Source organism: Turicibacter faecis, from assembly GCF_037076425.1.
GTDB lineage: Bacteria > Bacillota_I > Bacilli_A > MOL361 > Turicibacteraceae > Turicibacter > Turicibacter faecis.
The window spans coordinates 1,973,186-2,030,856 of the sequence record NZ_AP028127.1 but is presented as its reverse complement, the minus strand read 5'-3'; the positions used below and the strand labels follow the sequence as shown (position 1 = coordinate 2,030,856).

The window sequence follows — 57,671 nt, the reverse complement described above, 5'->3', positions numbered from 1 at the left end:
AAGACAAAATTAAAGTGATTGATACAAATACGGCATCAATTGGAGTAGAAAATATCGTTTTACGTGTATGCCAACTTTTAGAGTCTGGGAGCAATCTTTCAGAAATTATTAATGTTGTTGAATTTTATAAAACTCATGGTCCAATGTATTTGTATGTAGATGATTTAAATACTCTGGTTCGTACTGGACGCCTCTCAAAAACGGCCGCAAGTATAGGAAACCTATTAAATATAAAACCGATTATTGGCCTATCGAATGGAAAATTAGATGTTTTTGATAAGGTACGAACAAAGAAGCGTGTTTTTAAATGGATTGTGGAGAAGTTACGCGAAGATGTTAAAAGTTCAGGTAAACAAATTGTAAGAATTACGCATGTAAATGCATTAGAGGGCGCAAATGAGTTAAAGCAATTAATGCAAGAGGCATGTGGAGATCAAGTGGAAGTTCACGTTGGAAATGAAATTGGTCCTGTAATGGCCATCCATTTTGGAAGAGGCGGAGTAGGAGCTTGCTGGATGCCTGATCATTACGAAATTTAATGGTAATTATTTGGGAGGTAAAAAGATATGACTAAAATAGCAATCGTTTCAGATAGTACGGGATGTATTCCTGTAGAAGAGTTAAAAGAATTTGATATACATGTAAATTATATTTCAATCGTTTTTGGCACAGAATCATATCGAGAGTTTAAAGATATGTCGGTAGAACAGTTTATGGAGCGTTGTGAAAACTATGATGGTTTACCTACGACTTCACAACCATCACCAGGAGCAACAATAGAATTATATGAATCATTATTTGCACAAGGTTATGAGGATATCATCCACATTAATATTTCAAGTCAATTAAGCGGAAGTCATCAAACTGCTAAGACATGTGCTGAAATGGTAAATCCGGAGCATATTCATGTTTTTGATTCACGTACCGTGACATATACCCAAGGAATGCTTGCAGTAAATGCCGCTAAAAAGGCAAAAGAAGGGGCAAGTGTCTCTGAAATTCTTAGTTATCTAGAAATGATGCGTGAAAATAGTGAATTTTATGCATCAATTTATGATTTAACTAACCTACGTAAGGGAGGGCGTCTGTCTAACGTTGAGGCGGCTCTTGGAAGTCTTTTACAGATTAAACCGATCTGTCAAATGAAGCCGGATGGAACGTTACAGGCGATTGAGAAGATTCGTACTTTTAAAAAGTCGCTTAAACGATTAGTTGAAATTGGAAAGGAAGCACAATTAACCGAAGATTATCAACTAGTTGTCATGCATATCGGTAATGAGGAAGGGGCTAAACTTGTTCAAACAGAGTTACAAGCAGTCTATCCAAATCATACAATTAAAATTTACCCAATTTCTTTAGTTGTAGCTGTCCATGGAGGACCAGGTGCAGTGGCAATCGGTTGGGTAAAACATGATTAATCATAACGAATAAGAGGTGCCCTACGGTTAGGTTTCTTGTCTAGTCCGTAGGGCATTTTGTTAATCATAAGATGAAGAATCCATTTAACAAAAGAAAGGTCTTTAGAAAAAATACTAGTATAATATTTATGTTTTTTATAAAAACTGATTGACAATAAAGTTCTAGAATGCTATTATAGACGAGTCGCCAAAAGGGCGATGAAAAAGAAAATAAAAAAAGTTAAAAAGTGTTTGACAGAAACGGTTGAACATGATAAACTAGAAAAGTCGCCGAGAGAGGCAGACAAGAAATCTTACAAAAAAAGATAAAAAACATTTGACAGAAAAAGTCGAATATGGTAAGATAAATGAGTCGCCAAAAGGCGAGAGAAGTTCTTTGAAAACTAAACAGAACGTCGAGAATCATTAGCGAAAGAAATTTCGCAAGCTAAGGAAACAAACAATTATGGAGAGTTTGATCCTGGCTCAGGATGAACGCTGGCGGCGTGCCTAATACATGCAAGTCGAGCGAACCACTTCGGTGGGAAGCGGCGAACGGGTGAGTAACACGTAGGTGATCTGCCCATCAGACGGGGACAACGATTGGAAACGATCGCTAATACCGGATAGGACGAAAGTTTAAAGATGCTCCTGGCATCACTGATGGATGAGCCTGCGGCGCATTAGCTAGTTGGTGGGGTAAAGGCCTACCAAGGCGACGATGCGTAGCCGACCTGAGAGGGTGAACGGCCACACTGGGACTGAGACACGGCCCAGACTCCTACGGGAGGCAGCAGTAGGGAATCTTCGGCAATGGGCGAAAGCCTGACCGAGCAACGCCGCGTGAATGAAGAAGGCCTTCGGGTTGTAAAATTCTGTTATAAGGGAAGAAAGGTGATAGGAGGAAATGACTATCAATTGACGGTACCTTATGAGAAAGCCACGGCTAACTACGTGCCAGCAGCCGCGGTAATACGTAGGTGGCAAGCGTTATCCGGAATTATTGGGCGTAAAGAGCGCGCAGGTGGTTAATTAAGTCTGATGTGAAAGCCCACGGCTTAACCGTGGAGGGTCATTGGAAACTGGTTGACTTGAGTGCAGAAGAGGGAAGTGGAATTCCATGTGTAGCGGTGAAATGCGTAGAGATATGGAGGAACACCAGTGGCGAAGGCGGCTTCCTGGTCTGTAACTGACACTGAGGCGCGAAAGCGTGGGGAGCAAACAGGATTAGATACCCTGGTAGTCCACGCCGTAAACGATGAGTGCTAAGTGTTGGGGGTCGAACCTCAGTGCTGAAGTTAACGCATTAAGCACTCCGCCTGGGGAGTACGGTCGCAAGACTGAAACTCAAAGGAATTGACGGGGACCCGCACAAGCGGTGGAGCATGTGGTTTAATTCGAAGCAACGCGAAGAACCTTACCAGGTCTTGACATACCATTGACGCCTCTAGAGATAGAGGGTTTCCTTCGGGGACAATGGATACAGGTGGTGCATGGTTGTCGTCAGCTCGTGTCGTGAGATGTTGGGTTAAGTCCCGCAACGAGCGCAACCCCTGTCGTTAGTTGCCAGCAGTGAGATGGGGACTCTAACGAGACTGCCAGTGACAAACTGGAGGAAGGTGGGGATGACGTCAAATCATCATGCCCCTTATGACCTGGGCTACACACGTGCTACAATGGTTGGTACAAAGAGAAGCGAAGCGGTGACGTGGAGCAAACCTCATAAAGCCAATCTCAGTTCGGATTGTAGGCTGCAACTCGCCTACATGAAGTTGGAATCGCTAGTAATCGCGAATCAGAATGTCGCGGTGAATACGTTCCCGGGTCTTGTACACACCGCCCGTCACACCACGAGAGTTTACAACACCCGAAGTCAGTGGCCTAACCGCAAGGAGGGAGCTGCCTAAGGTGGGGTAGATGATTGGGGTGAAGTCGTAACAAGGTATCCCTACCGGAAGGTGGGGATGGATCACCTCCTTTCTATGGAGAAAGAGACGTTCTGTTTAGTTTTGGGAGAATTTCGATTTTCCTAGAATTGATCTTTGAAAACTAGATATCTTCTGAAGAAGAAAAGTTAAGTAATAAAGGGCGCACGGAGGATGCCTAGGCACTAGGAGTCGAAGAAGGACGCGACAAACGGCGAAACGCCTCGGGGAGCTGTAAGTAAGCAAAGAGCCGGGGATATCCGAATGGGGAAACCCGCTAGTGGTCATACGCTAGCACCGTATGGTGAATCAATAGCCATAGAGGAGACAGACCCAGGGAACTGAAACATCTAAGTACCTGGAGGAAAAGAAAGAAACATCGATTCCCCAAGTAGCGGCGAGCGAACAGGGAGGAGCCCAAACCGGAGTAATCCGGGGTAGAAGGACCTTCAGAAATGACTGAACATGATAGCCGAATGGTCTGGGAAGGCCAACCGGAGGGGGTGAGAGTCCCGTAGGTGAAATTGTGTGAAGCAGGGAAGGGATCCTGAGTACGGCGGGACACGAGAAATCCCGTCGGAAGCAACGAGGACCATCTCGTAAGGCTAAATACTACCTAGTGACCGATAGTGAACCAGTACCGTGAGGGAAAGGTGAAAAGAACCCCGGAAGGGGAGTGAAAGAGAACCTGAAACCGTGTGCCTACAACTAGTCAGAGCCCGTTAAAGGGTGATGGCGTGCCTTTTGTAGAATGAACCGGCGAGTTACGATATCGTGCAAGGTTAAGTTGAAGAGACGGAGCCGAAGCGAAAGCGAGTCTGAATAGGGCGAGGAGTACGATGTTGTAGACCCGAAACCGTGTGAGCTAGCCATGAGCAGGCTGAAGGTCAGGTAACACTGACTGGAGGGCCGAACCAGAGCACGTTGAAAAGTGCTTGGATGACTTGTGGCTAGGGGTGAAATTCCAATCGAACACGGATATAGCCTGGTTCTCTCCGAAATAGCTTTAGGGCTAGCCTCGATAAGAGTCTACTGGAGGTAGAGCACTGAATGGGTGACTGCCCCCACCTCGGGGTACTGATCTCAATCAAACTCCGAATGCCAGATAGATATGATCGGGAGTCAGACTGTGGGTGATAAGGTCCATGGTCAAAAGGGAAAGAGCCCAGACCGCCAGCTAAGGCCCCCAAGTGTCCGTTAAGTGGAAAAGGATGTGGAGATGCACAGACAACTAGGAGGTTGGCTTAGAAGCAGCCATCCTTTAAAGAGTGCGTAATAGCTCACTAGTCGAGTGACTCTGCGCCGAAAATGTACCGGGGCTAAACGGACCGCCGAAGCTGCGGATTGACACGAAGTGTCAGTGGTAGGAGAGCGTTCTAACAGCGGAGAAGCAGTACCGGAAGGAGCTGTGGAGCGGTTAGAAGTGAGAATGCCGGTGTGAGTAGCGAAAGATAGGTGAGAATCCTATCCATCGAAAGCCTAAGGTTTCCAGGGGAAGGCTCGTCCGCCCTGGGTAAGTCGGGACCTAAGGTGAGGCCGAAAGGCGTAGCCGATGGACAACAGGTAGAGATTCCTGTACCACTTAATAAACTGAAGGAGTGACGGAGAAGGCTAAGTTGAGCGTGTGAATGGATTCACGTGTAAGCAGTGAGGTGGTCATGTAGGCAAATCCGCATGGCGAAACATTGAGCTGTGATGCCGAAAGCCCGAAAGGGTGAAGTCAGCTGATGTCACGCTTCCAAGAAAAGCTTCTAGGGATAATTTATTAGGTGCCCGTACCGATAACCGACACAGGTAGGCGAGGAGAGAATCCTAAGATGAGCGAGAGAACTCTTGTTAAGGAACTCGGCAAAATGACCCCGTAACTTCGGGAGAAGGGGTGCTTGTGAAAGCAAGCCGCAGTGAAAAGGCCCAGGCGACTGTTTATCAAAAACACAGGTCTCTGCTAAACCGCAAGGTGATGTATAGGGGCTGACGCCTGCCCGGTGCTGGAAGGTTAAGAGGAGAGGTTAGCGCAAGCGAAGCTTTGAATTGAAGCCCCAGTAAACGGTGGCCGTAACTATAACGGTCCTAAGGTAGCGAAATTCCTTGTCGGGTAAGTTCCGACCCGCACGAAAGGCGTAACGATCTGGGCGCTGTCTCAACAAGAGACTCGGTGAAATCATAGTACCTGTGAAGATGCAGGTTACCCGCGACAGGACGGAAAGACCCCGTGGAGCTTTACTGTAGCTTGATATTGAGCACTGGTGACACATGTACAGGATAGGTAGGAGACGAAGAGACCAGGACGCCAGTCTTGGAGGAGTCGCTGTTGGGATACTACCCTTGTGTTACTGGGGTTCTAACCCGTGGCCATGAGCTGGTCAGGGGACAGTGTCAGGTGGGCAGTTTGACTGGGGCGGTCGCCTCCCAAAGAGTAACGGAGGCGCCCAAAGGTTCCCTCAGAATGGTTGGAAATCATTCGAAGAGTGTAAAGGCAGAAGGGAGCTTGACTGCGAGACCTACAAGTCGAGCAGGGACGAAAGTCGGGCTTAGTGATCCGGCGGTACCGAATGGAAGGGCCGTCGCTCAACGGATAAAAGCTACCCCGGGGATAACAGGCTGATCTCCCCCAAGAGTTCACATCGACGGGGAGGTTTGGCACCTCGATGTCGGCTCATCGCATCCTGGGGCTGTAGTCGGTCCCAAGGGTTGGGCTGTTCGCCCATTAAAGCGGTACGCGAGCTGGGTTCAGAACGTCGTGAGACAGTTCGGTCCCTATCCGTCGTGGGCGTAGGAAATTTGAGAGGAGCTGTCCTTAGTACGAGAGGACCGGGATGGACACACCGCTGGTGTACCAGTTGTTCTGCCAGGAGCATAGCTGGGTAGCTACGTGTGGAAGGGATAAACGCTGAAAGCATCTAAGCGTGAAGCCCCCCTCAAGATGAGATTTCCCATTCGAAAGAAGTAAGATCCCTTGAAGACGACGAGGTAGATAGGTCAGGAGTGGAAGTTTGGTGACAGATGAAGCGGACTGATACTAATCGATCGAGGACTTAACTAAATAGGAAAGGCAAAAACGAGCGGTTATCACAGGCAGAAAGTGAAAAGAACTGAGGAATCACGAAGGTGATGAACAGTTATTGAACTTTACCACTGTGATGCGAGAGTTGCCGGACAAGAGGAAGTAAGCAGAAGATATCTAGTTTTGTGAGATTGATAAGATCTGACAGAAGGTCTAGTGATAAGGGCAAGGAGGGCACACCTGTTCCCATACCGAACACAGAAGTTAAGCTCCTTAGCGCCGAGGGTAGTACGCAAGTGCGAGAGTAGGACGTCGCTAGGCCATAAATAAATGCGGGTGTAGTTTAATGGTAGAACTTCAGCCTTCCAAGCTGACTGTGAGAGTTCGATTCTCTTCACCCGCTCCAAATAGCCAATTAACATCCTTCGGGGTGTTTTTTTATTTATCGAGAATTAAAGGAAAGGCAACAACGAGCGGTTATCATAGGCGGAAAATGAAAAGAACTGAGGAATCACAAGGGTAATGAACGGTTATTGAACTTTACCACTGTGATGAGAGAGTTGCCAGACAAGAAAATGGATGCGAACTCCTAATTCATAAGTGAATGGGAGTTTTTTTTATTATTATAAATTTTAAAAAAGGATTTTGTCTCTACTCATCGTATTGTATGATGGAGGTGTTTTCATGATAGATGTCAGTGGTCGGGAATGGTTAGAGGATGAATATTTAGAATTATTTAAACAGGGGATTATTAAAGAAAGTGAAGTTGTCAGAGTCAAAGGGATTCAGGGAAAACGTTGTGAACGTTGTTTAAATCAATCAGAGGATTGGTTTGCGACCTTTATCTATAAAGAGAAGCCGGTTAAATACTGTAGACAGTGTTTGGATTTTAAAATGATCGATGATGCACAATATCTATATCGTTCAATCATACCTGCTCCAATTACAGAAAAATCGGAGATATTAAATCAAGATTTCCAGTTATCCTTTTTACAACAACGAGCATCTGATTTTGCAAAAGGAATATTGAACTCTTCAGGAATTGGAATGATTTGGGCGGTTTGTATCGCCAGTCAACGAAAACCGAAATGATTCGACAGCTTAAAAACGTTGATATTATTGGTTCCAGATGATTTTTAAACCGTCTGGCATGACAATGATTTTATTAACAAATATGTCAACAATAGCGGTTTGTGTATCTAAGTCACATTGATGTAAATCAGGAATCCCATTTTTGATGTATTCCTCCATCGTAGTAATTTCATAATCGGATTCTTTTGTCTGAGCGTTTGTTAGTTTTTCTTTCTCAACATTTAATTTTTCTAATCTTGCATCTAATGTTTGTTTTGGGATAGCACATTCAAGATACATATCTAATAGTTTTGCGATTTTATCGTCAATCTCTTTTATTTTTTTGGTGTTATCAGGAGGGCTATTTCTCTTTTTATTAAAGTCAATTTCGTTACTTGTTTCTAGACCTTTAATTCGTCTGAATACCTCATTTTCTAAATCCGCTCTTTTTAAATTACGATTCATACATTTACTATCATAATAGCGAGGCATCTTACGTCTACGGCAGACCATATAGTAGTAGGTTGATTTAGAGCCATCGGCTAGTTTCTCAGTTTTTGAATACGAGAGATAAGGTTCACCACAACATCCACAAAAAACCTTTTGTCTGAATACATTATTTTTTATTTTTCCAAAGTTATAGCCTTTGAAATGCTCATTAACCCGTTGTGCTTCATTAAATAGCTCAACTGATATAATCGGCTCATGGGCCCCTTTATACCACTCGCCAGCAAAGGATACCTCGCCGATATAGAGTCTGTTTTTAAGAAGGGCAGTAATTCGTTGAGGGCGGAGTTCAGGGAATCCTTCTTTTTGTAATTTTCGTTGAACTTTGATGTAGGATTTTAGAACCGCGTATTCTTCAAATATTCGAATAATATGTTTTTTCTCAAATTCATTTACAACAAGTTCACCACGTTCAAGACGTGTATAGCCGTACGGACTCGCATCAGCACCTCCCGCCCATAGACCTTTATCTTTTACCATCTTTAATCGCCCGCCTCGAAGTCGTTCGGTGATTGTCTCACGCTCTAACTGAGCAAATACCGACATAACTCCGATCATGGCTCTTCCAAATGGAGAGGAGGTGTCTATCGTTTCCGATATAGAAATGAATTCAACGTTATTGGGAAGAAACATTTCTTCTATTAAGTAGAGCGTATCTCGTTGGCTACGGCTTAATCGGTCTAGTTTATAAACAATAACTACATTAACTTTTTTTGACTTAATATCTTTTTCTAACTGTTGAAGAGCAGGGCGGTTAAGATTAGAACCACTATACCCACCGTCTACATACTCCTGAATATCATCCCATCCCTTAGATAAACAAAACGCTTTCATTCTTTCCTTTTGTAAAGGAATACTAAAATTGTCAACTTGCTGTTCCGTTGATACCCTAGCGTACAATGCTACCTTCATCATAATTCCTCCTTAATATTAAGGGAGGGTCCAAAAGACCCCGAATCCTCTAACCATTAATTAATCCATAAAAGGACTAATAACCCCCACAAATTTTCCTAAGATACAAATTCCTTTCACTTGGTCACCTACTAATGTTATAGGCTCACATTCTTCATTTGTCGTATCTCTTAATACGATAACATCATCAAACTTATAATATCTTTTAATAACTGCTTTTTCTGAATTGACGGTGACGGCTACGACCTCACCGTTTTTTGCTGTGTTCTGCTTTTTAAATAATGCGTATACCTTTAGATTTTTAAGAAAATTTAACTGTTCATCTTGTACTTCTAATCCAAAGAATTGACCGTTTTTATTGGGGTAAGGATTATCTATTTCAGTGAGTTCATTTTCAAATTTATTTGCATATAACTCCTGATAGATTTTTACTTTTCCATTAGACGGCATTTGTTCATCATCGGGAACATACTCCTCAACACCGAGGAGAACCAGTGGGGAAACTTCAATCGCATTTGCAAGGAGAACCATTTTGTCACGTCTCATATTTTCAATAAGACCGAGTTCCCACTTTCTTACTGTTGTTTTATCAACATCACAAATCTTTCCGAGTTCGGCATAGGATAGTCCTAAGTCAAGTCTTCGCTTTCTAATGATGTCTTTGACTTCCATACTGCTCATAAGCTACTAGATCACTCCTTTTTTGTATTAAATACCTTTCATAAGAAGCATCCCCTTTCTAATCATACTATGTGTGTTGTGTTAAATCAACAGATTATGTTGATTTAAAGTTATTTTTTCCAAAAATGAGCGATATTATACAATAATAGATACATATTGTTGACTTTAATACACAATAAAGGGAAGACAAAATTTTTAAAAATAATTTATTATATTACTTAATTTAACAAAAATATTATTATTTATGAAAAAATAAGCGTTTTCCTATTGATTAAAGTAAAAGTTTGGTATATGATTGAGTTGTTTAAAAGCAACGAACAAAATAGGGGGAAAAGATATGAATGTAGCTTTACTGAAGTATTATATCGGTTTAAGAGGGATGAATTTAACGCAATTTGCAACATTATTAGGGGTTAATCGTAGTTTTATTTACGCAAAAATGCGAAAACCCGACAGTTTTTCAAGGAAAGAAATTAAATTAATCATGGATAAATTGGACCTAACGAAAGACGAGATGTTCGATATTTTTTTCTCTGATTCGTTGATTAAAAGCAACGATAACAAATAAGGGGACAAAGTGAGGGGAATACGATGAAGGTAAATACACCGTTAGGGGTTTTAGAGTTCTCTGATTCATTAACGAATTATGGGTACCGATCTCTTGATACGAGCAAGGCTTTAAAAAAGTTAGGAATTCAAACATACGATGGGGGAAGAGAAATCTTGTGGTATCGAAACCGTGAGTATCAAGTGGTAACGGAAATTAGTTGTATCAAAGATAAGCCACACGATTTTTTATACAGATGTAACTGTGGTTATGAATTGAGGTCAGGATTTGATTTAGAAAGTATTCGATGCCATTGTTGTGAATCATTAATGGAAAAAACATTTGTCGGGGAAAAATTAAAAATCGTTTAATAGGGGGAGTCATAATGATAGCGGGATTTTTATTTAAGGAATATGAGGTTAATGAGCGAGGAGTCGTTACAGGATACAAGATTATTTTTAATGGGGAACAAATTGCTACAATGGAATATCGAAACGACTGTTGGATTGGGGCGGTTACTAAAGATATTAAAATTATGACTAAACTGGATTCTTCCGTTATGAGGGTAGCGGATTGGATAATTAATGAATCTGTTTAGTTTGACATAGAAAAATGAAGTGGTGAGATGCTTCATTTTTCTTTTACCAACTTTCATCATGAGTAAAGCATAAGAGATTTATAATTCGACAAAATGGGGGGTTCATCCCTTTAGCGGGCTTGTATAAGGTATTAACAAGTCGTACACACAGTTTATTTGTCGAATGTATGTGGATAAGTGGGGGAATGTGATGAAAGGGAAAGTATTCGATGATTACGATTATGAAAATTTTTATGATAAATCATTTAATGAATTAACGGGGGAATTATTAGGTGAGATTGTTAAGCCTCAAAGGGGTGTAGCATATACAACTGCTACGATTAAATCAGGGAATCAATTTGAAGTAGAGATTTATCCGTCATTTAGAAAGCAGATTCCAGATATGATTATGAGGTTTAAAACTAAGAAGCGGGAGAGCCGTGAATGTCAGAAGAATTTGAATGATCGTCATGCAAAGAAAAAGTTGTTTCGATTAATTCATGAAAATTTTCATACGGGGGATTATTGGTGTACCTTCACGTTTAAAGATGAACCCGAAAGTTTAGAAGTAGCTGAAAAGTTATGTAAGAATTTTTTTAGACGGATTAACCGAGCAAGAAAGAAAAAGGGATTAGAGAATGCGAAGTATATTTATATCATCGAAGAGTCGGAAAGGTTGCATCTTCATTTAGTGATGGATAACGAACTCGGTAAACAAGAAGTGGAGTCAAAATGGGGACTCGGATTTTCTCATATCCAAACACTCAATTATTACAAAGATGAAAACTTTATCGGAATTTGTGAGTATATGGTTAAAGAGAGAAAGAGCATTCGGTTGAAAGGAAAGAAACGGTGGGGTTCCAGTAAAGGGAATCTGGTCTTACCTAAACCAAGAAAAAATAGAACAAAGTTAAGCAGGAAAAAAGTCATGGACATGATCTTAAATCAGGATAGTATTGGTGAGCGGTTAGAGCGTGAATACCCGAACTACAACTTTAAAGAAGTGGAGATAAGGTACAACGACTGGAATGGATTATTTTATATCTATGCAAGAATGCAGAGTAAAAAACAAAGGATAAGGAGATAGGAGTATGACATATTTAGAATTATTAACATCGTTTGATTTAGAAATTTTAGCCGAGACGTCACGCATATTAAAGCTGTTGAAGGATAATGAATTAGTGGCAATGGAGCAACGAAACCGTGCCGATTTCTGTGCACGATATTGCGATAGGTTGCAGGAACGTGTGAATGTAAGTAAACAATATTAATCATATCCGAAATAAGAAGGGGGGAACTTTTTATATGGATTTTGAACAGTATTTGAAAAAAAATCAATTGACGGTGAAGGAGTTTTCACAAAGGTATAATCTTGATTATTATGGTCTGAACCGTGTGAGGAATGGGGCTATAACTCGTGATCGCTCTATTAGAAAAGTTTTTGATGAATTAGAAATTGAAAATGAACGTCCGAAGCGGGTAGACACGGAGATGTCTTTCTTTACTCAGGAGTCAATTTGTATTCAACACGAGAGGAAAGGCGATATTTATTGTTACACGGAGTGCCAGTTGAATGAGATTGAGGAGTATCTGAATAGGCATCAGATTGCGTATTATGTGAGGAAATTGGATGAGTGTTGGGGTGTAAAGTACGATTGGAGGGCGTAAAGATGATAAATAATATTGTGTTAGTTGGACGGACGACTAAGGATATGGAATTGAAACAAAGTAGTGGGGGTTCGGCGTATGTTCAGTTTATCCTAGCGGTGAATCGTACCTTTAAGGATGGGAATGGAGAGCAACAAGCCGATTTTATTACGTGTGTAGCATGGAATAAGACGGCGGAGACGTTATCAAAGTATGTCCAAAAAGGGGCATTGATAGGTGTTGAAGGAAGGTTACAAGTTAGAAGTTACGAGAAGGATGGGAGTCGTCAATGGGTATCTGAGGTTGTTATCAATCGCTTCACATTCTTAGAATCGAAAAGAAGTACTACTCCTGAATCAGGAACAATGGGGAATTACCAACAGAATATAAGTAGCGGGAATCCGTCTAACTCTTTTCACACGGCTAATTATCAAAGTCCTTTTCAAACAGCAACGGTGATGGCAGGAAGAACAACAGTTAATGTTAGCGATGACGATTTTCCTTTTTAGGGTATCGGTAAATGGTTGGTTATCTAACATCGTTTTTTGGTCCGTACGGAATTTGTTTTTGTCTGCTGTGAAAACTCCCCGAGTTTTCAAGTTTATTTAACCGTTTAGCCATATGTCGTACACATACAATCGGACTTAGGGGTGAGGTTTGTTGAGGGCGTAAATGGCTTTATAATTAAATTAAGATAGGAGGTGAGGGAAGTGGTTATGACGAAAGTAGTAGAGGTCTTTTCGCATGAAATTATGATACCAGTAGGAGGGATGACGCTTATTGTGTTTCTGATGATTTGTGATATTTTAGGTGGAGTTTTTAAAGCGATCGCTATGGGTCGGGGGATTAATTCTACTATTGGAACAAATGGTCTGATTCGGAAGGCGGGTGTCTTGTTGGCGCTATTAGTTTTCATTGTGGTGGATTCTCTTGTAGAGGTTGATTTTGTCTCGCTCATTCCGGATGAACTATTAGCTGTATTTAAATTAGAAGAAGCACATATTCGTTTAAGTCATGTCATGTTGTGTTTCTTTGGATTGTTTGAGTTGGTCAGTTTATTTGAAAATTTAGGTGAGGTCGGCGTACCTTTACCACGTTTTATTACACGTTTTATTGAACGATTACGAAACACATTGGAGGGGGAAGAGTAATGGCATATATCGTAAAAAGGAATTTAGTCGCAAAAGATAAATACAGTATCAAATGTCCGTATCAGATGGATCCACAGTTCGTGGTTGTTCATAATACATCTAATGATGCATCAGCAGAGAATGAAGTAGCCTATATGATACGAAATAATAATCAAGTATCATTTCATTATGCGGTAGACGATAAAGAAGTGGTGCAGGGGTTACCAGTAACTCGTAACGCTTGGGCGTGTGGTGATGGCTCTATTGGAAATGGAAATCGGAAAGGGATTCAGGTGGAAATCTGTTATTCGAAGTCAGGTGGAGCAAGATTTGAAAATGCAGAAAAGAATGCAGCCCAGTTTATCGCATTCTTATTAAAAGAACGTGGTTGGTCTGTTGATAAAGTAAAAAAACATCAGGATTTTAGTAAGAAATATTGTCCACATCGTACTCTTGATAAGGGATGGGCCTCCTTTGTTAATATGGTAAAGGATTTTATGAACGGAAGTAGTGGTGGGGAAACGAAGATTAAGGTGGGCGATAAGGTTCGGGTAAAGGAATCGGCAAAACAGTACGCAACAGGTGAGGAAATGGCGTGGTTTGTAAAGGGTTCGATCTATGAGGTGAATCAGGTAGCGGGAAATAAAATTCTATTGTCGGATATCATGTCGTGGGTGTATACAGATGATGTGGAGAAAGTTGAAGGAGAGGCTACTGCGAATACCCAGGTACCATTCCTAGTGGAAATCATCTGTGACTCATTGAACATCAGGCAACACCCCGATTTTAATTCTAAAATAGTTGGAACTGTTACACGTGGGGAAGTCTTTACAATCGTTGAAGAGGAAAACGGACTTGGAAAATTAAAGTCAGGTGCGGGTTACATCAGCATGAACACCAAATACGTCAAAAAGAGAGCCTAACGGCTCTTTTTATGTTGAAAAAATTAGATAAATCTTTAAATAATTACTGATTAAGAAAACTCTTTTATTTTTAGTCACATGTATCGGCACAGAGCATAAGATAAAGTATCTTTGGTTGAAAGGGTGTGTTTTTATGAAAAAAGTAAAAAAACCTTTTTACAAAAAATGGTGGTTTTGGGTAGCTGCACTTATTGTTTGTATTAGCGTGTTAGCTTCTGGAGATACGGAGGACAATAATCAAAATGACAGTTACGATAACACGACCGTTCAAACACAGGAGAGTGTTGGAACTGAACAAGTAAGAGAAGGAGATAAGCAAGATGATTCCCAAGGGATAGAGGCAACAATTGATGAAAATAAGGTGGAACAGGACGTCCCAACTGAGTATAAATCGGCATTAAAAAGAGCGGAGGTTTATAGTGACTATATGGATATGTCTAAAGCAGGTATTTTCAAACAGTTAACATCAGAGTATGGAGATAAATTTTCAGAGGAAGCAGCTCAGTATGCGGTAGATAATTTAGAAGCAGATTATAAAGAAAATGCCTTAAACAAGGCTAAAATCTATCAATCAGAGATGGCGATGTCTCCGAATGCAATTTATGATCAGTTAACGTCTCAATATGGGGAACAATTTACTGAAGAAGAGGCGCAGTACGCCATTGATAATTTAGAGTAAAGTTAACCATCTTTATACAAATTCCCCCCTCAATCGTTGATTTCAACAGTTGAGGGGGGGATTTGTAATAGGGGATGAATAGAATGTTTAGCAATCTATTCATTTTATGTTATAGAATGATGGCTTTTTTGGTGATAGGGGTTTAAAAAGAACGTTAAATCCTTTATTTTTATCCCGCTACCGAGTAATAACTTAAAATCTCTTTTTCCAAAGAGAGTAAAAAAATATGGATAGGCTAATCATGTTTACACATCATTAGCCTTTTCTTATCCCGCTTTATATAACAACAGAGCTCCCTAAATATTCAAGTCACTTATGGCCACCTACTCACGTACGGTGTGTGCCAGTGCCTTTATAGTGGGTAGATAAGGATTGATGTGAGTAGCGGGATAAATCAGTAATGTAAAGCAAATTGTTCGGCGTGCCGATCTATTTGCTTTTTTTCATACCGAATTAAAAACAACTGGTTCCGTGTACTGGAAGCAGTTGTTTAATGAAAGATATTATTTTTTAGAGTAGCCTTTGGTGGAAAGTTCTCAAACTCATATTCCAGTATGGATATATCCCGCTACATTTATTCATTAGGGGCATATCTACATAATAAAAGACGTTTATGGGGGAATAAACGTCTTTCGTGATATGAGAAATTTAGGAAGAGTTTTGTAATTAAAAAATTTTAGGGGGTGTAAGCAAATTACTTACAACATCGTTATTGGTAAAAAGAGTGAATTTTATTCATAGAAATGAGATAAAAATATTTAAACAATGTCCCGCTTCAATAATTGCTACACGGTCTATCAGATATAATGGTGCCATTCCTTAGGGGGATGGGATTTGTTAAACAAGAAAACCTTCATCTATAAGCCACATTCATTTCTCCTAACCCCAACAACGCGATTCCTAACCATTCCACCAACTCGCCAGTCGGCTCCTGGGGGTGTCGTGGTTAGATCGCTAGGCTGGAATAGCAATATAATTATGGATAGGCTAATCATGCAAGTGCATCATTAGCCTTTTCTTATTGTATTTTTCATCTGAAATATATCAGTCACTAAACATTCAATCTTGCCAGTTTGCCTAATATCGTTTCGATATTCGGGCGCAGGCGATGGATGTTTAGTTGTTTTTGTTTAATAAAGAGGGCACATCGTAGCGGGATTTTAAGGTGCTACTAGCTAAATCGGTCATCTTATTAACTAAAAGAATCTTGCTACAAATAGTACTCTAATTCTATCTCTTATTTTTCATTTTCTAGCAAAGTAGTAAAATATAATAGAAATAATTTACGATTTATTAACTTACTTCACATTAGTTAAAGGGAAATTTTGTTATAATTTATTTATGAGCAATATTTTTATATTTAGAGGAAGTGGTAAAAAGTGAAAAAAATCTATCTTAATGACTTACTTCATTTTAGTAAAGAGGAATATAGAAATGTTAAAATAAGATTTAATCAATCCAATGGTTATCAAGATCCTATGCACTTATATCAACAAAATCCAGATATCGTTAATAATCAATGGCTATTTTGGAGAAGTAAAACCCGTTATTTTCAGGTAGGTCAGATTGCTGTATGTTTATTAAAGCTATCATATGACACTTGGTTACTTACCACCATTAAAAGGGTTACAAAAGATTTAGATGTCTATGACGCGATTAACTATGAAGGTGAAGAGTTAGAGCAATATAAATCTTATTTTGGACGAGTAGTTATTAAATATCGCAAGACTTCCCAACAACAAGGACGCTATTACGGGGAAATATGTGATGATTTAGAAGTTCAACAAATATTACCGACTGTTTTTGAGGGTAATGATTTTCCAGGATATGATAAAGTAAGACTATCCTATCCACAATTGGAGGCAGTTTTAAATCATGGTAAGAGAGATTGGATTGCAGCATTAGAAAATCAAAAGGCAGTGTATTTAATTACTGATAAAGAAAATGGGAAAATGTATGTAGGTTCTGCTACTAGTGATTATGGAATGCTATTACAACGATGGAGAAGTTATATATCAAATGGTCATGGTGGAAATAAAGAATTGATAGAATTAGTCGAGAAGAAAGGTATTAATTACATCAAAAACAACTTTTACTATTCTATTCTTGAAAATTATAATGCTAAGGTAGATGACCATATCATCTTAGAAAGGGAATCATGGTGGAAAGAAACATTGCAAACTAGGATTTTTGGTTATAACAGTAATTAAGAAAAATGTGGGATTAAATTACATTGATAATCTTCTGATTAAACAAATAAGAAAACCAACACGACATGAATGAGGTGGTGGTATCCATGATCATTGTGAGAAAGATATAAAAGGGGATTGAAATAACCATAGGTATCCCGCTACAAAGGAAGATAAAATCTTATCCCCAAAAGAAAGAGTCACTAAATTATCAATCCCACCGAGTAACCCGCATATTGCATATGGCGGGTGGGGTGGGGCCCGATATTTAGTTGGTGTGTTTAACAAAGGTAATTCATAGTAGCGGGAAATGACCTGACATTTTCATCATTAAAAAATATGTATAAGTATGAAAAAAGCCCTAATGATTGCAGGGGGGAGCAACGATTAGGGTTTAAATGAATCTAAATATCTAATTATAAGGAAGAGTAGAAAGTAAGTTTTCTATACATGCTAAGGGAAGTAGCACTCTAATGTTATTGGCATGAATTTCTAAGATTATTCAATTTATTTAAAATAAGTGATAATCAGCTCTCATTAACAGGAGAATATTTGACTAACCATAAGCATCCCGCTACAAGAACTAATCAAACTTCAATGCCGATAGAAAAACATAACAATTCATGGATAGGCTAATCATGTCAACACATCATTAGCCTTTTCTTATCGTATTTTTCATTCTAAAACAAAGTAATCACTAAATATTCAATCCTCCCACTCACATACGAGCCGTATGGTGAGGTTAGGGGGCTTGACTATTTAGTTGCTGTATTTAATAAAGGTAATTCATAGTAGCGGGATATTATTCTCTCAAATCAAAGACTAAATCTTAGTACCTAGAAATTGATCAAAGCCTCAACGGTTGCAAGGCAACTATTGGGGCTTTTATTATCATCAATAGAAATCTAAACACAAGTCCGTAAATAACGGTTCAGTCTTAATCCGTAAACGGTAGATCCTGAACCATTATTTACTCGAACTACTAAACAGTATCTTCTGATTAAGAAAGAAATCAATGTAGCAAGAACAATAAGAAAACCAAAACGACATGAACTTATGTGGTTTTGGTATCTTTGCCTTTATATCATAACGATATAAAATATGAATTTATATAATCACCATCATCCCGCTACAAAGAAAAATATTTCTTCAACTTCCTCCTAAAACTAATGGTCTTGTTACTTGCCTGGCTACTGGCGTAGTGGGGCAGTACCAATCCCATGTTTTAGGCGTGCATATGTAAGGAGGTCCCTTCCATGTAGCGGGATACTATTTTAAAGATAATGATTGAAATAAATATAACGCTCATTATCTCGACTTCATTTGTGTTAAATATTTAAGGACAGATTTAGATGAACAGAATCATCCCGCTTCTAAGTAATAAACTAGATTTTCCCAACAGAGAGTAAAAGAGGATGGATAGGCTAATCATGTTGATGCATCATTAGCCTTTTCTTATTTGATTTATCCCGCTACAATTAAGACATGAACTAACCATCAATCCATAGACGCCCTAAAGTAGGGCGTGTGGGCTTGTTGGTTAGTTTATTTGTTGAAGGGAGGTGTTTACTAGAAGCGGGAAAAGAAAAATCCCCTCAATAGTTGCTGGTGACCCACCAACAGTTGAGGGGATTAATTGTTAATCAAGGGATGAATAGAACGCACGGCGATCTGTTTATTTTTCAACTTTTATCAATAAAAAACCAGACATCTAATTTGGGAGAGGATGTCTGGTATTGGGAGTTATATATATTAAATTTGGGATGGTTAAATTATAACATGAAATTGTTTACAATGGAAGAAGCATTTTGTCAGAATGTGCCCTTTGTTGAAAGTGCAAACGCGGATATAATTGAATTATGGGGGATAAAGTCTCCTAAACAATAATGAAAGTGGGGAAATAGTATGAATGATATTTATGACCGTCGATTATCAATTTATTTGAATGTGGGGCTTGATGACGAGGGGAAGGACATCATCAAGGCAAAGACGTTTTCTAACGTGCGATTAGACACGACAGACGAGGAGTTGACGGAGTTTGCACAGAAGTATGTGGCTTTATCATCAGGGGCGAACACGAAAAACGTAGTTGCTGACTACCGTATGCTTTAATGAGAAGGGGGAAATGAAAAATGGCTATGGAAGAAACTTACACACTTACTTGTAAATTTAAAGACACTGAAAATAAGACTCGCACGATTGAGGTAAGTAACCCAACGGCGAACTTAACGAATGACAAGATTTTAGATTTCATGAATCACGTCATTGATAGCAACGTGTTAGTCTTGAATGAACTAGATCCGAACTTAAAGTTTGCATCAGTAGCGGGGGCGTATCTAACAACTAAAACAGTTGAAGATATTACACTTATGTAAAAGGGAAAAGCCATTTCGAAGGGAGTGGCTTTTTTTGGTATGTAAAAAGTGTAGTAGTGTGATTACAACTGTGCTAAAATAAATAAGCCATTAGGCAACACATCTATCATATATCACATTATTATAAAAAGCAGTGGTCGATAAACGACTGCTGTTTTTTTTCATTTTCTTCAAAAAGTAAAAATAAAAAAAGGAAATCACCTTTATTTGGCGTATGGTTATATGAGGTGATAAATTTGAATAGAACAGAAAAAGAAATCTTATTTGAGGAAAGACTAGATTCATTGATTTTATTAAAATCTTTATTAATTAAGAATGGGGAATTTCACGGTCAGGAGGAAGAAGAGTATTATCAATTACTAGAACAAACGTTTGAATTGTTGAATTAGGTGAGTTTTTAAATAACACTTCAGATGAATATAACGCTCATTGTCTTAACTGTATTTGTGTTAATTATTTAAGAAAAGATTTAGATAAACATAACTATCCCGCTACCATGTGATAACTGATGTCTTCTTTCCCAAAGACAGTAAACCATGATGCCCTAAAACTAAAGGTCTTGTTACTTGCCTTGCTACTGGCGTAGTGGGGCAGTACCAATCCCATGTTTTAGGTATGCGTATATAAGGGGGAACTTCCATGTAGCGGGATACTATTTAAAAATAATGATTGAAATAAATATAACACTCATTATCTTAACCGCACTTGTGTTAAATATTTAAAGATAGATTTAGATGAACAGAATCATCCCGCTACAAAGTAATAACCTAGATCTTCCCCAAAGAAAGTAAAAGAAGGTGGATAGGCTAATCATGCACGTGCATCATTAGCCTTTTCTTATTTCATTTGATCTACAAGATGGCCCCCTAAATATCAAGTCACTCAGGCCGACATACTGTCGTATGTTCGGGGGCGGTGCCTTGATATTTTTTGGGGGGGGGATTAATAAAGATGTTCTCGTGATAGCGGGAATAATCTTTGCGTAATATGTTTAAAAGCCCCAATAGTTGATTACAACAGTTGGGGCTTTTAACATCATCAATAGAGACTAATTTATAGAGTTATCATAACTAATAAATAATAGTGCATTATTAAAGAGGGAATCTGTTTAGCGAGAAAGATAAGAAAACCAACACGGTATGAATACGGTGTTGGTATCCTTTAATAAAAGTGGTAGGGGTATAAAGCAAGGTTTAGGTAAACATAACTATCTCGAAACAATGTAATAGTCTAGATTTTTTTTAAAAAAGAAAGTAAGAGAGTAATAATAGAGATAAGTTTCCGTATCATCAATCCTTTGTGGCCACCATACGATGTATGGCAGGCGGTTGGCTTGATGGATGGTAGGAAAACATAGATTCTTATTGCTTTCAAGTCTATATACATGTTATTATTATTCATGAGTGTAGCGGAAGCATTAATATAAATAAACCTGACCTAATAAATGGTTAGGTTTTTTATTTAATCTGGAATAATGGTTATACATATTTAAAAACTATGAGCTTATGGTTTAGATTTATGATATCCACTTGTTCTATTTATTGGGGTATAATAAAAATCATATTGTTGTTTAATTTTATGAATAATATAATTGGAGTATAGATATTAAAATATATCTAAAGAAGAATGACCCGTTATGAATTTATAGGAGCCTAATACTACGCAATTAGCTTGAGAGGGAGATTGGAAATGCATAATGATTTAAGGTTTTTTACTAACGAACCGGGGAGAAATCTACAAGAGAGATTTAATAGCATATTGAAGTCTAATACGCAATATTTTGATGCCCTAGTTGGATATTTTAGAACAAGTGGCTTTTATTTACTGTGTGACGCCTTACAGGAAGTTGAAAAAATAAGGATATTAGTAGGTATAAATACTGATTTCAAAACTGCAGAACTAATTCAATATACTAATAGTTTGGGGGAATTTGAATTAACCCTGAATAGAGGCAAGCAGGATTTTTGTTCTAATTTAGTTGAGGAAATGAATGGAAGTGAGGATTCATATATAATTGAGAGGGGAATAAATACTTTTATTGAGTGGCTTAAAAATGGAAAGTTAGAAATGCGCCTATATCCTAAAAGCCAAATTCACGCCAAGGTTTATATAATGAGGAAGGATATGAGTAAAGTCCCAGATCAATATGGTTCAGTAGTTACTGGGTCAAGTAACTTTTCAAAGTCCGGATTAATTGATAATTTAGAGTTTAATGTAGAATTAAAAGACAGTAGGGATGTTGGGTTTGCACTGGACAAATTTGAGGAGCTTTGGATAGAATCTATCGATATTTCTGAGGAGTATATTAAAACAATTAAAAATGAAACGTGGTTAAAAGAGGATATCACCCCATATGAGTTATTTTTAAAAACATTGTATGAATATTTTAAAGAGGAAATAAATGAAGATAAAAATGAACAAGAGCATAATGATTTGTTGCCTGATGGTTTTATGAATCTTCAGTATCAAACGGATGCTGTTATTCAAGCGAAAAAATCATTAGAAAATTATGGGGGAGTGTTTATTTCTGATGTTGTAGGGTTAGGGAAAACATATATATGTGCTATGTTAGCTCAACGTTTAAAAGGAAGAAAGCTCATTATTTGTCCTCCTGTCTTAAAAGATTATTGGGAAAGAACACTACAACAATTTGATGTTTCAGCCAAGGTAGAATCTTTAGGAAAATTGGACTCTTTATTATCTGATAAGGACTTAATGGAAAATCTAAAGTATGTTTTTGTAGATGAATCGCATAGGTTTAGAAATCAAAGAACAGAAAGTTTTCGAAAGTTGCATGAGATTTGTTTTAATAAAAAAGTAATTTTAGTTACCGCAACCCCTTTAAATAATTATTCTAGTGATATAGCTAATCAAATATATTTGTTCCAATCTAAAAATAATAGTTTTATAATCCCAAATAATAGAAATCTAGAAAGCTTTTTTAGACGATTAGATAATAACTTGAAATCTTTAGATAAGAAATCTGAGGATTACAAAGAAGCTTTAAAAAACAATTCTGAGATTATTCGTAATCAAGTGCTAAGGAATATCATGGTTAGAAGGACACGAAGTGAGATTATGGAATTTTATAAAGAAGATTTAGAAAGACAAGGGTTGAAATTTCCTAAATTAGGAAACCCAGAGAAAATTGTTTATACTTATAATGATGAAATTGAAAAGGTATTTAATTATACAATAGAGATTATTCAAAACTTAACATACGCAAGATACAAACCATTAGAATACTTAGATAAAATTCCTGAAGAGGTGAATACATTATTAGTTTCACAGAAAAATATGTCAGGCTTTATGAAGTCTATACTTGTTAAAAGATTGGAAAGTAGTTTTGAAGCATTTAAACTAACACTAGATAGATTTATTACATCGTATGAAAAATTTTTAAAAATGTGTTCGAATGGACAAGTCTTTATAAGTAAAAAGATAGATATATATGACTTATTAGACAATGGAGATAATAAGAAATTATTTGAATTAGTTGAGGAAGATATAGTTCAATATTTTTCAATCGATTTATTTAAGGCAAATTTCATTGATATGATAAAGCAGGATTTGAACTTATTAAAAGAATTGCAGAAAAAGTGGCGAAAAATAAAAGATGATCCTAAAATATTTGAGTTCTTAAAAGAAATAAAAAATAACCCAAAACTGATGAATAAGAAAATAATTATTTTTACAGAATCAAAAGAAACGGCGGAATATGTGGGATCGTGTTTAGAAACACAATTTCCTCAAAAGGTGCTTATTTATAGTGGACAAGGGTTAAAAAGTGTTAGACAACAGATTGAAGCCAATTATAACCCTAATTATTTATATGAAAAGGAAGATGATATTCAATTTTTAGTTACTACTGATGTTTTAGCGGAGGGGATAAATTTACATAGAAGTAACGTTTTAGTTAATTATGATTTACCATGGAATCCTACCAGGGTTATGCAAAGGGTTGGAAGGATTAATCGTGTAGGTACCGAGCATAATAAAATTTATGTTTTCAATTTTTTTCCTGCTACACAGGCTAATGCTCATCTTACATTAGAAGAAAATATAGTATTGAAGATTCAAGCTTTTCATGACACTCTAGGGGAAGATTTTAAATATTTATCAGACGACGAAGTCGTTTCGTCCCATAGCCTGTATACTAAGATAAATAGTAAAAGTCTTTATGGAAGTGAAGAATATGAGGAAGTATCGGAGTTAAAATATTTAAAAATAATAAGAAATATTAGGGATAATAATGAGGCGTTATTTTCGAAAATAAAAAAATTACCTCAAAAGTCTAAGACAGGGAAAATATATAAGGAAATATCTGAAGACTCTACACTCACGTTTCTAAGAAAGGGAGGTTTAAAAAAATTTTATATTACCAATGGGGAAAACTGTACGGAAATTTCATTTACCACAGCAATGAAATATTTAGAATCGACGGATAACGATATTAAAATAAAACCTCCTCAAGAATTTTACAGTCATTTGGAAAAAAATAAATTAGAATTTAATTCATCCTTAAACATGGACGATTCGATAATAGAAAAACCTTCTAGAAGCGGAAATGAAGCAAAAATTATAAAATTAATTAAAGCTATATCAAAATGTAATATCTATACTGAGGAGGAGGCGCATCTTTTAAAGGATATCAGGAAAGCATTTGAAGAAGGAGATATTCCTCCAGCTTTATCGAAGGAAATTATAAGAAAAACTTCAAAAACTAAGGAGCCTTTACAGATTTATCATCAAATAGTTGATTTAGTTCCACATAAGTATTTAGAGAAAAGAAAAGTTGATAAAAATTTAATAATAGGCGGAGAAACTAAGATTATATTGTCCGAATATTTGAGAAAAGAGGGTTAAACTAGATGAATAATCTAAAGTTAAAAATTTTAAAGGAGACCTTTGAAAAAGGGTTTGATATAGATAGTTTTAGGAGATTTATAAGGGAGTTTTTCAACGAGCCTCATATGATAAATAGTAATGACAAAGAGGTTTTGTGGAATGAATATAGAAAACAAATTAATTCATATAATATTGTTGCAAAATATACGGATGTTGAGGATAACAATCTGATTGTATTAGCAGTGGAATTAAGTAAATCATCCAGCATTGATAGAGCTAGAAGTATGCAAAGAAATTTTATTTCTAAAATATTAGACGAAAATAATATAGAGGCTGCTATTGTAGCTTACTATGCTAAGGATGAAAGTAGTTGGAGATTATCTTTTGTTAGGTTAGATTATTCCTTCACAGATAAGGGGGTAATTTTAGATTTAACCCCTGCGAGAAGGTATTCATATTTGGTGGGAGAAAATGAACCTAATCATACGGCTCAATCTCAATTATTACCTATTTTCCAAGATGATAATCGTAATCCAACCTTAGATGAAATAGAGGTCGCATTTAGCGTTGAAAAGGTTACTAGAGATTTTTTTCAAGGCTATAAAGAAAAATATTTAGAGTTAAAGGAATATTTAGAAAAAAGTGAGGGTTTTATTTTCGAGTCTAATAGACTTGGCTTAGAGGTATGTAAATTTTCAGAACAATTTTCTAAAAAATTGATGGGCCAGTTAGCGTTTTTATATTTTTTACAGAAAAAAGGCTGGCTAGGAGTTGATTTAGTACCATATGAGTTAAACGATGAAGAATATATAAATTTAAAATCAGGTTGTGCTGATTGGGAACTGAAAATATTAGAAGAATTCTATTCTCTAAATCATAATGGAAATTACATATTAAAAAAATTCGATTCTCAGACAAAAAAGGTATCAGAGTATGAGATAGGAGTTCTATCAGATATATTTTTTAGGATTCCAAAATATAATAATAGATGGGGGAGCGGAAATAAAAATTTTATCTCTAAATTTTTGTGGAAGGAATGTACAGATAATCAAGGGAATTTTTTTAATGATTATCTAGAACCATTATTTTATGAAGCATTAAATAATGAAAGGAAAAATCAATACTTTTATAGGTTAAATTGTAAAATCCCATTTTTAAATGGAGGACTTTTTGAACCTTTACAAGGATATAATTGGAAAGCAAATAATTTTAATATACCTAACAAATTTTTTTCAAATAAAAATTTAAATAGCAGGAAATCAAGTGGAATTCTAGATATATTCGATAGATTTAATTTTACTATTAATGAGGATGAGCCGTTGGAAAAAGAGGTTGCCGTAGATCCTGAAATGTTGGGGAAGATTTTTGAAAATTTATTAGACGTAAAAGATAGAAGGTCTAAAGGGGCATTCTATACACCACGAGTGATAGTTCATCATATGTGCCAAGAAACTTTAACGAATTATTTATCGACAGAGGTTGGTATTCCAATAGATGATGTTAAAGAATTTATCTTATATGGTGACTTAATCAGAGATGTTGACAGGAGGAAAAAGGAAAATAGTATAGATGAGTATACATTAAAACCATCTATATGGAATAATTTAGCTGAAATAGATAGGGCATTGGATAATATAAGGATTGCTGATCCTTCAGTAGGCTCTGGAGCTTTTCCCTTAGGTATGTTGAATGAAATAGTAAAGGCTAGAAACAATATTACCGAATACTTAGTAAGTAGAGAAGCAATTCTTATTGAGGAAGATATCATCCGGTACGAAAGTAAAAGGTCAATTTATGAGTTAAAACTAAGGACTATTCAAAATTGTATTTTTGCAGTAGATATTGAGGAAAGTGCGGTAGATATTACTAAACTTAGGCTATGGTTATCTATTGTTGTAGAGCAAGATGAATTGAGAGAGGAGCATTTTGAACCACATCCATTACCTAATTTAGATATGAATATTTTAGTGGGAAATAGTTTAATAGATGAATATGAAGGTGTCAAATTATTTGATAATCCGGTATCAACACCCTCGGAGATTCCAGGTAAAAAAAGAGATAAGGTAATGGGTCAATTAAAAATTCTTTTCGATTCGGATGAGATTTTTAGGGAAATCTTTAAGAAGCAAGACTATTATTTCAATGAAAGAAATGTGAAAAGTAAGGAAGGGTTAAAAAGAGAAATAGATTTCTTAAGAGATGAGTTAATAATATTTGAATTACGCAAAAAAGGAAAAATAGACATTATAGATAAATATAAACTAATAAGGGACCATAAATTAAAACCGTACTTTATTTGGGAATTAGAATTTGCACAAGTATTTAGAGAGAAGGGAGGATTTGATATAGTAATTGGTAACCCTCCTTATGTGGGTGAAAGGGGAAATAAGGATATACTTCGTTCAATTGCTGAGACGGAATTTGGTAAAAAATATTATCAGGGTAAAATGGATTTATTTTATTTCTTCTTTCATAAGGCTATTGATATTGCTAAAGATAATGGAGAGATAGCTTTTATTACAACTAATTATTTTCCAACAGCCTATGGGGCAAAAGTTTTAAGAACAGATATAAAAAATAGAACTAATATAAGGAGATTAATAAACTTTAATGAGTATAAAATCTTTGAATCTGCACGTGGCCAACATAATTTAATAACTATTTTAAAAAAGACGCCAACACAGAATGTCACGGCTTGGAATTCTATTACGCATCGAAATGGTGTGGCAGAAACCAAAGTTTTAAATGATATTTTCATCGGTATGGACAGTGAAACAAGTTACTATCTAGTCAATCAAGAGGAAATGTTCGAAGGTGAAGAGAATTATATTAGATTGATAGGTTTAACCGATCATAACGAGTATTCCATACAAGGTATTTTAGAAAAAATGGCTAAAAGTAAATTAAAATTTGGAGATATTTGTGAAACTAAACAAGGGATTGTATCTGGAGCAGATAAGGTAACTGACAAATATGTACAAAAGTACTCTAAGGATTGGATTAAAGGTGAGGGGATATTCGTTTTAAATGAAACAGAAAAGAATTCTCTAAATTTAAATGAATATGAAAAAACTTTAATAAAAAAAGTGTATAAAAATTCTCATATAAAGCCTTTCTATATTGACTGTGCAGAGTATCTATATGTATTGTATGTTACTAAAGATACAAATATAGAGAAAATCCCTAATATTATAAATCATTTACAATATTATAAACCATTATTGGAAAAAAAGAGAGAAACCCAACAAGGGAAATTACCTTGGTATTCTCTTCATTGGCCTCGAGATAAGAATATATTTGAATCTCCTTGTAAAATTGTTAATCCTCGTCGTTGTAAATCAAATACCTTTGCCCTAGAGACATCACAAAGTTTTGAACAATCGGATATAATGGTCTCAATTATTAATTCTCAGTATAAAAATCAAATTAATGAAAAATATTTATTAGGACTATTAAATTCTAAATTATATTGCTTATGGCTAAGGTTTAAAGGGAAATTAAAAGGGGATATGTTTGAATTATATGGAACACCGTTATCAGAAATTCCAATTGTACTTCCGGATATAATGCAGCAAAGATTGATGATAAATTTCGTAGACAAGATTTTGGCGATAAAAGGAGAGTCTGATCCTAAGTTAGAGAAAGAAATAAAGATATTGCGGGGAAAAATAGACATATTAGTGTATGATTTATTTAATCTATCCGAAAATGAAAGAAAAATTGTTGAGAGTAATTATGAGCACCTTAATAATTAGGGAAAGTAGTTAGATAGGTAGTAATATAAAAATTAGTCAAAAATTTATGTAATAGAATCAAAATATGAATGAGATTGAATATTGTTTAATTTAATTATATTTGAATCTTTCTATTTTCACGAATCCTCAATCCTTTACTGGCTCCTATCTTACCAATAGATCGCTCAGGGGATTGTTGATTCGTTTCCTATATAATAGGGGAATATGGATAGGCTAATCATGCACTCGCATCATTAGCCTTTTCTTATGGGATTCATCCCGCTACAAACAAGACATGAACTAACCATCAATCCGTATGCGCCCTACAACGTAGGGGCGTGTGGGCTTGTTGGTTAGTTTTTATGTTGAAGGAAGGCACCTTCCGGTAGAAAGAAAAATCCCCTCAATAGTTGCGTAGTGATGCAACAGTTGAGGGGATTAATTTGAAATAAGGGGATGAATAGTTCGCCTAGGCGATCTATTCATTTGATGTTATGGGATGATGGCTTTTGGTGATAGGGATTAGAGAAGATAGTCATCAAACAGTGGAGTTTTATTCCTAAAAAGGATTTAAATCTTTTTATAAAGTAGGATTGATATATCCACCTGATTTAAAAGTTGGGAATGATAGGCTATAATATTAGATGTTAGTTAGGATAGGGAGTGAGGATGATGCGGTGGATTATTCCATGTGATTTAAATTATTATGATGCGATAAATGCCTTTGCTAGTTTGAAAACGATAGATTGGCGGCAAAATAACCGGTATGCTGTAGGGGATACGGTGTTTATTTATGCTTCGGCGCCTTATCAAAAAATTATGTTTAAAACGAAAGTTTTAGCAGTAGATCTCCTGTACGAGGATACAATTGATGATTTTACTTTTTGGAAAGTACCAGTTGATGAACGGGAGAAAGAGAAAAGGAAATCACGTCGATATGTAAGGTTACAATTAATTAAGTTTTTGGAATGTGACGATTTAGGGCTAGAATCTCTACTGAAGCAAGGTTTAAAAAAAGCACCACAAGGTGCAGTAAAGTGTCAGAATGATAAACTTCAATTAGGTGAATATATTGAGAAATATTTTGCGCAGGATACTCTGGATGATAAATTGGATGTGATTGAAGAGGATAATTATTACGAAGGAAATAGTGTTGAGGTTCAACTTAATAGATATGAGCGGAGTGTTGAGGCAAGAGAGAAGTGTATTGAATTTCATGGATGCCATTGTAAGATTTGTGGGTTTGATTTTGAAGAAGTGTATGGAGATGCAGGAAGGGGATTTATTCATGTTCACCATATTGTTCCAATATCAGAAGTCAAGGAAGAATATTTGGTAAATTATAAAAAGGACTTAATCCCGGTTTGTCCAAATTGTCATGCAATCATTCATAGAAGAAAAAAACCGTATACTGTTCAAGAAGTCAAACAACTACTACAAAATAGAAAGTAGCTGTTTGGATAGGCTAATCATGCACTCGCATCATTAGCCTTTTCTTATGGGATGCCTTCCGCTACAATCAAGAACCGAACTAACCATTAATCCATAGACGCCCTACACGGTATGGGCGTGTGAGCTTGTTGGTTAGTTTATTTGTTGAAGGAGGGTGTTTACTAGAAGAAAGGAAAAGAAAAATCCCCTCAATAGTTGCTGGTGACCCACCAACAGTTGAGGGGATTGTTTTTTCAATAGGAGGTGAATAGAACGCATGGCGATCTATTCATTTGGTGTTATAGGAAGGTGTCTTCGGAAAGGGAGGCCTTGTCTCAAAACCATCCCTAATAAAGATGGATACAAGATTTATCAGACAGTGGTGCTATTCCTTATGCAGGTGGTGTTTGTTAAACAAGAACCCTATATTTATAAACCTCGTCTAGTTCTCTTAACCCCACCGTCGCGACTCTTAACAATTCCACCGGGTCAAACTGTCGTTTTCCTTTGTTGTGGTCTTGTTAGATCGCTCAGGGGATTGTTGATTCGTTTCCTATATAATAAGGATAGGATAGTAGCGGGAATATTATATATAAGAAAAGCAGTTAAGTAGCGAGAGGGCTACCTAACTGCTTTTTAGTTTCTTTAATTATGTTTTCTTTTTTATCCCACAACTCATGCTAATCCAAAAGTTAGAGGGTTTCACACACAAATTCACTGATTGCATTTTTTAGTTCGTCATTAGGATAGAATTCTAAATGATAATATAGGTGGAGGGTATCCCATGTTGAATTTATTAATAAATAGAGTTCTGTTATCTCTAAGACTTTTCCTAAAGGTGTGTTGTATTCGTGAGCGAAATTTTGAAGCGGGACGTTATACTTTTCAAAATAATTATTAATAGTTTCACAGTTCATATTAAACATCACTCCAGTTTTTTATTTGAGTTAAGTTATTTCTTATATCGGTTTTCCTTACTGGCAATTTGTGGTGCTGGAAAAACTGAAATGATGTTCGAGACAATTTCATTGGCGTTGTTGCAAAAAAAGCGTGTATGTTGGGCTATTCCACGTGCCGATGTTGTTGTTGATTTGATTCCTCGAATTAAACGAGCTTTTCCATATGCACGTGTAGTAGGGCTTCATGGAAATTCTGAGGAGAAAAATATCTATGGGGATATTGTTGTAACGACGACGCATCAGTTAATTCGATTTTATCAGGCATTTGATTTACTAATTATCGATGAGGTGGATGCCTTTCCTTATACATTTGATGAGATGTTACCAAGATTAGCCCAAAAGGCATGTAAAACGGGGTGTGCAACGATTTATTTGTCGGCGACCCCCTCTAAGACGGATCAGAGGCTAATTAAAAGAGGACGATTAAAATGTTGTTTAATTCCAGCTCGATATCATTTACATGCATTAGATATTCCTAAATACTGCTTCTCAGGAAACCTTTCACGTTTTTTAAAGAAAAGGAGATTACCACGCGTGATTAAAAAGTGGTTTAATAAACAGTTAATGTTAAATAGACGCGCATTGTTATTTGTTCCAACAATTGAAATGGGGTACCTTTTACAGGAGGCTATAAGGAAGTGTTTTGCATTAGAAGTAGAGTTTGTTTTTTCAAGCGATGAAAATAGATTAGCAAAAGTTAAAAACTTTAAAGAGGGAAAGGGTCAATTTTTGATTACGACGATGATTTTAGAAAGAGGGGTAACAATTGCAAATATTGATGTGGCCATTTTTTCGACAGAACATGAGGTGTTCGAAGAGAGTGCACTTGTTCAGATTAGTGGGCGTGTTGGCAGAAATCCTATGTACCCACACGGTGAAATCGTATTTTTTCATTATGGAATTACTTTGGCAATGGAGTCTGCACGACGCCAGATTCGTGAGATGAATAACCATGCGAGAAGGCAGAAGTTATTAAAGGAGGATTATAAATGAGGTGTCTCGTCTGTTTTCAATTAATAACGATTCATAATCTTCAAGATATTTTTGCGCTTAACGATCCGTGTCTATGCTCTAAGTGTAAACGGAATCTAAAAATTGGGGAAAATCATTGTCTTTTTGAACAAAATGAATGGCTCCTATCTGTTCTTGAACGACTGGATCAGGGAGATTTAGTGTTACTACAACTTTTTATTCCCCAATATGTCAAGGAGATTAGAAAGCAGTTTAGAAGTTATAAATCGGTTACGATTTTAGACATGTCAGGGGAGGGTCCCTATCCGTGGAGCGATGTATTATTAGAACAGCTAGAAAAATTTTTTTCTAAAATTCAAATTGGACAAATTAGATTAGTGTTATCAACCGAACAGGATGAACGGACGATTAAAGTTTATTAAAAAGTAACCGATTATAGATTTTTATAAGCGCTTTACTGGTATATAATTGTTTTGTTTTGCTTAAAATGAAATGAATCTCTTTTTAATAGTTGAGTCATATCTCACACTGTTATTTTCCACGTTTGAGGAAGCACTTAAGTGTTCGACAAAATACGGAAAACGCTTTCTTAAATGAAGGATTTATATTATAATAGAGGTACATCAGATAGATAGGAGTGATTCTAATGAGAATTCAAATTAGGGGAGCTAATCGTTTCAACGCAACAGATGCTATTAAAAATTATATCGAGGAAAAAGTGGGAAGCTTACAACGATTCTTACCTACAAATCCGGATTTAGAGGCTCGCGTGTATATTAAAATCTATGATGTGATTCAGAAAGTAGAAGTGACTATTCCAGGGAATCAGTTCATCCTACGAGCAGAGGAAGAAAGTGATGATTTATATGCAGCGATTGATCTTGTTGTGGATAAATTAGAACGTCAAATTCGTCGTCACAAAACAAAAGCAAACAAAAAAATTCGTGAACGTGAGGGTATTAGCGATTACTTCATTACTATTGATGATCCGGATACGGTTTATAACGAAGAAGATGAAGTACCGTACAAAGTTAAAAATGTTCATTTAAAACCAATGGACGTTGAAGAAGCAATTATGCAATTAGAATTATTAGGACATGACTTCTATGTCTATCGTGATATGGCTGTTGATGCTGTTTGTGTCGTTTATCGTCGTAATGATGGAAAATACGCTGTGATTGAGACGAATAATTAATAATAGTGAATTAACAAAAAAGACTATCTTACGCGGTAGTCTTTTTTTATGCTTGTGAAAAATGATAGATTCTGTGGGGATGTAGGGTTTTAGAGAAAATCTCCCGAATGAAATGACAAAAATTAGGTAAAGTTATGTTCCGAACAGGTTTTTTTGTGTACATGTTTAGTCAAAAGTGGTAACATTATGTTAATAACAGAGTATTAGCTAGTATAAGCCTAGTAAGACATAGACAAGGAGCGATGATGATGATTTCGGCAATCAAGAAAATGTTAGATCCAAGTGTAAAAGTATTAAAGCGTGCGGATAAAATAGCGGATGCGGTCATTGCGTTAGAACCTCATATGCAAGGTCTAACAGACGAGCAATTAAAACATAAAACTTTAGAGTTTAAAGAACGAATTGAAAAGGGAGAAACGTTAGATGATTTATTAGTTGAGGCATTTGCGGTTGTTCGTGAGGCGTCAACACGCGTTTTAGGAATGACTCCTTATAAGGTTCAGATTATTGGTGGGATTGCCTTACATGGTGGAAATATCGCCGAGATGAAAACGGGGGAAGGAAAAACATTAACCTCAACTATGCCTGCGTACTTAAATGCATTAGATGGAAAAGGTGTTCATATTATTACGGTAAATGAATATTTAGCAAGCCGTGATGCGCGCGAGATGGGAGAGCTTTATCGATGGCTGGGCTTAACGGTTGGTTTAAATTTAACGGGGATGACTTCAGAAGAGAAAAAGGCGCAATATGCATGTGATATTACTTACTCAACAAACAATGAACTAGGTTTTGACTATTTACGTGATCACATGGTGTTGTATGCAAAGCAAATGGTACAACGTAAATTAAATTATGCCATTGTGGATGAGGTAGACTCAATCTTAATTGATGAGGCACGTACACCATTAATTATTTCAGGTGGGCAGAAACGTACGGCTAATTTATACGTACACGCTGACCATTTTGTTAAAGGTTTAAAGGACGAAGAAGACTATACAATTGATATTAAAACGAAAAATATCCAATTAAATGAGGGAGGAATTGAGAAGGCGGAAAAAGCTTTCCGAATTGATAATTTATACGATATTAAACATGCAGTGTTGTTACATCATATCAATAATGCATTAAAGGCAAATTACATTATGGCGCGCGATGTGGATTATGTTATCCAAGAGGACGAAATTGTGATTGTTGACCAGTTTACAGGTCGTTTAATGAAGGGACGTGCCTACTCTGAAGGTTTACATCAGGCCATTCAAGCAAAAGAGGGAGTTTCAATTAAGCAAGAAACATCGACGTTAGCAACAATTACGTTCCAAAATCTTTTCAGATTATATAGTAAGTTATCAGGAATGACAGGGACAGCGAAGACAGAAGAGGAAGAGTTCCGAAATATTTATAATATGATGGTCGTGGAAATTCCGACTAATCGTCCGATTGCCCGTTTAGATGCACCAGATTTAGTTTATAAGGATATGAATGCTAAGTTTAATGCCGTTGTTGCAGATGTAATCGAACGCCATAAAAAGGGACAGCCAGTTTTACTTGGAACTGTAGCGGTCGAGACATCGGAGTATATTTCACAGTTATTAAAGCGTAAGGGAATTCCGCACAACGTTTTAAATGCGAAGAATCATGAACGCGAAGCAGAAATTATTATGGATGCAGGGAAGAAAGGGTCTGTCACGATTGCAACCAATATGGCGGGTCGAGGAACGGATATTAAATTAACAGATGAAGTTAAGGAATTAGGTGGATTGGCCGTTATTGGGACGGAGCGCCATGAATCTCGTCGTATTGATAACCAATTGCGTGGACGCTCGGGGCGTCAAGGAGATCCTGGATATACTCGCTTTTATCTGTCATTCCAAGATGAATTAATGCGCCGATTTGGATCAGATCGTATGCATGCAATGGTGGATAAATTGGGTATGGATGAAAATGAGCCAATTGAGAGCAAAATGGTTACAAAGGCAGTAGAATCGGCACAAAAACGCGTAGAAGGTAATAACTATGATATGCGTAAAAACTTACTAGAATATGATGATGTCATTCGCCGTCAACGTGAGGTTATCTATGGACAACGTCAAGATATTCTAGAAACAGAAGATTTAACCGATATTATTTTTGGAATGGTAAACTCATCGGTTACACGATTAGTTCATAACTTCTCACACTCTGAGCACGAGAAGTCAAAGGGAGAACAAGAGTATAATTACGAAGGATTACTTGTTTATCTAAATACTAACTTCTTCCCTGTTAATAAAGTAACACGTGCAGCTATTGAAGGGAAAACAGAGGAGCAATTAATTGAATATGTGACTAATCTTGTAAAAGAAGATTATCGCCTAAAAGAAAAATCGATTGATGCGTCTGTTTTCCATGAATTCCAAAAGGTTATTGTGTTACGTGTAGTGGATACTCATTGGATGAATCATATCGATGCGATGGACGCCTTACGTCAGGGAATTCATTTACGCTCATATGGGCAAATTAATCCATTACATGAATATCAAAGTGAAGGATTTGAAATGTTCAATCGTTTAATTGAACGTATTGAGGATGACGTAACACGCTATATTATTCGAGCTGAAATTCGTCAAAATTTACAACGCGAAGACGTAGCTAAGCCAACGGCGACTAATGCACCAAAAGATGAGAAGAAACGTCCATTGACACGCGTGTCTAAAAAGGTAGGTCGTAATGAAGAATGCTCGTGTGGAAGTGGGAAAAAATATAAGCATTGTTGCGGTCAAAATGAGTAGTTGATAAGACAAGTATCGTATATAACGTATATCGGGGGAGCAGTGATTTTTGATCATATTAAAAGTCACTGCTTCTTAGCGCGTAAAAGTGAGATTATAGCGAATAAAAAGAGGTGATTAGAATGGAAATTCATGAAATACGATCTGAAATAAAGAAAATGTCTGAGCGCATTTTACAGTTTAAAGAGTCATTAAACGTAGCTGAAAAAGAGAATCAAATAAAAGAATATGAACAAACAATGCAAGAGGTTGGTTTCTGGGACGATCGAAGAAAGGCGCAAGAGGTTATTAATGCGGCTAATGCATTGAAGGAGAAGATTTCTTCGTTTTATAATTTACAATCGGAAGTAGAAGAGCTTGGAATTGCTTTTGAGTTAATTTTAGAAGAGGCCGATGAGGATTTACAGTCAGAACTTGAGGCACAAATTCATGAGGTGAGTGAAAAATTGAACGCCTTTGAATTGGAAATTTTATTGAGTGGCCCATATGATGGTAATAATGCTATTTTAGAGTTACATCCAGGTGCTGGAGGAACAGAATCTCAAGATTGGGCAGAGATGCTTTATCGTATGTATACACGCTATGCTGAACGAAAAGGATTTAAAGTGGAAGTTTTAGATTACTTAGTAGGAGAAGAAGCGGGAATTAAAAGTGTGACGATCAAAATTAAAGGAACAAATGCATTTGGGTACTTCAAGGCGGAACGTGGGGTTCATCGTTTAGTACGTATTTCACCTTTTGATTCAGGTGGACGTAGACATACCTCTTTTTGTTCGTGTGATGTAATGCCTGAGTTTTCTGGTGATATTGATATTGAAATTCGTAGCGAGGATTTAAAAATAGATACTTACCGTGCAAGTGGGGCTGGAGGACAACATATTAATACAACAGATTCTGCTGTTCGAATTACCCACTTACCAACGAATACAATTGTGACCTGTCAAAATCAACGTTCACAGATTAAAAATCGTGAAGCTGCCATGGAGATGTTAAAGTCTAAGCTTTATCAACGAAAACTAGAGGAACAAGAAGCGGAGTTAGCAAAAATTCGTGGTGAGGTGAAAGATATTGGATGGGGAAGTCAGATCCGTTCCTATGTTTTTCATCCTTATTCATTAGTAAAAGACCACCGTACTTCATATGAAGTTGGAAATGTACAAGCAGTTATGGATGGGGATTTAGATGGATTTATTGATGCTTATTTAAGAAAAAGTTTATAACAGTGGTATTTTGTGGATAAGTGCATTTTGGGATGGTTATAAAAAACGGTAGAGTGTATAATAAGGGCACGTTAGATTAACTTTAAGAGGAGTGAACCGTTTATGAAAAAAATTCCGAGCTTTACAGTCAATCATGAAGATTTATTACGTGGAATTTATGTATCACGAAAAGATGTCGTTGGAGAAGAGGTTATTACAACATTTGATATTCGAACTAAACTTCCGAATCGAGAACCTGTCATGAATACGGCTGAAATTCATACGATTGAACATTTAGCTGCTACCTTCTTAAGAAATCATCCGCAAGCAGCGGATCAAACGATTTATTTTGGGCCTATGGGGTGCCGAACAGGTTTTTATTTAATTTTAAAAGGTGATTTAGATTCACGTGACGTGGTTAACCTTATTACAGAAACTTTTAATTTTATTGCGAATTATGAAGGGGAAGTTCCGGGAGCAAGTGCTAGAGATTGTGGTAATTATTTAGATATGAATTTACCGGCCGCTAAATATGAAGCAAACGCATTTTTAGAAAATACATTAAACCAAATTGAAGATAAACATTTAGTTTATCCTAATTAAAAAGTGGAAGGCCACCTATCAGGTGACCCTCCACTTTTTTTATGTAAATAATTAAGTATTATGTATAAAGGGTGTAAAAAAGGATGAAATATAAATCAATTATTCGACATTTTATATTAAGATAAATGCGATTATGTTAAAATGGAAATCGATTAGGGATGAAATATGGGGCAATGGTTAGGATAGTATTTGTTGGGAATTGGCGTATTGAAAATGAAACTGTCAGATAGTTGTGCTATAATGAAAAAAGACGTTTAGAGATAGGTGGGAAGATAATGATCGAATTTACAAACGTTAGTAAAAAGTATGCAAATGGAGTTATCGGACTTCATAATATAAATATTCAAATCGAATCAGGCGAGTTTTTATTCGTCATTGGACCGAGTGGTGCCGGGAAATCTTCTTTTTTAAAAATGATTAATTGTCAGGAAAAAGCTACAGGTGGAGAAATTAAGGTTAATGGAATTGAAATTACTCGTCTAAGTCGCTTTAAAATTCCTAAATTGCGTCGGCAAATAGGTGTCGTCTTTCAAGACTTTAAATTATTAAAAAAAATGACCGTTTATCAAAATGTAGCGTTCGCCTTAGAGGCTATTGGCCTTCCTAAGGAGGAGGTTCGCCAAAAGGCACTCGATGCATTAACGTTAGTTGGTCTTGAGGGAAAATTATTATTTTATCCTAACCAATTGTCAGGAGGAGAGCAACAACGTGTAGCGATTGCACGCGCTATTGCGAATAATCCAGATATTATTATTGCTGATGAACCAACGGGAAATTTAGATCCAGACAATTCAATACAAATTGTTAATATTCTGAAAGAGTTAAACAAGCAAGGAAAGACGGTCATCATGGCAACTCATGACCATGAATTAATATTTGGCCAAGATTGTCGTGTAGTGACGATCGATCATGGGACTATATTTAGCGATGAAGTGAGGGGATATTATGAAAATAATTAGACAAATTTTTCGCTACATTCGCGATGGATTTAAAAATATTTGGAATAACTTATTTATGTCCATTTCATCAATTGTAACGTTAACTATTACTCTTAGCTTATGTTCTTTTTTCGTTCTGTTCGCTTACAATACTAAAAATTTTACAGAACAGGTTGAAAACGAAATTAAGATCTTTATTGAATTTTCTCAAGATGCGACGGATGAGCAAATTGCTTCCTCGATTCAAGCAATACAGTCTCAAGCGCACGTTTCGGAAGTTAATCATATAACCAAAGAGGAAGAATACACGGAGTTTATTGAGCGAATCGGTGAGAATGATCCTGAGTTAGCAGACTTTTTTGAAAATACAAGTGATGGAAATCCATTACCCGATACAGGCATTGTTTCGGTTGACGATGTGAAAAATGTTGACGAGGTAGCGAAGGCAATTAAGGAAATTGATGGTGTTGGATACGTGAATTACGGTGAAGAATCAGAGTTATCTGCTTTTACCAATATTACAACAATCATCCGTCAAACGTTATCAGTTATTGTTTTGATTTTACTCGTATTAGCAGTATTTTTAATTCAAAATACAATTAAATTAACGATTTATGCACGTCAAAATGAATTGAAAATTATGAAGCTAGTAGGTGCATCAGTTGCTCATGTGACGGTTCCGTTTTTAATTGAAGGTGTTATTATCGGTGTTTTAGGGGCTGTCGTTCCTATTTTGCTAACGATGTATGGTTACCAATTTTTATATCATATTTTTGGAGGAGTACTAGTTATTCCAATGCTTCAAATGGCTACACCGTTCCCAACTGTTTATGAATTAGGAACAATTGTCGGATTAATGTCAATCGTCATCAGTCTACTTGGTAGTTTCTTCGCAGTCATCAAGTATTCTTTAAAAATTTAATAGATAGAGTTATTGAAAAAGGAGGGATATAGGAGATGAAGAAGCCATTTATAAAAATGGGATTGTGCCTGTCTTTAGCGTTGGGATTGATTCCTACGATGCCCACAATAGTAGAGGCATCGAAATCGTGTAAAACGAAGGAAGAATGTAATGCTATTATTAGTGAGGCGCAAGACCAAATTTCTGAAATTAAGGGCAGAGAATCCAAACTTCAAGATGAAATAGAGATTGTTGAGGGGGATATGGGGACAACTGTTCAGAAAATCTCACAAACAGAAAGTGCGATTTCTGAATTTGAGAAGAAAATCTCCCAAAAAGAAACTGAAATTAAGTCAGGTGAAGAGGAAGCTAAAAGATTAGATGAAGAGGTGGAAGCCTTAAAAAAAGTTGTGGCGCAAAGAATGCATATGTCACAGAGATTTTCACGTGGAAATTTAGTGTTACAGATGTTATCTGAATCTAACAGTTTAGTTGATTTTATTCGCCAATTACGTGTCATTAATCACTTTGCACAAAGCGATGCTCAATCGATGGATGAACTAAGTCTTTTAGTCAGTCAGCAGCAAGCGTTACTTGCGACTTTGAAGGTTCAACAACAGGAGTTAGCTGAAAGCAAGGATTCGCTAGAGAAGGAACGTGAAACGTTAGACGCTTATCAACAAAAGTTAGAGCAACAAAAACGTGACTTGGCTAAACAAATGCAAGAATTAGAAAGTGAACGTTTATCAGCTTCAGAAATTATTGAAATTGCTGAAGAGCAGAAGAAAATTTTAGAGCAGACACCACCGCCTCCTGTATCATCAGGAAACTCTTCAAGTAATGGCAGTTCTTCAAGTGGTGGGGTTGTTACGGGATCAGGGTTTATGATTCCATTGGCCCGTGGATATGTAAGTTGCGAATTTATGTGTTATAGTAACCATACGGGAATTGACTTAGCCAACTATGGGGATACATCAACGCCGGTGTATGCTGCACAAGCGGGAACTGTTATTCGTGCAGGTTGGCATAGTGCATATGGAAATCACGTAATGATTACTCACAATATCAATGGGAAAACAATGACAACTGTATATGCTCACATGCACTCAGCACCGTATGTTTCAGTTGGGCAACAAGTTGCACGAGGAACCCAATTAGGAACGATGGGGAATACAGGAAATTCCTTTGGAGCGCATTTACATTTTGAAATGTATGAAGGATATTATAATTATCCACATGCCGTTAACCCAAGAAAATATATTAATTTCCCATCATCATGGTAGGGGCTTTAATGGCGTGCCAGATGTTAGTATAAGATTATGACGATTATTTTCGCCAAAGTTGTGAGATAAAAAGGTACCCTTGAATTGAGAATATAGAGCGTTCAAAAAGACGACGCCTATTTCTCAATGAGGTACTTTTTTTATTTAATCGATGAGGGATCGAACGTAGTCATTTGTAATAAATCATCTTTAAAATGAAATAAATTTATAAATTGTTCCATACTATATAAGTAAAAAGCGACTTTTCATAGGAACATCCAGTTTTGATTAGATAAGGATGCTTAATCTTCATTAAATGATTGACTGAACAGTTAGAATGCATCCATAAACTTGAAGTGATTACAAGGGTTAGAAAAAATGGGTAAATGGTTTGAATTGCAGGATTTGTGAATTTATCCTATTTTCTTGGAATGACAAAGAATATAAAAATTGGTAAAATAGGAGTTATACTAAAACATCCGACGAATTTCACATATGAAAGATGATTACAGGATAGAGATTATGAAATAAAAAAAGGAGTGATGATATGAAGCATAAAAACGGGTTTCTACTGATTGGAAGCTTTTGTTTAGGTGCAGTGGTGACTTTGTTATTGTCATTGATTTTTCCAGAGAAGAAATCAGATTCTATTATCTCACCGTCTAATTATGGGGAGATTGCTTCAATTAATCAGGTATATGAGGCACTCAAATCCTATCATTATTTTTATGAGGGCGATAGTCAGGCGTTAATTGACGGAGCCATCTCAGGAATGATTAATGCCTTAGACGACCCACATTCAACTTATTTTACGATGACGGATTACGAAAATTTTGTGGAGCATTTAGAGGATACTTATTCAGGAATTGGGTGTGAGGTGACCACTGTCAATGGGTATACAATGATTGTTTCACCATTCCCTGATTCGCCGGCGGATGAGGCTGGAATATTAGCGAATGACTTAGTTGTTGAAGTGGATGGCGAAAATGTAGTGGGTCAAACGTTGCAGGAAGTCACGAATAAGATTAAAGGCCCTGTGAACTCAACAGTAACTTTGGGAATATCTCGCAATGATAATCCTGATTTAATTTATATTGAGGTAACGCGTAAGGCCATTGATCAAGAGACAGTTAAATCTGAGTTAATCACAGAAGAGGGTCAGGCAATTGGATATCTTCAAATTACAACATTCGGTGAAAATACAGCACAGGAATTTAAAACCGCAATTGAGGAATTAGAGGGGCAAGGGATGACAGGCCTCATTGTTGATTTAAGAAATAATTCCGGAGGATATTTAACGAGCGTGGTCGAGATGGTCGATTATATTTTACCGCCGGGTAAAGTGATTACAACGATTGAATCGCGAGATGGAAGTTCAGTGAGTTATGAAACGGAAAGTGAAGGTAAGAACTATCCGGTTGTTACCTTAATTAATGAGGGAAGCGCATCAGCCTCTGAAATCTTTTCTGCCGCGATGAAAGAAGCGGGTGGATATGAGGTAGTCGGAACAACATCATATGGAAAGGGAACTGTGCAGGTATCGATGCCACTTGATGATCATTCATCACTTAAGATTACGACCCAAGTATGGAAAACACCAGATAATAATTGGATTAATGAAAAAGGGGTAACCCCAACCGTTGAAGTTGAAGCACCTGAATTTTATAATTATTATCAAGTGTATCTCGAGAATGGAAAAGAGTTGGAGTTTGATCAAGTAAACCCGGCCATCGCAAATGCACAAAATATTTTAAATACGCTCGGTTATTCAGTTGACCGAACGGATGGATATTTTGATGATTCGACAGTATCAGCAGTGAAACAGTTTCAAAAGGATAATAATATAGCAGAAACAGGTATCATTGATAATAAGACGGCGAGTCAATTAACATTAGCCTTAAGAGATAAAATTAGAGATAAGGCATTTGATACACAATTTAAAAAGGCATTAGAAGTTTTACAGAATACTTAATAGAGAGGGGGAGACCCCTCTTTTTTATTTGGAAAGAGGAGAAATTGATTGTATTTAAATGTAAGGTCCATAGAATTACTTTAGTTCTTAGTTGAAAAAGGTGGTATAATGAGTTCATGCGAGGTGACTTTTTATGAAAAAGGGTAAGTTTGAAATTGTCTCAAAGTATTCGCCATCCGGCGATCAACCACAGGCAATTAAATCATTAGTAGAAAATATAGAGTCCGGTGTTAAGGAACAGGTTTTATTAGGTGCAACTGGGACAGGGAAAACATTTACAATTGCGAATGTCGTACAACAGGTAAATAAACCAACCCTTGTTTTGGCTCATAATAAGACGTTAGCCGGACAACTTTATAGTGAGTTAAAAGAGTTTTTTCCGAATAATGCAGTCGAATACTTTGTGAGTTACTATGATTATTATCAACCGGAGGCCTATGTTCCTTCATCGGATACGTTTATCGAAAAGGATGCCAAGACCAATGATGAAATTGATAAGCTACGTCACTCTGCAACAGCAGCGCTTTTAGAACGTAATGATGTTATTGTCGTTGCTTCAGTTTCATGTATTTACGGGATTGGGGACCCTGAAGAGTATAAAAAGATGATGGTATCTATTCGTGTAGGAATGGAGATGGAACGAAATGATTTGTTGAATGAATTAGTTCGAATCCAATATCAACGAAATGACATTGATTTTCACCGGGGAACATTTAGGGTTCGTGGCGATATTGTAGAAATTTTACCGATTGCAACTGAAAAGAATGCAATCCGAATAGAGTTTTTTGGGGAAGAAGTTGACCGTATTCGCGAAATTGATACGATAACAGGGGAAGTCTTAAGTGAACGTAAACATGTTGTCATCTTCCCAGCGTCACACTTCGTAACCGGAGAAGAGCGAATGAAGATTGCGTTAAAAAATATTGAAGAAGAACTTGAGCAACAAGTGAAGTATTTTGAATCAGAGGGTAAGTTACTCGAGGCTCAACGGATTGAGCAACGAACAAGATATGATTTAGAAATGATGGCTGAAATGGGATTCTGTTCAGGTGTGGAAAACTACTCGGGTCCATTGTCGTTACGTGAACGTGGAGCAACACCTTATTGTCTACTTGATTTTTTCCCTGAGGATTGGTTGTTAGTGGCCGATGAGTCGCACGTGACGTTGCCACAGGTAAGGGGAATGTACAATGGGGATCGCGCTCGTAAAGAGACGTTAGTTAATCACGGATTCCGATTGCCATCAGCGTTAGATAACCGCCCATTACAATTTAATGAGTTTGAGGATAAAATTCATCAGGCCATTTACGTATCGGCGACGCCGGGTGACTATGAACTGGCCCGCACGGATAAGGTTATTGAGCAAATTATTCGACCAACTGGATTATTGGATCCGGTTATTGAATTGCATCCAAGTCGAGGGCAAATCGATCATTTAGTCAGTGAAATTTATAAGCGTATAGAGAAAAACGAACGCGTTCTTGTGACGACGTTAACGATTAAGATGTCTGAAGAGTTAACAAATTATTTAAAAGAATTAGGAATTAAAGTGGCTTATTTACATTCAGAAATAAAAACACTTGAACGTATTGAAATTATTCGCGATTTACGTATTGGAACTTATGATGTGCTAGTTGGAATTAACCTTTTACGAGAGGGGCTTGACATTCCTGAAGTTTCTTTAGTTGCGATTTTAGATGCGGATAAAGAGGGATTTTTACGTAGTGACCGTTCCCTTATTCAAACAATTGGACGTGCTGCCCGTAACGCACAAGGACGTGTTATTTTATATGCAGATAAAATAACAGGGTCAATGCGACGCGCCATGGATGAGACAGCGCGACGTCGTGAGATTCAGGAAAAATACAACGAGGATCATGGTATTATTCCAATGACTGTCCATAAGGATGTTCGAGATCTTATTCGTGCAACAGAGGTTGTAGAAAAAGAGGCTAAATATGATACGAAGATGTCTCGTAAAGAAAAAGAAAAATTAATGAAAAAATTAGAGCGTGAAATGAAAGAAGCAGCGAAAGCACTTGATTTTGAAACAGCAGCAACGCTTCGAGATGCGATGTTAGAATTAAAAATTGAGTTAGGTTCATAATAAGTTTATCTGAGTGTTTAAGTGAGTTAAGGAGTGAGGTAAAAGTATGGAAAGTTTACGTGAATTATATAAAGTAGGGAATGGGCCATCTAGTTCTCATACAATGGGACCCGCACGAGCGGCAAAGGTGTTTATGAATCGTTATAAGGAAGCGGCGTCTTTTGAGGCCATTTTATACGGTAGTTTAGCTGCAACAGGTGAGGGTCATTTAACGGATTATATTATTATAAAAACGATGGAGCCTAAACCAGTTAAAATAACGTGGAAGCCAGAAGATTTTCGTCCCTTTCATCCGAATGCGATGAAGTTTATTGCGTATGATGAGAACGAGAAAGAATTAGGTTCATGGACTGTTTACTCAATTGGTGGGGGATCGATCATTGAAGAGGGTCAGGCTCGAGATGAAGTCCCAACTATTTATCCACATTCGAGCATGAATGAGGTGTTAGAAGTTTGTAGAAAAAATAATTGGACGTTATCAGATTATGTTTATCAATATGAACCAGACATTAAGGAGTATCTAGGAGAAATTCTTAAAATAATGCGTGAAACACTGATGAATGGTCTAGTTGCTGAGGGGACTTTGCCGGGGAAACTAAATTATCCACGTCGCGCGAAAAATTTTTATGAACAGGCAAAGGCAAATAAGGGAGAATTATCTATTTTAATTTATTCTTATGCATTGGCTGTCTCAGAGCAAAATGCATGTGGAGATGTTGTTGTAACGGCCCCAACGTGTGGAGCATCAGGTGTTATTCCAGGCGTTTTATTTGCCTTACAAGAAGAGGAAGGATATACGGATGAACAATTAATTGATGCATTAGCGGTTGCGGGACTGGTAGGAAATTTAATTAAAACAAATGCGTCTATCTCCGGGGCTGAGGTTGGATGCCAGGGGGAAGTAGGATCAGCTTGTTCAATGGCAGCGGCGGCGGTTGCCTTTCTAAAAGGTGCCTCTAATTTACATTGTGAATATGCAGCTGAGATTGGATTAGAACATCATTTAGGAATGACATGTGACCCTGTCTATGGGTATGTTCAAGTTCCATGCATTGAACGTAATGCGGTTGCGGCAAAGCGTGCCTATGATGCAGCTAAATATGCGATGTTAACCGATGGTTATCATACCATTACATTAGATCAAGTGATGCAAACGATGAAAGAGACAGGGCTTGATTTAATGGCGAAATATCGTGAAACGGCTCAGGGGGGACTAGCAAAACATTTTGCTGAATGTTAATCTGACTAGGTTTTACAGGATTTTAATGGTATAATAAAGAATATTTAAAATGAGTGAATAAACAGTAAAGGAAGTGACTGTATGGCAAAGGAAGAAGTTAAGGAACCGACTAAGGGACCCAAATTACCGAAAAAACGGGTAATACTTTATAGCTATATCGGTATTTTAGCAGTACTGACAGTTTTATTCGGATTTCATCTTTTAAAATATTTTTATTTAGATCCGTTATCCGTAGCGGGACGTCCGGTGTATGGGTACCGTACGGAAAATTTAGAGTCAATTAGCGACTCTGTTATAGCGGCTGCTGAGGAAAAAGGGGCGCAGCAATCAGGGGTTAATGAAGTAAAGGTAACTGTTCAAGGGCCCGTTGTTTACGTAAACGTTCAGGTAAATGATGGAGTAGATGTTGAGACTGCACGAGCGGCGGCAGAGGCAACAGCCACAAAAATGTTAGATGAGATTGGGGATAAATCACAGGAGTATTCATTTCAATTAGTCGTATCGACTGGAGATGTAAAAGCATTAACTGATGCCAACCGCGAGCAAGAATTGGAATATTATAAGCAACACCGATTAGATATCGTCGAACAAATCGTTGCTCATGCTGAAGAATATCCAACACAGGAAAACATCGACCGTGCTAAAAATAACATTAAAGTCATGCCAAAAGATTACAACAAGAAGACAGGTGAATATGAATACCGTTATAAAGAAGAAAAGGAAGCTTTTGATGCCCGCATTGAGGCGTTGACAGTTTTGACGGCGGAGGAAGAAGAAGCCTTAGGTGATATTCCTTATTTAGAAGTTGATCAGGCAATCAAACCAACGGAAATTTCCGATTATCCAAGTTGGGGAGCCTATGATAAAAATACGCAATCATTTGTATGGCAATAAATAGGGGGGGGAGACAATACGTCTCCCTCTTCTTATGACAACGAGAGGTATAGGTGATAGAAATGACGAAGAAGATAGTGCCGGTTCAAAAAAATGAGTACTATGATGTAAAGATTGAAAGTTTAACGCATGATGGATTAGGTGTAGCGCGTGTCGATGGATTTCCAGTGTTTGTCGCTAATGCACTTGTCGGTGAAGAAATCAATATGAAGGTGACATTAGTAAAAAAAACGTATGCCTTTGGCCGTGCAGTTGATTATTTTGTAACGAGCGGGGAACGTGTTAAACCAGAATGTGGAATATACAAGCAATGTGGTGGATGTCAAGTTCAACATTTAAGTTATGAAGGACAACTTAAAATGAAGCATGACACAGTGGTTAATCATTTAAAAAGAATAGGTCATATTGAAGATGCAAATGTATTACCGACAATCGGAATGCAAAATCCTAGTCGATACCGTAATAAGACGCAGGTTCCATTTGGGTATGCGGATGGAAAAGTGGTAGCGGGATTCTATCAAAAACGGAGCCATGAAATAATTAATATGCAGTCGTGTTTAATCCAAACAGATATCTCAGATCAAATTGTAGAAACAATGAGACAATTGTGTCAGGAATTAGAGATTGATCCGTATAATGAATCATTAAACCTTGGAGTTTTACGTCATGTTATTGTACGCGTAGGATTTAAAACGGAAGAAATCATGGTAACGCTCGTGACAAGAACGCATGAAATTCCAAATAGTGAGTTGCTTATTCAAAGGCTAGTGAGTAAATACCCTAAGATTAAAAGTATCGCTCAAAATGTGAATCCTAAAGTCACGAATGTTATTTTTGGAGACGAGACACGTATTTTATATGGGGAACCTTATATTTATGATGAAATGAATGGAATTCGTTTTGCTATTTCACCGCGTTCTTTTTATCAAGTCAATCCGATTCAAACGGAGACATTGTATTCAAAAGCTGTTGAATATGCCCAATTATCGGGGAATGAGATTGTCTTTGATGCATATTGTGGAATTGGTACAATTACCTTATTCTTAGCGCAGCATGCTAAACAGGTGTATGGTGTTGAAATTATTCCTGAGGCAATTGAAGATGCGAAAATGAATGCCCGGTTAAATGGTTTTGAAAATACCCAATTTGCTGTAGGAAAGTCTGAAGAAATTATTCCTGCATGGATTGAGAACGGGATTGTACCTGACGTTATCGTTGTTGACCCTCCACGTAAGGGGTGTGATCGATCATTATTAGATACAATGTTAGAGGCGGCCCCTGATCGTATTGTTTATGTATCTTGTGACTCCTCGACACTTGCTAGAGACTTGCGTGTTCTTATAGATGGAGGCTATAAATTGGAAGTTGTTCAACCCGTTGACATGTTCCCTCAGACAGCGCACATTGAGTGTGTAGCAAAATTAGTTAGAGCTTAATCATGTAAGGAAGGTAGAAAATATTCCTACGGTTAAAAAGAATTGATATCGTGCACTAAGTGTGTTAGCTTTTATAACACGTTTGGTGCATATTTTATGAGAGAGAAGATAATTTTAAAAAATATCAAAAAAATGTTTGACATTAAATGAGTGGAATGGTATTATAAATGAGTCGCTAAAAGGGCGATGGAAAAGAAAACAAAAAAAGTTAAAAAGTGTTTGACAAAAGAAGTTAAACCTGATAAAATAGAAAAGTCGCCAAGAGAGGCGGACACAAATTCTTACTAAAAAGATAAAAAACATTTGACAGAAAAAGTCGAATGTGGTAAGATAAAGAAGTCGCCAAGAGGCGAAAGAAGTTCTTTGAAAACTAAACAGAACGTCAAGAATCATTAAGCGAAAGAAATTTCGCAAGCTAAGGAAATAAAACTAATATGGAGAGTTTGATCCTGGCTCAGGATGAACGCTGGCGGCGTGCCTAATACATGCAAGTCGAGCGAACCACTTCGGTGGGAAGCGGCGAACGGGTGAGTAACACGTAGGTGATCTACCCATCAGACGGGGATAACGATTGGAAACGATCGCTAATACCGGATAGGACGAAAGTTTAAAGATGCTCCTGGCATCACTGATGGATGAGCCTGCGGCGCATTAGCTAGTTGGTGGGGTAAAGGCCTACCAAGGCGACGATGCGTAGCCGACCTGAGAGGGTGAACGGCCACACTGGGACTGAGACACGGCCCAGACTCCTACGGGAGGCAGCAGTAGGGAATCTTCGGCAATGGGCGAAAGCCTGACCGAGCAACGCCGCGTGAATGAAGAAGGCCTTCGGGTTGTAAAATTCTGTTATAAGGGAAGAAAGGTGATAGGAGGAAATGACTATCAATTGACGGTACCTTATGAGAAAGCCACGGCTAACTACGTGCCAGCAGCCGCGGTAATACGTAGGTGGCAAGCGTTATCCGGAATTATTGGGCGTAAAGAGCGCGCAGGTGGTTAATTAAGTCTGATGTGAAAGCCCACGGCTTAACCGTGGAGGGTCATTGGAAACTGGTTGACTTGAGTGCAGAAGAGGGAAGTGGAATTCCATGTGTAGCGGTGAAATGCGTAGAGATATGGAGGAACACCAGTGGCGAAGGCGGCTTCCTGGTCTGCAACTGACACTGAGGCGCGAAAGCGTGGGGAGCAAACAGGATTAGATACCCTGGTAGTCCACGCCGTAAACGATGAGTGCTAAGTGTTGGGGGTCGAACCTCAGTGCTGAAGTTAACGCATTAAGCACTCCGCCTGGGGAGTACGGTCGCAAGACTGAAACTCAAAGGAATTGACGGGGACCCGCACAAGCGGTGGAGCATGTGGTTTAATTCGAAGCAACGCGAAGAACCTTACCAGGTCTTGACATACCATTGACGCCTCTAGAGATAGAGGGTTTCCTTCGGGGACAATGGATACAGGTGGTGCATGGTTGTCGTCAGCTCGTGTCGTGAGATGTTGGGTTAAGTCCCGCAACGAGCGCAACCCCTGTCGTTAGTTGCCAGCAGTAAGATGGGGACTCTAACGAGACTGCCAGTGACAAACTGGAGGAAGGTGGGGATGACGTCAAATCATCATGCCCCTTATGACCTGGGCTACACACGTGCTACAATGGTTGGTACAAAGAGAAGCGAAGCGGTGACGTGGAGCAAACCTCATAAAGCCAATCTCAGTTCGGATTGTAGACTGCAACTCGCCTACATGAAGTTGGAATCGCTAGTAATCGCGAATCAGAATGTCGCGGTGAATACGTTCCCGGGTCTTGTACACACCGCCCGTCACACCACGAGAGTTTACAACACCCGAAGTCAGTGGCCTAACCGCAAGGAGGGAGCTGCCTAAGGTGGGGTAGATGATTGGGGTGAAGTCGTAACAAGGTATCCCTACCGGAAGGTGGGGATGGATCACCTCCTTTCTATGGAGAAAGAGACGTTCTGTTTAGTTTTGGGAGAATTTCGATTTTCCTGAGATTGATCTTTGAAAACTAGATATCTTCTGAAGAAGAAAAGTTAAGTAATAAAGGGCGCACGGAGGATGCCTAGGCACTAGGAGTCGAAGAAGGACGCGACAAACGGCGAAACGCCTCGGGGAGCTGTAAGTAAGCAAAGAGCCGGGGATATCCGAATGGGGAAACCCGCTAGTGGTCATACGCTAGCACCGTATGGTGAATCAATAGCCATAGAGGAGACAGACCCAGGGAACTGAAACATCTAAGTACCTGGAGGAAAAGAAAGAAACATCGATTCCCCAAGTAGCGGCGAGCGAACAGGGAGGAGCCCAAACCGGAGTAATCCGGGGTAGAAGGACCTTCAGAAATGACTGAACATGATAGCCGAATGGTCTGGGAAGGCCAACCGGAGGGGGTGAGAGTCCCGTAGGTGAAATTGTGTGAAGCAGGGAAGGGATCCTGAGTACGGCGGGACACGAGAAATCCCGTCGGAAGCAACGAGGACCATCTCGTAAGGCTAAATACTACCTAGTGACCGATAGTGAACCAGTACCGTGAGGGAAAGGTGAAAAGAACCCCGGAAGGGGAGTGAAAGAGAACCTGAAACCGTGTGCCTACAACTAGTCAGAGCCCGTTAAAGGGTGATGGCGTGCCTTTTGTAGAATGAACCGGCGAGTTACGATATCGTGCAAGGTTAAGTTGAAGAGACGGAGCCGAAGCGAAAGCGAGTCTGAATAGGGCGAGGAGTACGATGTTGTAGACCCGAAACCGTGTGAGCTAGCCATGAGCAGGCTGAAGGTCAGGTAACACTGACTGGAGGGCCGAACCAGGGCACGTTGAAAAGTGCTTGGATGACTTGTGGCTAGGGGTGAAATTCCAATCGAACACGGATATAGCTGGTTCTCTCCGAAATAGCTTTAGGGCTAGCCTCGATAAGAGTCTACTGGAGGTAGAGCACTGAATGGGTGACTGGCCCCACCTCGGGGTACTGATCTCAATCAAACTCCGAATGCCAGATAGATATGATCGGGAGTCAGACTGTGGGTGATAAGGTCCATGGTCAAAAGGGAAAGAGCCCAGACCGCCAGCTGAAGCCCCCAAGTGTCCGTTAAGTGGAAAAGGATGTGGAGATGCACAGACAACTAGGAGGTTGGCTTAGAAGCAGCCATCCTTTAAAGAGTGCGTAATAGCTCACTAGTCGAGTGACTCTGCGCCGAAAATGTACCGGGGCTAAACGGACCGCCGAAGCTGCGGATTGACACGAAGTGTCAGTGGTAGGAGAGCGTTCTAACAGCGGAGAAGCAGTACCGGAAGGAGCTGTGGAGCGGTTAGAAGTGAGAATGCCGGTGTGAGTAGCGAAAGATAGGTGAGAATCCTATCCATCGAAAGCCTAAGGTTTCCAGGGGAAGGCTCGTCCGCCCTGGGTAAGTCGGGACCTAAGGTGAGGCCGAAAGGCGTAGCCGATGGACAACAGGTAGAGATTCCTGTACCACTTAATAAACTGAAGGAGTGACGGAGAAGGCTAAGTTGAGCGTGTGAATGGATTCACGTGTAAGCAGTGAGGTGGTCATGTAGGCAAATCCGCATGGCGAAACATTGAGCTGTGATGCCGAAAGCCCGAAAGGGTGAAGTCAGCTGATGTCACGCTTCCAAGAAAAGCTTCTAGGGATAATTTATTAGGTGCCCGTACCGATAACCGACACAGGTAGGCGAGGAGAGAATCCTAAGATGAGCGAGAGAACTCTTGTTAAGGAACTCGGCAAAATGACCCCGTAACTTCGGGAGAAGGGGTGCTTGTGAAAGCAAGCCGCAGTGAAAATGCCCAGGCGACTGTTTATCAAAAACACAGGTCTCTGCTAAACCGCAAGGTGATGTATAGGGGCTGACGCCTGCCCGGTGCTGGAAGGTTAAGAGGAGAGGTTAGCGCAAGCGAAGCTTTGAATTGAAGCCCCAGTAAACGGTGGCCGTAACTATAACGGTCCTAAGGTAGCGAAATTCCTTGTCGGGTAAGTTCCGACCCGCACGAAAGGCGTAACGATCTGGGCGCTGTCTCAACAAGAGACTCGGTGAAATCATAGTACCTGTGAAGATGCAGGTTACCCGCGACAGGACGGAAAGACCCCGTGGAGCTTTACTGTAGCTTGATATTGAGCACTGGTGACACATGTACAGGATAGGTAGGAGACGAAGAGACCAGGACGCCAGTCTTGGAGGAGTCGCTGTTGGGATACTACCCTTGTGTTACTGGGGTTCTAACCCGTGGCCATGAGCTGGTCAGGGGACAGTGTCAGGTGGGCAGTTTGACTGGGGCGGTCGCCTCCCAAAGAGTAACGGAGGCGCCCAAAGGTTCCCTCAGAATGGTTGGAAATCATTCGAAGAGTGTAAAGGCAGAAGGGAGCTTGACTGCGAGACCAACAAGTCGAGCAGGGACGAAAGTCGGGCTTAGTGATCCGGCGGTACCGAATGGAAGGGCCGTCGCTCAACGGATAAAAGCTACCCCGGGGATAACAGGCTGATCTCCCCCAAGAGTTCACATCGACGGGGAGGTTTGGCACCTCGATGTCGGCTCATCGCATCCTGGGGCTGTAGTCGGTCCCAAGGGTTGGGCTGTTCGCCCATTAAAGCGGTACGCGAGCTGGGTTCAGAACGTCGTGAGACAGTTCGGTCCCTATCCGTCGTGGGCGTAGGAAATTTGAGAGGAGCTGTCCTTAGTACGAGAGGACCGGGATGGACACACCGCTGGTGTACCAGTTGTTCTGCCAGGAGCATAGCTGGGTAGCTACGTGTGGAAGGGATAAACGCTGAAAGCATCTAAGCGTGAAGCCCCCCTCAAGATGAGATTTCCCATTCGAAAGAAGTAAGATCCCTTGAAGACGACGAGGTAGATAGGTCAGGAGTGGAAGTTTGGTGACAGATGAAGCGGACTGATACTAATCGATCGAGGACTTAACTAAATAGGAAAGGCAAAAACGAGCGGTTATCACAGGCAGAAAGTGAAAAGAACTGAGGAATCACGAAGGTGATGAACAGTTATTGAACTTTACCACTGTGATGCGAGAGTTGCCGGACAAGAGGAAGTAAGCAGAAGATATCTAGTTTTGTGAGATTGATAAGATCTGACAGAAGGTCTAGTGATAAGGGCAAGGAGGGCACACCTGTTCCCATACCGAACACAGAAGTTAAGCTCCTTAGCGCCGAGGGTAGTACGCAAGTGCGAGAGTAGGACGTCGCTAGGCCATAAATAAATGCGGGTGTAGTTTAATGGTAGAACTTCAGCCTTCCAAGCTGACTGTGAGAGTTCGATTCTCTTCACCCGCTCCAAATAGCCAATTAACATCCTTCGGGGTGTTTTTTTTTTATTTATCGAGAATTAAAGGAAAGGCAACAACGGGCGGTTATCATAGGTGGAAAATGAAAAGAACTGAGGAATCACAAGGGTAATGAACAGTTATTGAACTTTACCACTGTGATGCGAGAGTTGCCAGACAAGAAAATGGATACGAACTCCTAATTCATAAGTGAATGGGAGTTTTTTTTAGTTTTAGTTTAAGGGATCTCCTTTAACTAAAGAGGGGATTCAATCAAAGAGTAGTAAGCATTAAATAAATCTAGATTTTTAAGGTCCTACACGGCATCATAGGGTACACAGGAAACAGGATATTTTTATTAACCTTGATCTCAAGGATTCAGAATTCAGATAGAATGTTTTCGTCATGGGAGGAATGATTTAGGATTGATTCTTATGCGGAGTCCTAGTATTGTCACAGGATTGAGTGATAGTTTAATTTAAGCGATTCATGATGGAAAAAAGATTTCGAGTGATTCATAGGTTCTTATCCTTTAATTATAATGAGCGGTAGTGATAGGGTTATATTTGTAGTACCTATCCGGATAATGGGTTATATCTGATTAAAAGGATTGAGATTTACACGCCTTTTGCCTCAACTACACCGTAATAGGTGAAAATTATAGGTGAATAAAAAAATAAAACAACTGAGGGGGAGTCAGTTGTTTTATGGAAGAGAAATGAAAAAGAAAGAGTTTATATAATTTATAAAACAGCAAGTTTTTACTTGCAACTTTATTATGGCTTTATTTTTACTGTTTATTCAATTGGCTTGAAATATTTTTAAGAAAAGAGATAGCGATAAATAATGAAGGTTGTTTTATCGTTGTTAAGTTTAGGTCGGCTTTTGATTAGAAACAATAGCGATCGTCCCATATGTTAAGTTTGCTAGTAACCTATATGAATAACAAAAAAAGTCCCAACTGAGGGGGGAGTCAGTTGGGAGAGAAAGGGGAGTATATAAAATAAGGAGTTTTGGAAGAGCAAGTTATAAAACTTACATCTATGTTATGGATAAAATTGTTATTTTTATACAACGAAAGCGACTTTTTTAAGAAAAGAGATAGCGATAAATAATGAAGGTTGTTTTATCGTTGTTAAGTTTAGGTCGGCTTTTGATTAGAAACAATAGCGATTGACCCATATGTTAAGTTTGCTAGTAACCTCTATGAATAACAAAAAAAGTCCCAACTGAGGGGGGAGTCAGTTGGGAGAGAAAGGGGAGTATATAAAATAAGGAGTTTTGGAAGAGCAAGTTATAAAACTTACATCTATGTTATGGATAAAATTGTTATTTTTATACAATGAAAGAATTTTTTTTCGGGTTAATTATAAAATTCTCTTTAAAGCGTGGTCCATCTAACTTGAGGGGGAAGGAGTTAAACTTTTTCATTGATGAAAGGGTGGACATTAAAAGGTTTCATCAGTTTTAATGAGATGCATTCCATTAGGAGGAGAGTTTCTCAGGGACGAGCGGTGACGAGCCTTTATATTTAAATGTTTTGTTGTCATTAATTCTGTGGTTTTGTCATATGATGTTATGAGCTTACGATAGGCTTGATGCTGATAGGAGAGAAGGAAGGAGGGGGAGCCTATGGATTTTGAATTTGTGAGAATGTATACACCCATGTATATGGAAGCAGCAAAATTGACATTCGGTATTGCTTGGATTGGAATTTTATTATCCATTGTTATTGGATTTGTTTGTTGTCTAATTTGTTACTACAATGTTCCGATCCTGAAACGGATAGTGGGCGTATATATTGAACTTTCAAGAAATACTCCTCTTTTAATTCAGCTATTTTTTTTATATTTTGGATTACCGAAGCTTGGCATCGTTTTAAATTCATCGGTATGTGGAATCATTGGGTTAACTTTTTTGGGGAGTAGTTATATGTCTGAGGCCTTTCGGAGCGGTTTAGAGGCAATACCTAAAGGACAGGTGGAATCAGGATTAAGTATTGGGCTGACGAAATGGCAGGTCCTTTGGTATGTGACGTTACCACAGGCAATCGCAGTTGCCCTTCCTGCATTTAGTGCGAATATTATATTTTTAATTAAGGAAACGTCAGTGTTTAGCGTGATTGCATTGGCCGACTTAATGTATGTTGCGAAAGGGTTAATCGGCTTATACTATAAAACGGATGAGGCGTTGCTCATGCTTGTCATAGCGTATCTGATTTTATTATTACCTATTTCTTTGATACTTGCTTTTATAGAAAGGAAGGTGCGATATGCAGGAGTTAGGGATTAATATTTTATTCGAGGGAAGGAATTTTATCCGGTTATTAGAAGGATTAGGCGTCACGATTCAAGTCTCTTTAATTTCAGTGTGCCTTTCAATTATATTAGGACTCTTAATGGGAATGGTGATGAGGTTACAAAATCGAGTGGTGCAATTTATGTGTCGGGTCTATTTAGAAACAGTTCGCATTGTTCCACAATTAGTCCTCTTATTTTTAGTTTACTTCGGATTGAGTAAATCGTTAGGAATTAATTTATCAGGCTTTTGGGCATCCGTCCTTGTCTTTTCCTTTTGGGGAGTTGCAGAAATGGGCGATCTAGTACGAGGGGCGTTAGAATCGATACCTAAGCATCAATATGAAACTGCGGCAGCCTTAGCTTTAAATAAATGGCAAATTTATGTCTATGTCATTCTTCCACAAACGATGCGGCGTCTTCTGCCACAGACAATCAATTTAGTGACACGCATGATTAAAACGACATCGCTTATCGTATTAATTGGGGTCGTGGAAGTCGTAAAAGTTGGACAGCAAATCATTGAGTCTGCCCGCCTAACGACGCCGAGTGCTCCCCTTTGGATTTATGGCGTTATTTTTTTACTCTATTTTTTAATTTGTTATCCCATCTCGAAGTGGGCGACACACCTTGAAAAACGTTGGAATGGTTAAGGAGGGGATTTAAATGGAGAAACCCATATTACAAATGTCAGAAGTGACGAAGAAGTATGGCGATCACACTGTGTTAAGTCAGCTTTCTCTTTCGGTTAATCCGGGAGAGGTCGTCGTTGTTTTGGGACCATCAGGCTGTGGAAAAAGTACGTTACTTCGTTGTATCAATGGATTAGAAGATATTCAGGCAGGAAAAATTTTGCTTGAAGGTGAACAAATTAGTCATCAAAAAGGGGATCTTTCCCGGGTGCGGCAAAAGATTGGGATGGTCTTTCAAAGCTATGAGCTTTTTCCACACATGAATGTTTTACAAAACATTATCCTCGGTCCTGTAAAAGCTCAAAAGCGTCCTAAAAGGGAGGTGGTTGAAGAAGCTTTACAGTTGCTTGAACGCGTAGGGTTACTTCATAAAAAGGATGCTTATCCGGGGGAATTATCAGGTGGGCAAAAACAACGGGTCGCCATTGTACGTGCGCTTTGTATGCAACCGAAAATTTTATTATTTGATGAGGTGACGGCGGCGCTTGATCCGGAAATGGTTCGTGAGGTTTTGGATGTCATGTTATCGTTGGCGAAAGAGGGAAGCACGATGGTCATTGTGACACATGAGATGCAGTTTGCACGGGCTATTGCTCATCGAATTGTTTTTATGGACGAAGGGCAAATCATTGAGGAAAATGATCCGGAGAGTTTCTTTACTTGTCCTAAAACGGAACGTGTCAAACAGTTTTTAAATCTGTTTACGTTTGAATCAGAGGGGGATGGAAAATGAAAAAGCGAATATTAGGCATTTTAAGTCTTGTTTTTTGTCTCGGTCTTATGGCAGCTTGTGGAAAGGATGATTCCCATGTTCGTTCATTAAGCGAAATTAAAGAGAGTGGAAAAGTAGTCATAGGGGTCTTTAGTGATAAAAAACCATTCGGTTACGTGGATGCCAATGGGGATTATCAAGGATATGATGTTTACTTTGGAAACCGATTAGCTAAGGACTTAGGGGTTGAGGTTGAATATGTACCTGTTGAGGCGGCTAGTCGTGTAGAATATTTATTATCAAACAAAGTAGATATTATTTTAGCGAACTTCACGGTAACAGAAGAACGCGCCGAAAAGGTAAACTTTACGCTCCCTTATATGAAGGTGGCACTAGGTGTTGTTTCTCCTGATCGTGCACTGATTACAGATGTATCGCAACTCGCTAACAAAACGCTCATTGTAAGTAAGGGAACAACGGCGGAGACGTATTTTACACAAAATCATCCAGAAGTTAATTTGTTGAAGTTTGATCAGTATACGGAAGCGTATGGGGCTTTATTAGATGGGCGCGGGGATGCACTTTCGACGGATAATACGGAGGTTCTAGCTTGGGCGCTTGAAAATGAGGGCTTTAGTGTCGGAGTGGAGAGTTTAGG

40 protein-coding genes, 2 tRNA genes and 6 rRNA genes (2 of these 48 running past the window's edge) are annotated in these 57,671 nt (G+C 38.2%); 46 read left to right on the top strand and 2 right to left on the bottom strand.

The annotated features are described in order from the left end of the window. The 7 genes from AACH31_RS09845 to AACH31_RS09815 form a co-directional block, all read left to right on the top strand. Positions 1 to 539 carry the 3' portion of a DegV family protein gene (locus tag AACH31_RS09845; RefSeq protein WP_161832429.1) on the top strand. Its footprint begins 328 nt before the window's first position, so the window shows 539 of its 867 coding nt (coding positions 329-867); its start codon lies off the left edge, out of view; it ends in the stop codon at positions 537 to 539. 27 nt (positions 540 to 566) lie between these two features. Then, positions 567 to 1,418: a DegV family protein gene (locus AACH31_RS09840; RefSeq protein ID WP_161832428.1), complete on the top strand. Its 852-nt coding sequence runs from the start codon at positions 567 to 569 to the stop codon at positions 1,416 to 1,418. Positions 1,419 to 1,860: 442 nt separating this feature from the next. Then, positions 1,861 to 3,377 (top strand): 16S ribosomal RNA (locus AACH31_RS09835). Positions 3,378 to 3,469: 92 nt separating this feature from the next. Then, positions 3,470 to 6,365: ribosomal RNA gene (locus AACH31_RS09830) — 23S ribosomal RNA — on the top strand. 173 nt (positions 6,366 to 6,538) lie between these two features. After that, positions 6,539 to 6,647 (top strand): 5S ribosomal RNA (gene rrf, locus AACH31_RS09825). The 16S, 23S and 5S rRNA genes sit together here with 1 tRNA gene alongside, the layout of an rRNA operon. Positions 6,648 to 6,658: 11 nt before the next feature. Then, a tRNA-Gly gene (locus tag AACH31_RS09820) sits at positions 6,659 to 6,732 on the top strand. 278 nt (positions 6,733 to 7,010) lie between these two features. Then, positions 7,011 to 7,418: a hypothetical protein gene (locus AACH31_RS09815; protein WP_338617561.1), complete on the top strand. Its 408-nt coding sequence runs from the start codon at positions 7,011 to 7,013 to the stop codon at positions 7,416 to 7,418. Between the two features lie 24 nt (positions 7,419 to 7,442). Here AACH31_RS09815 and AACH31_RS09810 read toward each other — a convergent pair whose 3' ends face one another. Together AACH31_RS09810 and AACH31_RS09805 are read right to left on the bottom strand one after the other, a co-directional pair. Then, positions 7,443 to 8,816 (bottom strand): recombinase family protein, encoded by a 1,374-nt coding sequence (locus tag AACH31_RS09810; protein ID WP_338617560.1) that lies wholly within the window; start codon positions 8,814 to 8,816, stop codon positions 7,443 to 7,445. Between the two features lie 60 nt (positions 8,817 to 8,876). Next, complete coding sequence (locus AACH31_RS09805) at positions 8,877 to 9,497, bottom strand: helix-turn-helix domain-containing protein (protein WP_338617559.1); 621 nt, start codon at positions 9,495 to 9,497, stop codon at positions 8,877 to 8,879. A gap of 337 nt (positions 9,498 to 9,834) precedes the next feature. On the opposite strand from AACH31_RS09805, the gene AACH31_RS09800 reads away from it, so the two are divergent. From AACH31_RS09800 to AACH31_RS09610, 39 genes are all read left to right on the top strand, one after another. After that, entirely contained in the window at positions 9,835 to 10,065 is a 231-nt protein-coding gene (locus tag AACH31_RS09800; RefSeq protein WP_338617558.1) for a hypothetical protein, read from the top strand. Between the two features lie 23 nt (positions 10,066 to 10,088). Further along, positions 10,089 to 10,415, top strand: a complete 327-nt coding sequence (locus tag AACH31_RS09795; protein ID WP_338617557.1) for a hypothetical protein — start codon at positions 10,089 to 10,091, stop codon at positions 10,413 to 10,415. Between the two features lie 14 nt (positions 10,416 to 10,429). Then, positions 10,430 to 10,642 carry a hypothetical protein gene (locus tag AACH31_RS09790; protein WP_338617556.1) on the top strand — a complete coding sequence of 71 codons (213 nt, stop codon included), beginning with the start codon at positions 10,430 to 10,432 and terminating at the stop codon, positions 10,640 to 10,642. A gap of 190 nt (positions 10,643 to 10,832) precedes the next feature. Continuing rightward, positions 10,833 to 11,708 (top strand): rolling circle replication-associated protein, encoded by an 876-nt coding sequence (locus AACH31_RS09785; RefSeq protein WP_338617555.1) that lies wholly within the window; start codon positions 10,833 to 10,835, stop codon positions 11,706 to 11,708. 4 nt (positions 11,709 to 11,712) lie between these two features. Next, positions 11,713 to 11,892: a hypothetical protein gene (locus tag AACH31_RS09780; protein WP_338617554.1), complete on the top strand. Its 180-nt coding sequence runs from the start codon at positions 11,713 to 11,715 to the stop codon at positions 11,890 to 11,892. Between the two features lie 34 nt (positions 11,893 to 11,926). Continuing rightward, a complete protein-coding gene (locus tag AACH31_RS09775; protein ID WP_338617552.1) occupies positions 11,927 to 12,289 on the top strand; it encodes a hypothetical protein in 363 nt (120 codons plus the stop codon). 2 nt (positions 12,290 to 12,291) lie between these two features. After that, positions 12,292 to 12,777: a single-stranded DNA-binding protein gene (gene ssb, locus AACH31_RS09770; RefSeq protein WP_338617551.1), complete on the top strand. Its 486-nt coding sequence runs from the start codon at positions 12,292 to 12,294 to the stop codon at positions 12,775 to 12,777. Between the two features lie 207 nt (positions 12,778 to 12,984). Continuing rightward, entirely contained in the window at positions 12,985 to 13,419 is a 435-nt protein-coding gene (locus AACH31_RS09765; RefSeq protein WP_338618110.1) for a phage holin family protein, read from the top strand. Continuing rightward, the gene (locus AACH31_RS09760) at positions 13,419 to 14,321 is read left to right on the top strand and encodes an N-acetylmuramoyl-L-alanine amidase (RefSeq protein ID WP_338617549.1); all 903 of its coding nucleotides are present in this window, start codon (positions 13,419 to 13,421) and stop codon (positions 14,319 to 14,321) included. Before AACH31_RS09765 ends, AACH31_RS09760 begins: the two co-directional genes overlap by 1 nt. 133 nt (positions 14,322 to 14,454) lie before the next feature. Beyond that, positions 14,455 to 15,000 carry an Ltp family lipoprotein gene (locus AACH31_RS09755; protein ID WP_338617547.1) on the top strand — a complete coding sequence of 182 codons (546 nt, stop codon included), beginning with the start codon at positions 14,455 to 14,457 and terminating at the stop codon, positions 14,998 to 15,000. Positions 15,001 to 16,379: 1,379 nt separating this feature from the next. After that, positions 16,380 to 17,210, top strand: coding sequence for a GIY-YIG nuclease family protein (locus AACH31_RS09750; RefSeq protein WP_338617545.1), 831 nt, complete (start codon positions 16,380 to 16,382; stop codon positions 17,208 to 17,210). A gap of 1,884 nt (positions 17,211 to 19,094) precedes the next feature. Continuing rightward, a complete protein-coding gene (locus AACH31_RS09745; RefSeq protein ID WP_338617543.1) occupies positions 19,095 to 19,301 on the top strand; it encodes a DUF1659 domain-containing protein in 207 nt (68 codons plus the stop codon). A gap of 20 nt (positions 19,302 to 19,321) precedes the next feature. After that, positions 19,322 to 19,564, top strand: coding sequence for a DUF2922 family protein (locus tag AACH31_RS09740; protein ID WP_338617541.1), 243 nt, complete (start codon positions 19,322 to 19,324; stop codon positions 19,562 to 19,564). A 236-nt stretch (positions 19,565 to 19,800) separates the two neighbouring features. Next, positions 19,801 to 19,953: a hypothetical protein gene (locus tag AACH31_RS09735; protein ID WP_338617539.1), complete on the top strand. Its 153-nt coding sequence runs from the start codon at positions 19,801 to 19,803 to the stop codon at positions 19,951 to 19,953. Between the two features lie 1,300 nt (positions 19,954 to 21,253). Beyond that, positions 21,254 to 24,430, top strand: coding sequence for a helicase-related protein (locus tag AACH31_RS09730; RefSeq protein ID WP_338617537.1), 3,177 nt, complete (start codon positions 21,254 to 21,256; stop codon positions 24,428 to 24,430). A 5-nt stretch (positions 24,431 to 24,435) separates the two neighbouring features. Next, positions 24,436 to 28,167, top strand: a complete 3,732-nt coding sequence (locus AACH31_RS09725; RefSeq protein ID WP_338617536.1) for an Eco57I restriction-modification methylase domain-containing protein — start codon at positions 24,436 to 24,438, stop codon at positions 28,165 to 28,167. Positions 28,168 to 28,818: 651 nt separating this feature from the next. After that, complete coding sequence (locus AACH31_RS09720; RefSeq protein ID WP_338617534.1) at positions 28,819 to 29,598, top strand: HNH endonuclease; 780 nt, start codon at positions 28,819 to 28,821, stop codon at positions 29,596 to 29,598. Between the two features lie 830 nt (positions 29,599 to 30,428). Beyond that, positions 30,429 to 31,529 carry a helicase-related protein gene (locus AACH31_RS09715; protein ID WP_338617532.1) on the top strand — a complete coding sequence of 367 codons (1,101 nt, stop codon included), beginning with the start codon at positions 30,429 to 30,431 and terminating at the stop codon, positions 31,527 to 31,529. After that, positions 31,526 to 31,930, top strand: a complete 405-nt coding sequence (locus AACH31_RS09710) for a hypothetical protein (RefSeq protein ID WP_161832615.1) — start codon at positions 31,526 to 31,528, stop codon at positions 31,928 to 31,930. The genes AACH31_RS09715 and AACH31_RS09710 overlap by 4 nt, the downstream gene beginning before the upstream one ends. A 224-nt stretch (positions 31,931 to 32,154) precedes the next feature. Then, positions 32,155 to 32,703, top strand: coding sequence for a ribosome hibernation-promoting factor, HPF/YfiA family (gene hpf / locus AACH31_RS09705; RefSeq protein ID WP_161832614.1), 549 nt, complete (start codon positions 32,155 to 32,157; stop codon positions 32,701 to 32,703). Positions 32,704 to 32,948: 245 nt separating this feature from the next. Next, positions 32,949 to 35,471 (top strand): preprotein translocase subunit SecA, encoded by a 2,523-nt coding sequence (gene secA, locus AACH31_RS09700; RefSeq protein ID WP_161832613.1) that lies wholly within the window; start codon positions 32,949 to 32,951, stop codon positions 35,469 to 35,471. A 122-nt stretch (positions 35,472 to 35,593) separates the two neighbouring features. Then, a complete protein-coding gene (gene prfB / locus AACH31_RS09695) occupies positions 35,594 to 36,691 on the top strand; it encodes a peptide chain release factor 2 (protein WP_161832612.1) in 1,098 nt (365 codons plus the stop codon). Between the two features lie 102 nt (positions 36,692 to 36,793). Continuing rightward, the gene (locus AACH31_RS09690) at positions 36,794 to 37,273 is read left to right on the top strand and encodes an S-ribosylhomocysteine lyase (protein WP_161832611.1); all 480 of its coding nucleotides are present in this window, start codon (positions 36,794 to 36,796) and stop codon (positions 37,271 to 37,273) included. Between the two features lie 275 nt (positions 37,274 to 37,548). Further along, entirely contained in the window at positions 37,549 to 38,232 is a 684-nt protein-coding gene (ftsE, locus tag AACH31_RS09685) for a cell division ATP-binding protein FtsE (RefSeq protein ID WP_161832610.1), read from the top strand. Then, positions 38,219 to 39,133 (top strand): permease-like cell division protein FtsX, encoded by a 915-nt coding sequence (ftsX, locus tag AACH31_RS09680; protein ID WP_161832609.1) that lies wholly within the window; start codon positions 38,219 to 38,221, stop codon positions 39,131 to 39,133. Before ftsE ends, ftsX begins: the two co-directional genes overlap by 14 nt. A 35-nt stretch (positions 39,134 to 39,168) precedes the next feature. Further along, positions 39,169 to 40,395, top strand: a complete 1,227-nt coding sequence (locus tag AACH31_RS09675; RefSeq protein WP_237658976.1) for a murein hydrolase activator EnvC family protein — start codon at positions 39,169 to 39,171, stop codon at positions 40,393 to 40,395. Positions 40,396 to 40,921: 526 nt separating this feature from the next. Then, the gene (locus AACH31_RS09670) at positions 40,922 to 42,346 is read left to right on the top strand and encodes a S41 family peptidase (RefSeq protein WP_161832608.1); all 1,425 of its coding nucleotides are present in this window, start codon (positions 40,922 to 40,924) and stop codon (positions 42,344 to 42,346) included. Between the two features lie 133 nt (positions 42,347 to 42,479). Then, positions 42,480 to 44,453 (top strand): excinuclease ABC subunit UvrB, encoded by a 1,974-nt coding sequence (gene uvrB, locus AACH31_RS09665; protein ID WP_161832607.1) that lies wholly within the window; start codon positions 42,480 to 42,482, stop codon positions 44,451 to 44,453. Between the two features lie 46 nt (positions 44,454 to 44,499). Then, a complete protein-coding gene (locus AACH31_RS09660; protein ID WP_161832606.1) occupies positions 44,500 to 45,693 on the top strand; it encodes an L-serine ammonia-lyase in 1,194 nt (397 codons plus the stop codon). A gap of 81 nt (positions 45,694 to 45,774) precedes the next feature. Then, the gene (locus AACH31_RS09655; protein WP_161832605.1) at positions 45,775 to 46,587 is read left to right on the top strand and encodes a hypothetical protein; all 813 of its coding nucleotides are present in this window, start codon (positions 45,775 to 45,777) and stop codon (positions 46,585 to 46,587) included. A 62-nt stretch (positions 46,588 to 46,649) separates the two neighbouring features. Then, positions 46,650 to 48,023: a 23S rRNA (uracil(1939)-C(5))-methyltransferase RlmD gene (gene rlmD / locus AACH31_RS09650; RefSeq protein ID WP_262951080.1), complete on the top strand. Its 1,374-nt coding sequence runs from the start codon at positions 46,650 to 46,652 to the stop codon at positions 48,021 to 48,023. Positions 48,024 to 48,454: 431 nt separating this feature from the next. After that, positions 48,455 to 49,971, top strand: a 16S ribosomal RNA gene (locus tag AACH31_RS09645). Positions 49,972 to 50,063: 92 nt separating this feature from the next. Continuing rightward, positions 50,064 to 52,958, top strand: a 23S ribosomal RNA gene (locus AACH31_RS09640). Positions 52,959 to 53,131: 173 nt separating this feature from the next. Then, positions 53,132 to 53,240, top strand: a 5S ribosomal RNA gene (gene rrf, locus AACH31_RS09635). Positions 53,241 to 53,251: 11 nt separating this feature from the next. Further along, positions 53,252 to 53,325, top strand: a tRNA-Gly gene (locus tag AACH31_RS09630). A gap of 1,619 nt (positions 53,326 to 54,944) precedes the next feature. Beyond that, positions 54,945 to 55,604 carry an amino acid ABC transporter permease gene (locus AACH31_RS09625; protein ID WP_161831021.1) on the top strand — a complete coding sequence of 220 codons (660 nt, stop codon included), beginning with the start codon at positions 54,945 to 54,947 and terminating at the stop codon, positions 55,602 to 55,604. Beyond that, on the top strand, positions 55,585 to 56,262 hold the full coding sequence (locus AACH31_RS09620; RefSeq protein WP_161831022.1) for an amino acid ABC transporter permease: 678 nt from the start codon (positions 55,585 to 55,587) through the stop codon (positions 56,260 to 56,262). Before AACH31_RS09625 ends, AACH31_RS09620 begins: the two co-directional genes overlap by 20 nt. Positions 56,263 to 56,296: 34 nt before the next feature. After that, a complete protein-coding gene (locus AACH31_RS09615; RefSeq protein WP_432766973.1) occupies positions 56,297 to 57,034 on the top strand; it encodes an amino acid ABC transporter ATP-binding protein in 738 nt (245 codons plus the stop codon). Then, a protein-coding gene (locus tag AACH31_RS09610) for a cysteine ABC transporter substrate-binding protein (protein WP_320101440.1) crosses the window boundary here: on the top strand, positions 57,031 to 57,671 show its 5' portion. Its footprint extends 193 nt past the window's final position; only the first 641 of its 834 coding nucleotides appear in the window; its start codon is at positions 57,031 to 57,033; its stop codon lies beyond the right edge, outside the window. Before AACH31_RS09615 ends, AACH31_RS09610 begins: the two co-directional genes overlap by 4 nt.

Bases quoted from the DNA above. Each gene is read 5' to 3' on its own strand.
- AACH31_RS09840 (WP_161832428.1), top strand. From the start codon at position 567: ATGACTAAAATAGCAATCGTTTCAGATAGTACGGGATGTATTCCTGTA.
- AACH31_RS09815 (WP_338617561.1), top strand. From the start codon at position 7,011: ATGATAGATGTCAGTGGTCGGGAATGGTTAGAGGATGAATATTTAGAA.
- AACH31_RS09810 (WP_338617560.1), bottom strand. From the start codon at position 8,816: ATGAAGGTAGCATTGTACGCTAGGGTATCAACGGAACAGCAAGTTGAC.
- AACH31_RS09805 (WP_338617559.1), bottom strand. From the start codon at position 9,497: ATGAGCAGTATGGAAGTCAAAGACATCATTAGAAAGCGAAGACTTGAC.
- AACH31_RS09800 (WP_338617558.1), top strand. From the start codon at position 9,835: ATGAATGTAGCTTTACTGAAGTATTATATCGGTTTAAGAGGGATGAAT.
- AACH31_RS09795 (WP_338617557.1), top strand. From the start codon at position 10,089: ATGAAGGTAAATACACCGTTAGGGGTTTTAGAGTTCTCTGATTCATTA.
- AACH31_RS09790 (WP_338617556.1), top strand. From the start codon at position 10,430: ATGATAGCGGGATTTTTATTTAAGGAATATGAGGTTAATGAGCGAGGA.
- AACH31_RS09785 (WP_338617555.1), top strand. From the start codon at position 10,833: ATGAAAGGGAAAGTATTCGATGATTACGATTATGAAAATTTTTATGAT.
- AACH31_RS09780 (WP_338617554.1), top strand. From the start codon at position 11,713: ATGACATATTTAGAATTATTAACATCGTTTGATTTAGAAATTTTAGCC.
- AACH31_RS09775 (WP_338617552.1), top strand. From the start codon at position 11,927: ATGGATTTTGAACAGTATTTGAAAAAAAATCAATTGACGGTGAAGGAG.
- ssb (WP_338617551.1), top strand. From the start codon at position 12,292: ATGATAAATAATATTGTGTTAGTTGGACGGACGACTAAGGATATGGAA.
- AACH31_RS09765 (WP_338618110.1), top strand. From the start codon at position 12,985: ATGACGAAAGTAGTAGAGGTCTTTTCGCATGAAATTATGATACCAGTA.
- AACH31_RS09760 (WP_338617549.1), top strand. From the start codon at position 13,419: ATGGCATATATCGTAAAAAGGAATTTAGTCGCAAAAGATAAATACAGT.
- AACH31_RS09755 (WP_338617547.1), top strand. From the start codon at position 14,455: ATGAAAAAAGTAAAAAAACCTTTTTACAAAAAATGGTGGTTTTGGGTA.
- AACH31_RS09745 (WP_338617543.1), top strand. From the start codon at position 19,095: ATGAATGATATTTATGACCGTCGATTATCAATTTATTTGAATGTGGGG.
- AACH31_RS09740 (WP_338617541.1), top strand. From the start codon at position 19,322: ATGGCTATGGAAGAAACTTACACACTTACTTGTAAATTTAAAGACACT.
- AACH31_RS09730 (WP_338617537.1), top strand. From the start codon at position 21,254: ATGCATAATGATTTAAGGTTTTTTACTAACGAACCGGGGAGAAATCTA.
- AACH31_RS09725 (WP_338617536.1), top strand. From the start codon at position 24,436: ATGAATAATCTAAAGTTAAAAATTTTAAAGGAGACCTTTGAAAAAGGG.
- AACH31_RS09720 (WP_338617534.1), top strand. From the start codon at position 28,819: ATGCGGTGGATTATTCCATGTGATTTAAATTATTATGATGCGATAAAT.
- AACH31_RS09710 (WP_161832615.1), top strand. From the start codon at position 31,526: ATGAGGTGTCTCGTCTGTTTTCAATTAATAACGATTCATAATCTTCAA.
- hpf (WP_161832614.1), top strand. From the start codon at position 32,155: ATGAGAATTCAAATTAGGGGAGCTAATCGTTTCAACGCAACAGATGCT.
- secA (WP_161832613.1), top strand. From the start codon at position 32,949: ATGATGATTTCGGCAATCAAGAAAATGTTAGATCCAAGTGTAAAAGTA.
- prfB (WP_161832612.1), top strand. From the start codon at position 35,594: ATGGAAATTCATGAAATACGATCTGAAATAAAGAAAATGTCTGAGCGC.
- AACH31_RS09690 (WP_161832611.1), top strand. From the start codon at position 36,794: ATGAAAAAAATTCCGAGCTTTACAGTCAATCATGAAGATTTATTACGT.
- ftsE (WP_161832610.1), top strand. From the start codon at position 37,549: ATGATCGAATTTACAAACGTTAGTAAAAAGTATGCAAATGGAGTTATC.
- ftsX (WP_161832609.1), top strand. From the start codon at position 38,219: ATGAAAATAATTAGACAAATTTTTCGCTACATTCGCGATGGATTTAAA.
- AACH31_RS09675 (WP_237658976.1), top strand. From the start codon at position 39,169: ATGAAGAAGCCATTTATAAAAATGGGATTGTGCCTGTCTTTAGCGTTG.
- AACH31_RS09670 (WP_161832608.1), top strand. From the start codon at position 40,922: ATGAAGCATAAAAACGGGTTTCTACTGATTGGAAGCTTTTGTTTAGGT.
- uvrB (WP_161832607.1), top strand. From the start codon at position 42,480: ATGAAAAAGGGTAAGTTTGAAATTGTCTCAAAGTATTCGCCATCCGGC.
- AACH31_RS09660 (WP_161832606.1), top strand. From the start codon at position 44,500: ATGGAAAGTTTACGTGAATTATATAAAGTAGGGAATGGGCCATCTAGT.
- AACH31_RS09655 (WP_161832605.1), top strand. From the start codon at position 45,775: ATGGCAAAGGAAGAAGTTAAGGAACCGACTAAGGGACCCAAATTACCG.
- rlmD (WP_262951080.1), top strand. From the start codon at position 46,650: ATGACGAAGAAGATAGTGCCGGTTCAAAAAAATGAGTACTATGATGTA.
- AACH31_RS09625 (WP_161831021.1), top strand. From the start codon at position 54,945: ATGGATTTTGAATTTGTGAGAATGTATACACCCATGTATATGGAAGCA.
- AACH31_RS09620 (WP_161831022.1), top strand. From the start codon at position 55,585: ATGCAGGAGTTAGGGATTAATATTTTATTCGAGGGAAGGAATTTTATC.
- AACH31_RS09615 (WP_432766973.1), top strand. From the start codon at position 56,297: ATGTCAGAAGTGACGAAGAAGTATGGCGATCACACTGTGTTAAGTCAG.